This is a genomic window from Martinezella tropici, assembly GCF_003287875.1.
GTDB classification, from domain to species: domain Bacteria; phylum Pseudomonadota; class Alphaproteobacteria; order Rhizobiales; family Rhizobiaceae; genus Rhizobium; species Rhizobium tropici_C.
Genome location: NZ_QMKK01000048.1, coordinates 56155 through 111140 on the forward strand (window position 1 = coordinate 56155; position 54986 = coordinate 111140).

Consider the following 54986-nt stretch of genomic DNA (forward strand, 5'->3'; position numbering starts at 1 on the left):
GCTATGCCGCGCCCTTTTATGCAGGCTGGGGGGTGACCGAGGATCATTTCGGCGTTTACACCAAGGCAATACTTGCCGGGCGCCGGACCAAGCGGAGGACGGTCGATCAGATCGCCGCCGCCGCCTTTTCACTTTACCCGACCTATCGCGATCCGGCCGACTGGCAGGAGATCGATGCTTTCCGGGCAATTGAGCTGATCGTCGCGCAGCAGAAGGCTGCTGCGTAAACCTATAGCATCTCCAATGACTTCTTTCGCGACGGCGGCGGGAAGGCGGCATCGAGCACAGCCCAATCCTCGTCGGTGATATCGATATCGATCGAGTCACGGTTTTCCTCGATGCGCTGAGGGTTCGAGGACTTCGGGATCGAGATCACGCCGTCGCGCTCCAGCAGAAAGGCAAGCGCGATCTGGGCCGGCGTCGCCTGATAGGTCTTGGCAATCCGGATCAGCTCGGGATGGTGGAGCAGGCGGCCTTGCTCGATCGGCGAATAGGCCATGATTGGAATGCTTCGCTCCTGGCACCAGGGCAAAAGGTCATATTCGATGCCGCGCCGGGAGAGATTGTAGAGCACCTGGTTGGTCGCGACATTGCCGCCGTTCGGCACGGAAAGGAGCTCGTCCATATCCGCGACATCGAAATTCGACACGCCCCAGGCTTCGATCTTCCCGGCCGCCTTTAGGCTTTCGAAGGCTTCCACCGTTTCTTCGAGCGGATACTTGCCCCGCCAATGCAGCAGATAGAGATCGATGCGATCGGTATTCAGGCGCTTCAGGCTGCGTTCGCAGGCTGCAACTGCGCCCTTGCGGCTCGCATTGGTGGGATAGACCTTGCTGACGAGAAAGACGTCGTCGCGGCGGCCTTCGATCGCCTTGCCGACAATCTCCTCCGAGCCGCCGTCTGCATACATCTCAGCCGTGTCGATCAGCGTCATGCCGAGATCGAGGCCGGTTTTCAGGCTGGCGATCTCATCCCTGGCGCTTGCTGCATTCTCGCCCATATTCCAGGTGCCCTGGCCAAGGGCCGGAACCTGGATGCCAGAAGGAAGGGTGACGGTTGGGATGGGCTCGCGCATGGTCATTCCTCGCTGGAGAAAACCGAAGGATAGGGGCATTCAACCGGATTTCAATCGGCATCCGTCATGTCACGGTGACAATCATCCTATGGCTTTCGTATGGCCGGCGAACTAATGTCGCACCGTCATGCGCCGCCGCATTTTTGCGCGCGTGAAGAAGAATTTTGGATGCCGCCTTGTCACGATACGGTGTCCTGGGAGGCATCATGGCGCTGGATACATTTCTGGCTCTTCTACTTTTTGCATTCACGACCTCGATCACGCCCGGACCGAACAACATGATGTTGTTTACCTCCGGTGTGAACTTCGGTTTCCGGCGCACCATTCCACATATGCTCGGCATCGGTGTCGGCTTTTTTGTGCTGCTGATTGCGGTGGGATTGGGGTTGGGGGCGCTTCTGCACACGGTGCCCGTGCTTTATACCGCGCTTAAATTCGCCGGCGGGGCCTATCTCGTCTGGATTGCCTGGAAGATCGGCACTTCGCGCAGCCTGAGCGAGGCGGAAAGCGATGCAAAGCCGATGAGTTTCATCAGCGCTGCTGCGTTCCAATGGGTCAATCCCAAGGCGTGGGTGATGGCTGTCACCGCCATGGCCACTTACACTAACGAGCAGCTCTATCTCTTCACCGTTCTGCTCGTCGGACTGGCATTTGCAGCCGTGAATGTGCCGAGCGTATCGACCTGGGCGGGCTTCGGCTCCGTGCTGCGCGGCTGGCTGTCCGATCCCATCAGGCTTAAATGGTTCAACATAACCATGGCCATCCTGCTGGTGCTCAGTCTCTGGCCGATGCTAAAGTAACGGCCAGAGACAGGAGGAAGCCATGTCCCACGGACATTCGCACGATGATGACGATCATCATCACCACGACAACCACTATTCGGACATGCAGGCGCGGGTGAAGGCGCTGGAGACGCTGCTGACGGAAAAGGGCTTGATCGATCCTGCGGCGATCGACCGTATCGTCGAGACCTATGAGACGAAGGTCGGGCCACGCAATGGGGCGCAGGTGGTGGCGAAAGCCTGGAGCGATCCCGACTTTGCCGACTGGCTGCGGCGCGACGCGACGGCGGCGATTGCCAGTCTCGGCTTTACCGGCCGCCAGGGCGAGCATATGCGCGCGGTGTTCAATACGTCGGAAACGCATAATCTTATCGTCTGCACGCTCTGCTCCTGCTATCCATGGGCCGTGCTCGGACTACCGCCGGTCTGGTACAAGGCGCCGGCCTATCGCTCCCGCGCGGTGATCGATCCGCGTGGCGTGCTCGCCGAATTCGGCCTGACATTGCCGCAGGAGACGAAAATCCGTGTGTGGGATTCGACGGCGGAACTTCGCTATCTGGTAATCCCTGAGCGGCCTGCCGGCTCCGAAGATATGGATGAGGCGGCGCTGGCGGATCTCGTCAGCCGCGACGCCATGATCGGTACCGCGCTCGCCAAGACTCCGGAGGCCGCGTAATGAACGGTCCACACGATCTCGGCGGCCAGATGGGTTTCGGCCCGGTCGCGCCGGAACCGAACGAGCCCTATTTCCATGCCGAATGGGAAAAGCGTGCGCTCGGCATCACGCTCTCCTGTGGTGCCTTCGGTGCCTGGACCATTGATGAAAGCCGGCATGCACGCGAAAACATTCCGCCGGCCAGCTATCTTGGCGCTAGCTACTATGAGATCTGGATTCGTGCTGTCGAAGCGCTGCTGGAGCGGCACGGCTTCGCCACCGCCGAAGAGTCCCGGATCGGCCATTCGCTCGAACAGGGCAGAGTGCCGAAGCGGGTTCTGAAGGCTGAAATGGTCGATGGCGCATTGGCGAAGGGCGGTCCTTGTGACCGGCCGGTCGAGACCGCCCCGCTCTTTGCCGTCGGCGATCATGTCCGCACCAAGAACTTCAACCCGATCGGCCACACCAGATTGCCGCGCTATGCCCGCGCAAAGACGGGTGTCATCGAAGCGGTGCAGGGCTCCTTCGTCTTCCCCGATGACAATGCCCATGGCCGCGGCGAAAATCCGCAATGGGTCTATACGGTCGTCTTCGACGGTGCCGAGATCTGGGGCGAGGGCGCTGATCCCTCTTTGACGGTCTCGATCGATGCCTGGGAGAGCTATCTTGAGCGCGTGTGAGGTCCCATCGCCTCTGGCGCAATCGCCCGGACTGCCGAAGTCTGCCGATGGCGAGCCAGTCTTTCCGGAACCCTGGGCGGCGGACGCTTTTGCGATGACCGTTCACCTGCACGAGCAGGGCCTGTTTGCCTGGAGCGAATGGGCTGAGCAGTTGTCGGCGGAACTTCACAAGCCGGGCCGCGCGCCTGACGGCAGCGATTATTTCGACTGCTGGGTGGCTGCTTTGTCAGGGCTGCTGGTCGCGAAGGGCATTGCCGATATCGACGCGATTGTGGCTTTGCAGCAAAGCTGGCAACGCGCCGCCGAGGCAACGCCGCATGGCAGGCCGATCGCGCTTGAAAACGATCCTCAGCGTTAAATGAACGGCTCCCTTGGGCCATCCTCGCCCTTCGAGGCTCCAGTCTGCGACCTCCGCGCCTCAGTCTTCAGGATGAGAACTGCCTGTAGCACTCGTCCGCCACCTGCTGCAGCATGTCCCGCGAGATTTCGCCCGTCACGGCATAGCCGAGATCGCCGTCGATCCAATAGAAGGTCTCGACGGCCTTGTCGCTGGCAAAGCGGAAGCTGGTTGTTGTGTTGCCGCTATTGCGCCCAACCAGCACGGTCAGGCGCTGACCGCTGGCATTTTCATACATGAACAGGGCGCCGGGCGTGCCGTTGACCGGCAGCAGCCGGCCACCGACCAACTGGAAGCCTAGCGTCTGCAGGCTCGGCACCTTCAGACCGGCGACATTCATGCGTTTGCCGAGCCAGGTGGCGAGATGGGCTTCCTGATCCGCGCCGACCTCGACGGGATGGCGGATATCGCTGGCATAAACGACGAAAGCCGAATGCGCCTGTTGCGGCAGGGCTTCGATCGAGGTCAGCTGTAATTCGCGCGGTACCAGGAGATCCGGGCCGAAATGACCGGCTGCCGCACCGGCGACGAACAGTGCCAGTGAGGCGGCGAGCATCATCAGCCTGCGGCTGCGCTGTGGCGGGATCGCTTGCGCGGAGAGCGTGCTTCTGCTTGTGGAAATGAGATCAGTGTCGCCGTCCTTCGATATGGCATAGGGCGAGAACATGGCCCGGATGTCATCGTTCTGGACCTGCCATGCCGCAACGGCGGCGGCATCTTCGGGGTTTTCGGTCAGCCACGCCTGCAATTCCGCCTGTTTTTCCGGTGGCAGAAGGCCATCGGCAAAGGCGTGAAGGTCCGCTTCGGTCACGGTCGGTTTGCGTTCGTTCATCTTGGTCTCCGAAGCGTGACAACATTGTCTGCATCCAACAGGCTGGTCATCTTCTGCCGCGCGCGCGACAGGCGCGACATCACGGTGCCGATCGGGATATCGAGCATATCGGCGACATCCTGATAGCTGCAGCCTTCGACGACGACGAGCATCAGCACTGCGCGATAGTCTTCACTAAGGCTGTTCAGTGCCGTTTCCAGGCGCGATCGCTGCAGCGGATCACTGTCCGCCTCGGCTGCCGCCAAGTGGCTGTTGTCATCGATATCGACAAAGCTGCGGCCCACCTCCTGGCGCCGCCCGTTGCGATAGAGATTGGTCATGATGGTGAGGACCCAGCCGCGCAGGTTCAGCCCGCGCCACTGACCGCGCCGGGTCAGGGCCTTTTCGACGCAATCCTGAAGCAGGTCCTCGCCATCGGCGTCCGAACGGGTGAGGCTGCGCGAATAGCGCCTCAACGAGGGGAGGAGCGCCAGCACTTCCGCCTCGAAGCTGTCGGGCGCGGGGGATGTTCCCGCCGCGCCCTTTTCGTTCCCATCAGGGCTTCGCGACATCCCATACGCCCTTGAAGCCGTCGCCGGCGACATCACCGGATTTTGTGTCCTTGACGAAGAAATAGAGCGGCATGCCGTCCTTTGCCCACTGTTTCTTCCCGTCCTTGCGGGTAATGATCGAATATGCACCTTCCGCCTTGGCTTTGCTATCGGCGATCAGCGGCGGCCAGGCTTTCGCGCAATCGCCGTTGCAATTGGATTCGCCCGACTTGTCGTTCTTGAACGTATAGAGCGTCATGCCGTTCTCGCCGGCTAGCACCTTGCCCTTGGCGCTTTCGACCGTCTTGACTGGAGCCGCGGCGAGTGCGGCCGTGGCAAAGGCAGATGCCGCAGCGAGCGCGGTCAGGAATCTCATGGTCTTCATGATGTTTCTCCTCGGGTGGGTGGACGACGATCGTCCAGGCTTTGCTTTTTTGCGTTGCCGGACATGAGACACCGGGGCTTGCGATTTTATTCCCGCTTCGCCGGGTATTTTTTACTGCTTGCTTCCAGCGGCCGAATCCTGCCAATTCGGCCCATGCAATTCGCGCCGCAACAAGATGAAGCGCTCAAGGCCGTCGCCAAATGGCTGAAGGAGGGGCGCTCGCCGTTGTTTCGTCTGTTCGGCTATGCCGGCACGGGCAAGACGACGCTTGCTCGGCATTTTGCCGAGCATGTGGATGGCGATGTGCTGTTTGCTGCCTTTACCGGCAAGGCGGCGCAGGTACTGCGCTCGCGCGGCGCCTCGAATGCCAAGACCATCCATTCGCTGATCTACCGGCCGCGCGGCGAAGAGGCCGTCGAGGACGAAGAGACGGGCAAGACATCGATTGCCCCGATGTTCACCATCAATCGCCAAAGCCCGGTCGCCAAGGCCGCGCTGATCATCGTCGATGAATGCTCGATGGTGGACGAGGCGCTCGGCAAGGATCTGATGAGTTTTGGCACGCCTATTCTGGTGCTCGGCGATCCCGGGCAGCTTCCGCCGGTTTCGGGCGGCGGTTTCTTCACGAACGAGGAACCGGATTATCTGCTGACGGATATTCATCGTCAGGCGCGCGACAATCCGATCATCCAGCTCGCCATGCAGGTGCGTGAGGGCAAGGAAATCATGCATGGCGACTATGGCACCGCGCAGGTGATCTCGAAGAACGAGGTCACGCAGCCGCTGGTGCTGGAGGCCGATCAGGTGCTCGTCGGTACCAATAGGACGCGGCGCCGCTACAATCAGCGTCTGCGTGAGCTCAAGGGTTTTACGGCCGATTATCCGCAATCCGGCGACAAGCTCGTCTGTCTGCGCAATGATCCCGCCAAAGGGTTGCTCAACGGCTCGCTCTGGCAGGTGATGACCTCTTCCCGGGAAACGACGAAGCCGGGCATCAATCTTCTGGTGCGGCCGGAAGATGACGACATGGATCGTGGGGCAGCGAAGATCAAGCTCCTGAAGCAGGCCTTCGAGGATGTCGAGGGCGAGATCCCGTGGTCGACCCGAAAGCGCTATGACGAATTCGACTACGGCTATGCGCTGACGGTGCATAAAGCCCAGGGTTCGCAGTGGAACAATGTCGTGCTGTTCGACGAGAGCTGGGCGTTCCGCGATACGCGCGAGCGCTGGCTTTATACAGCCATTACCCGCGCCGCCGAGACGCTGACGATTGTCCGTTGACAAGACGTCCTGAGCCTTGCGTGAGGGATGTCGCGATGCGGTGACTTGGTTCGATCCTCTCCATCAAAGTTTTGCATGGGTTGATGTCGGAATCTCGTTGGTTTTGCTGCGCATAATGGCCTAAAACGGCTGCTATCATCCGCTTTGAAAATCAGGGATTTCGATCATGCCCGCCAAGCTCTCCGTGAACCTCAATGCCATCGCGATGCTGCGCAACCGGCGTGATCTTCCCTGGCCGAGCGTCACGGGCTTGGGGCGCATCGCGCTGGCCGCGGGAGCAAGCGGGCTGACCGTTCATCCGCGTCCCGATCAGCGGCATGTCCGCTTTTCCGATCTGCCCGATATCCGTGCGTTGATCGATGATGAGTTTCCGGAAGCGGAATTCAATATCGAGGGCTATCCAAGCGACGAGTTCTTCGATCTCTGTGCTTCGGCGGAACCTGAACAAGTGACGCTCGTGCCCGATGATCCTTCTCAGGCGACCTCGGATCACGGCTGGGACTTCCGCAAGAACCGTGAACTGCTGGCCGAGGTCGTCGCCAAATACAAGACGATCGGCTGCCGGGTGTCGTTGTTTGCCGATGGCGACGGCGATGCCGGGGCGGTAAAGATCGCGAGGGAAGTGGGTGCCGACCGTATCGAACTCTACACCGGCCCTTACGGCGGCTGCTACGATGATCCGCAGAAGGCTGCCGTCGTCCTCGAAGCGCTCGGCAAGACCGCCGACGCCGCCTTCGCTAACGGCCTTGATGTCAATGCCGGCCATGATTTGACGGTTGCCAACTTGCCGGCGCTGCTGAAGCGCATTCCGAAGCTTGCGGAGACGTCGATCGGTCACGGGCTGACCGCCGATGCGCTGGAATATGGCATGGCCGAAACGGTTCGTCGCTTCCGCAGGGCTTGTGGTCAGGTGGTTTGAGGGAAAAGGTTCCAGCGCTAGTCAGGCAAGTTTGTTGTTGCCGCGCCTTCTGGCCTGACCCCTCATCCTAGCCTTCTCCCCGCTTACGGGGAGAAGGGACGACAGCTCAAAATGGCGGCGACATCACTCGATTAGAGCTTGCGTGCGGAGCACCAAAACTCCCTCGCCCCGCTTGCGGGGAGAGGGCTGGGTGAGGGGCTATGCTTGAAGTCTCAGCAAAGAGAGACTCACCCTAAAGTTCCAAAACTCAGCCAGCCAACGCGGCCTTATGTTCCTCGAAGAAGCTGCGGAGCGTTTGCGGCTCCTTGCCGGTCAGCTTGTTGAAGTCGTTGGTGAGGATGTCGAATTTGCCGGCGCGGGTATTGGCTTCGGAGGAGACGAGCATGTCCACCACGAACTTCGGCAGACCGGCGCCGGTAAGGCCGGCGGCAAGCTGTTCGTCATTGACCTGCACGACTTCAAGCGGACGGCCGGTGATCCGGCTGACGACGCTTGCGACGTCCTCGATGGTGACGGCGGTCGAGCCCGTCAGCGTGTAGGTGGCATTGTCCGTTGCATCGGAAGCCAGAGCTGCGGCAATCGCGAGCGCGCAATCTTCGCGGCTGATGTTGCTGACGCGGCCGCCGCCGGTTGCCGTATACCATTTGCCGGTTTCAAGGCTGTGCGGCAGGCCCATCAGATAATTGTCGAAGTACCAGGCGTCGCGCAGGATCGTATAGCCGATGCCGCTTGCCTTGATGGCGTTTTCCGTGCCGAGGTGATCAGGTGCGAAGGTGACGAGCGAACCTTCCGGAGCCGGCATTGAGGTGTAGAGAATATGCTTGACGCCAGCCTTCTTCGCGGCTTCGACGGCAGCCGTATGCTGCTTGAGGCGCTGGCCGGGTACGGCGAGCGCATCGGTGCTGATGATCAGCAAGCGATCGACGCCCGCGAAGGCGGCGGGCAGGCCGGCGGCATCATCGAAGTCGGCCTTGCGGGTGACGACGCCCTTGGCGGCGAGATCCGCAAGCGTCTCCGGGCTGCGCGTGGCGGCGATGATTCGGCCCGGAGCGACCTTATATGTCTCCAGCAGGTGATGGATGACGCGCTGGCCAAGCTTACCGGCGGCGCCGGTGACGAGAAGAGTGCTGCTCATATGTTTTCCCTTGTTCGACCGCCGCACATTCGCAGGGGCCTTGCTGCTCTCAAAAAGAGACTAGCACTAGAATAGGAATTGACTTCACGGTGTAAAGGAGGCAGTTTTTGGGCTCCAAGTTACCAAAAGGGAACCGGCATGGCAGCCAGCGCCGTCGTCAATCTGCGCAGCGAGGATCCGCCGCTGCGCGACTTCGATCTCAGCAAACTTGATTTCAGCAATTGTCCCGTGCGGGACCTGATATCGCAGATCGGCGGAAAATGGTCGGTGCTGTTGCTGGAAACGCTGGCTAAACGGCCTTATCGTTTCGGCGAGTTGCGCCGCCTGGTGCCCGATATCTCCCAAAGAATGCTGACGCAAACGCTGCGCGATCTCCAGCGCGACGGGTATGTCGATCGCGAGGTTTTCCCGACAAAGCCGCCGAGCGTCGAATATCGCATGACGGATCTCGGCTACTCGCTTTACGAGCCGCTGGCGCTGCTTTTGAACTGGGCCGAGGCCAATCATGAGGCCGTCAAGGCTGCTAGAGCCCGTTTCGATCAATCGCCGGACTGAGCCGTCACAGTGAAGCCCTTGAAGATCGCCATCGTCGGCGCCGGACCTGCCGGTCTTGCCGCCTCTCTCTTTCTCACTCGCGCTGGCCACACGACCGATATCATCGAACGGTTCGATAGCCCGGCTCCCGTCGGTTCGGCGCTGATGCTGCAGCCCACCGGGTTGACCGTGCTGGAATCGCTCGGGCTCGGCCCCGCGATCCATGCGGCCGGGAATCGGATCAATCGATTGTTCGGTACGGAAACCACCCGTGGCCGCATCGTCCTCGATGTGCGCTACAATGCATTGCCGGGCGGGCGCTATGGGCTTGGCGTTCATCGTGCGGCACTGTTCGATACGCTTTACGATGAAGTCTCCGCGCGGCGGCATCCGATCCATACCGGACAGCACGTCATCGGCGTTGCAAAGGAGGATGGTGAAAGCTATCTCTCCGTCGAAGGGGGCGAGCGCCTCGGGCCATATGATCTCGTCATCGACGCCAGTGGTGCACGCTCGGAACTGGTCGCAGCCTCGCCTGTCGCGCCGCGTGCCCGCAACCTCGTTTACGGCGCTTTCTGGGCGACGCTCGACTGTCCGGACGGGCTGGTGGATCAGGCGGCGCTGACGCAGCGCTATGACAAGGCCAGCGTGATGATCGGCATCTTGCCGATCGGCAGCAGAAGGTCGGATTTACCGAAGCAGGCGGCTCTATTCTGGAGCCTGAAGGTCGCGGATGCGGATGAGGTGCGTAGGCACGGGCTCGAGCGTTGGAAGCAGACGATCCGCGGCTACTGGCCGGAATGCGAGCCCTTGCTGGAGCAGATCACTGACTGGGATCAGTTGACGCTGGCGCGTTATGCCCATCGTACAGTGATGAGACCCTATAGCGGGCGGACTGTCTTCGTCGGCGATGCAGCGCATTCCACCAGCCCGCAGCTCGGGCAGGGCGCCAATATGGCTCTACTCGATGTCGCGGCGCTGGCGCATGCTCTGGCAGGACATGAAACGATCGAGGCTGCTCTTGCTGCCTATGCCAAGGCACGGCGGATACATGTGCGGTTATTCCAGCTGCTGTCTGCCGCCTTTACGCCCTTCTACCAATCGGATTCGGCAGCATTGGCCTGGATCCGCGACCGGCTGGTCGCGACCATTGCCCAAGTGCCGCCCGCGCCGCAGATCCTGGCCGGCATCGTCTCCGGCACGCTGATCGACCCGTTCCGTGGCGCCGGCTTGCGGGAATGTGACTGGCTGCGGCTGGCTGTACCGCATCCGTCTTGATCAGTTCTTGCGCTCGGTCAGGAAGGCAAGCAGCGCGATGACCGGGAAGGCGACGCCGATCCAGGAGGCCATGTTCCAGCCGCCGATGGCATAGGCCCAGCCGCCAAGCGCCGAGCCGAGGGCGCCGCCGGCGAAGAAGGTCGCCATATAGAGGCCGTTGAGACGGCTGCGATGCTCGGCGCTGAGCGCGAAGATGGCGCGCTGACCGAGCACGAGGTTCGTCTGGACGCCGAAGTCGAGCATGATGCCCGACAGCGTCAGCGTGATCAGCGCCAGCAATGAACCGCTGCCGGAAAAATGGCCGATCAGGAAGGCGATAATGGCGAGCACCAGGGCGAAGGCTGTGGCAAGCTTCGTCCAGCCGCGATCGGCAACGCGTCCGGCAATCGGCGAGGCGACGGCGCCCGCGGCTCCGGCAAGTGCGAAAAGCGCGATGCCGTTTTGCGTCAGGCCGAAGGCAGGGCTTGCCAGCAGCAACGGCGTCGTCGTCCAGAAGAGGCTGAAGGCGCCGAACATGCAGGCCTGATAGAGCGCACGCCGCTGCAGCACAGGCGTGCGAAGCGCGAGGTGGCCCATAGAGGACAGCAGCTGCCCATAATGCAGTTTCGTATGGGGCACGCGGGTCGGCAGAACGAGGCGCAGGATAACGATCAGCCCGATCATGACGCCGGCCGAGATGATGTAGACCGCGTGCCAGGATAAAAGCTCGGACAGGAAGCTCGCAGCCGGGCGGGCGAGCATGATGCCGACGAGCAGGCCGCTCATGACATTGCCGACGACAGCGCCGCGGCTGGCGTCAGGTGCCATATGGGCGGCGAAAGGGACAAGAACCTGCACCGCGACGGAAGCCAGGCCGATGCAGAGCGAGGCAAGCAGGAACAGCGATGGCGAGGAGGCAAAAGCGGCGCCTATGAGCGCGATGGCGGATAGCGCCACCAGGGTCAGCACCAGCTTGCGGTTCTCAAGAAGATCGCCGAGCGGCACGATCAGCAGGAGACCGAGGCCGTAGCCGATCTGCGTCAGCGTGACGATGAGGCCGGTGGCCGCAGGGGTGAAGCCGAGCGACTGACTGATGGGACCGGCGAGCGGCTGGCCGTAATAGAGATTGGCAGCCACCAGCCCGCAGGCGGCGGCGAACATGAATGTCAGCAGCGGTGAAAGGGTCTTTTCCGGGAGCGGTGTGCTCTCCCGTCTAGTGGCGGCAATAGCGGGCATATCTTGTCCTCGATGCGGGTAGGGGGAATTTGCCCCCGAAATTTCGATAGAATCAGTTCAGCAGTTTCATGGCCGTCTCGGCGGCGGCGAGCATGTGTTCGATCTTGCGGCCGGTCTTGCCGATCACGCGCATGCCCTTGGTCAGGGCCAGTAGGGTGCAGGCGGTGCTTTCAGGATCGACATGCTTCGGTACAGAACCGTCCGAATGACCGAGGCGAATGAGATCCAGAATGCGGCGCTCATCGAAATCGAAGGCCACGCCGACGCGGCTTGCGACCTCCTCGTCGAAAAGCGCAAGCTCCGTCGCGCTGCCGACCACGAGGCAGCCGCGGCGACCGATCTCGCCACATGATGCTTCGGCGAAGAATGTCACCAAGGCGCGCAGCTTTTCATGAGCATTCGGCGCCTCGGCAAGCGTCTCATCGATGAGTTGCTGGCGGACTTGGCGATACCGGCTGAAAGCAGCAAGGAATACGCCGCGCTTGTCGCCGAATGCCTTGTAGACGCTGCCTGCCGTGAGGCCCATGGCCTCGGTCAATTCGTTGATGGAGGCGGCATAATAGCCGCGCTCGGAAAAGACGCGCAATGCCTCGTCGAGCGCGGAATCCATATCGAATTCCCGTGGGCGGCCGCGAAGCTTCGGTGTGATGTCGATTGTGTCTGTGGTCATGTCATCCTTTTAGGAAATGATCGTTTCCAAAACAAGCGAATTTTTGCAACGCAGCAAGATATTGCCGAGAATGAGGCGGTTGGACGCGCTATTCGTGGAAAAACGCCATGTGGATCGTGTCCTTGTAGCGACCGTCTATGCGAAAGGACTTGCGCGCCAGTCCTTCGCGGACAAAGCCGACCTTCTCATAGAGCGCTATGGCTCTGTTATTGTCGGCATAGACGCTGAGTTCGACGCGCTCTATTCCCACATCACGCGCAGCTCGCAGCGTCGCTTCGATCAATCGACGACCCAGGCCTTGGCCGCGATAAGCGGGGATGAGGCCCATGCCGAGTTTGCCCGCGTGGGCGTTAGAGGGAAATGTATGGCGGCTGATATCGCACCAGCCGACCACCGTCCCATCGGCCAAGGCGACAAGCTGCGGATTGCCGTTTTCGATCATGCCAAGCACGAAGGCGCGGGTCTCCTCCAATGGAAAAGCTTCGAGCAGCGATAGATATTCCCGTTCGCGGGCCACCATATCGAGCGCCTTGTGAAAGTCTTCGATGTGTTCGGCAGTGATAGGCTCTATCCGGATTTCGCTGCACACGGTCATGGCTAATATCTCGATACAAATTTGAGATGCATCGAAGATAGGGTCGAAGCTAAAGCGTGTCCATGCGGGCATCCAGCCAGCTATGTTCAGAGATCGAGCTCCCAGGTCTGGCCGTTCAATTCCGGGCCGAACATGCAATGCCTTTCCTCCCCCACGAGCTTGAAGCCGGCCTTGACGTAGATCGCCCGTGCCGTGTCGAGGATATCGTTGGTCCAGAGCGAAAGCTTGCCGTAGCCGGCATCGCGCGAGAAACGGATGCATTCGTCGACCAGCAGCTTGCCCAGGCCAAGGCCGCGCGCTGTCTTGTCGACATAGAGCAGCCGGAGTTTCGCGACGCCGTCACCGCCATCTGCGATCATAGAGGAGCCGATATTCAGGCCGCTTCGTTCAGCGATCCAGCATCGATCCTTCTGCGGGTTGAAATTGGAGAGGAATTTTCCGGCGACTTCCGCCACCAGACCTTCGAAGCGGTCGTCCCAGCCGAATTCCTCCGTGTAGAAACGTGCCTGGCTTTGTACGATCCAGCCGATGTCTCCGGGCCGGTGGTTGCGGATGATTGCGGGAGATGCCGTGGTTCGGTCCCTGCCGAGCGTGTCCTGTATCGTCTGCATTGCCGCAACGACGCGTTCGGGTTCTCCGATCGCGAGCTTTTCGAAATATCCGGCGATCTGCGCGCGCGAGCGGCGGACGAATTCCTCGAATTGCACCTGTCCCTTATCGGTGACTTTTATGATCTGGCTGCGCGCATCGGTCGGGTCCGGCGTCGTTTCGATCAGCCCATCCTCGCGGAAGCGCTTGACGATACGGCTGAGATAGGCGGGGTCGAGATGAAGCTCGCGTGTCAGCGCGGAAGCGGCAACGCCGCCGCGGAAGCCGACTTCGAACAGCACGCGCACATCCGTGAGCGTATAGGGGCTATCCAGATAGGCCTTGTTCAGGACGCCGAGAAAATTCGTGTAGAAGCGGTTGAAGTCGCGAACGGCATCGATGGTCGCGAATTCGGCAGCAGGACTCATGGCATCGTCTCCTCAGATACAGGAGACGATGTTGGTTATTTATTGGACTCAGTCAAGTAAATTGATCGAAGTCAGGCAGCGCAGCTCTTGTTGTTCTTTTCATCCGCAAGAGCAAAGTCCACAGCCGCTTCGGCGTGGATCGTCGTGGTATCGAAGCCGGGCAGGATCAGCGCCTTTGGATCGAGGATGAGGCAGATCTCGGTGCAGCCGAGAATGACGCTGTCGGCGCCTGCGGCCTTGGCGCGCTCGATAATGGCGTTCAGCTTCCGGCGCGATTCGTCCTTGATGATACCGGCGCAGAGCTCGTTAAAGATGATATCGTGCGTGACGGTGCGATCTTCGGGGCCGGGGACCATGATGGAGACGCCGTTGTCAGCCATGCGTTCGGCATAAAAGCCATGTTCCATCGTGTAGCGGGTTGCGAGTAGCAGAGGCTTGACCCGGCCTGCTGCCTTCAAGGCTGCGGCGGTCTCATCGATGATGTGGATGAGAGGCGCGGAAATGCGCTCGGCAACCTGAGGCGCGATCAGGTGCATGGTGTTGGTACAGATGAGAACACATTCGGCGCCGGCGGCCTCCAGGCGTTGCGCAGCATCGGCGAGCCGGTCGGCGGCATCGTTCCAGCGCCCCGCCTTCTGCAGCGTGACGATTTCTTCGAAATTGACGGAGTACATCACCAGTTCGGCCGAGGAGAGGCCGCCGAGCCGATCGCGGACCATTTCGTTGATCAGGCGGTAATAGACTGCAGAACTCTCGAAACTCATACCGCCGATCAGGCCAATGGTGCGCATAATGCTGTTCTCCGCTCCTGGATTTTGAATGGAGGAATAGTGCGGTGATTCATCCGCCGTATGTTTGCGTTTTTTGAAGCTTATCAGGATTTCTCTGCAAATGTTTGCGCATTTTTCGATTTATGTGCAAAATAGCGGCGTACATACAGGGAATTACCGCAGATGCTGGACGAACGCGACCGAAAGATCCTCGAATTTCTGCAGGCGGATGCGGGCATATCCGTGACGGAGCTCGCCGATCGCGTCGCCTTGTCGGTGTCGGCGTGCTCGCGGCGTATACAGCGGCTTGAGGACAGCGGGCATATTGCCCGGCGCATCGTCGTGCTCGACCGTGAGAAGATGGGGGTGCCGACCACGGTCTATGCGATGATCAAGACGGCGCATCATGCCGACGAGTGGATCGAATCTTTCCGTAAGGTCATCGGCGACATCCCCGAGATCGTCGAGGCGCATCGGCTTACCGGGAATTATGATTATATTCTCAAGATCGTCTTGCCGCGTGTCGAGCATTACGATGTCATCTACAAGCAGCTCGTGCGCAAGATCGAGCTCTTCGATGTCTCTGCATCGATCTCGATGGAGGAGTTGAAAAGCGGCGCCTCCGTTCCTGTCGGGTATGCATATTAAATCGACAGCGTCGCGCGTAAATTCCGCATATCACATCGACAAAGCTCACATGGCGACGGTAGGCTTTTAAGTTGTAGAATCTATCTTGTGATTATCGCTCCAAGGGCAATCCGCTATGCGCAACACAGATATTCAGACTTACCTCCAGCCTGGTGAAAAACTGTTATGGCAGGGTCGACCAAAGCAAGGTTTCATGGTCGGCAAAAAAGATCTGCTGCTTGTACCCTTTTCGTTGTTGTGGGGCGGCTTTGCGGTCTTTTGGGAAAGCGCGGTCATCAGGCAAGGCAATGCGCCAATCTTTTTCAGGTTATGGGGCGTGCCTTTCGTGGCGATTGGACTCTATCTTATCGTCGGTCGTTTCGCGGTCGATGCATTCGTTCGCGCGAGAACTCAATATGCGGTCACTAATCAACGCATCATCATCTTGCGCGAAGGATGGTTTGCCAAGCTTCTGACCATGTCACTGGATCGCTTACCTGCCGTGGATCTCGATCAGAATGGTGACGGGACCGGTACAATCAATTTCGGAAGCGATACCGAAATCGGCTTCACACGCCGTGGCGGCGGTATGGGCATGTGGACGCCTGCACTTTCGAACGTGCCGCGATTTATTGGAGTCGCGGACGTGCGCGAAGTGTTCAATCTAATTGCGCGTGCCCAGTCCACAAAAGCATCCTAGCTCTCAGCATAAGGGAGCGGTGCAGGGGTGCCATGCATAAAAGACGGTTGCTGCTTACTCTTCTCAACCCTACGTTTTCAGCGAAACGTAGCCATGAGGTGTTGCCATGCAGGATCATCACGTTGTCGTTGTCGGGGGCGGTTTCGGCGGTGTGCAGTGCGTCAACGATCTGAAAGGCGCTCCCGTCCGCGTCACGATGATTGATCGGCGCAATCATCATCTGTTCCAGCCGCTTCTCTATCAGGTCGCGACCACTTTGCTCGCGACATCGGAGATTGCCTGGCCGATCCGCAATTTCTTCAGGGACCGTCCCGAGGTGACGACGCTGCTGGCGGAGGTCGTCGGCGTCGACAGCGAAACGCGGCAGGTCTTCTTGAAGAATGGTCAAAAGATTGGCTACGATACGCTGGTGCTGGCAACGGGGGCCACTCATGCTTATTTCGGTCATGACGAGTGGGAGCCGGTGGCGCCGGGACTGAAGACTCTGGAGGATGCGACGACCATCCGCCGCCGCGTGCTGCTGGCTTTCGAGCAGGCGGAGATGGAAACGGATCCGACCGTTCGTGAGTCGCTCCTGACCTTCGTCATCGTCGGCGCGGGGCCGACTGGCGTAGAGCTTGCCGGCATCATTTCGGAACTGGCAAGGACGACCTTGCCCAGGGAGTTCCGCAATATCGATACCCGAAAGGCAAAGATCATTCTGGTGGAGGCCGGGCCGCGCGTGCTTCCGGCGTTCGCTGAGGATCTGTCCGATTATGCGCGGAAGGAGCTGGAGGAGCTGGGTGTCGAAATCCGCTTCGGCAAGCCGGTCACCTTGTGCTCGGCCGAAGGCGTGATGATCGGAGACGCCTTCGTACCATGCCGCACCATCGTCTGGGCGGCGGGCGTCCAGGCATCGCCGGCCGCCAAATGGCTGGATATTCCTGCGGACCGCGCAGGCCGGGCGGTGGTGGATAAGGAGCTGCGGGCGCCGGGCAAGCAAGATATTTTCATCATCGGCGATACGGCATCCGTCCTGCGTGACGACGGCAGCCCGGTGCCGGGGATCGCTCCGGCTGCAAAGCAGCAGGGTGCTTACGTTGCCAAGGTGATCAAGGCGAAGCTGGCCGGCCAGCCGGCGCCGGGGCCATTTCACTATCGCCATCAAGGCAGCCTGGCGACGATCGGTAAAAGTGCTGCAATCATCGATTTCGGCTGGATTAAGCTTAAGGGCTGGCTAGCCTGGTGGGTGTGGGGCCTGGCCCACATTTATTTCCTGATCGGCGTGCGCTGGCGCATCGCCGTCGCCTGGAGCTGGCTTTGGATCTATATCAGCCGGCAGCACAGCGCCCGGCTGATCACGCAGAAGGAAACCATGCGCGAGGAATGAAAAAAAGGGCAGCCGCAGCGGCTGCCCTTTTCCTATGGGTTGCTGCGCGGCAGTGCTTATGCCAGCGAAGCGATATCGATGACGAAGCGGTAGCGGACGTCGCTCTTCAGCACGCGCTCATAGGCTTCGTTGATTTCCTGGATGTTGATCTTCTCGATCTCGGCGACAATGTTGTGCTCGCCGCAGAAGTCGAGCATTTCCTGGGTTTCCTTGATCGAGCCGATCATGGAGCCGGAAAGGCTGCGGCGGCCGGGGATCAGCGAGAAGGCATGGACCGGAACCGCATGCTCGGGAACGCCGACCAGCACCATGCTGCCATCATATTTCAGAAGGTTCAGATAGGCGTTCCAATCGATCGCCGTACCAACCGTGTTGATGATCAGGTCGAAGGTGCCGGCGAGCTTCGTGAAGGTTTCGGCGTCGCTGGTGGCGTAGTAGTCCTTCGCGCCGAGCTTGAAGCCGTCTTCCTTCTTCGACAGCGTCTGGCTGAGAACTGTCACGTCGGCGCCCATGGCGTGGGCCAGCTTCACGCCCATGTGGCCGAGGCCGCCCATGCCGACAATCGCGACCTTCTTGCCCGGTCCGGCTTTCCAGTGGCGCAGCGGCGAATAGAGCGTGATGCCGGCGCACAGCAGCGGTGCGCCCGAATCGAGCGGAATGTTTTCGGGGAAGGAGAGGACATAGCCTTCCTTGACGACGATCGAGTCGGAGTAGCCGCCATAGGTTGGCGTCTCGCCATCGGCTTCCACGTCGTTGTAGGTCTGAACCAAGCCCGGCATGTAGTGCTCGTAATCCAGATCGCGCGTGGCACAGGTCGTGCAGGAATTGACGAAGCAGCCGACGCCGACGCGGTCGCCGACCTTGAACTTCGTGACCTCGGAACCGACGGCGGTCACGATGCCGGCGACTTCGTGGCCGGGCACCATCGGATATTTCGAGCCGCCCCATTCGTTGCGGGCCTGGTGAATGTCGGAATGGCAGACGCCGCAATATTTGACGGAGATGACAACGTCGTCCGCGTTCGGCTCGCGCCGCTCGAAAGTGAAAGGCGTGAGCGGCTTGGACGCGTCGGTTGCTGCATAACCCTTTGCGATAGGCATGGGAGATTTCCTTATTTTTTCGGATGGGTTGGGAGTAGAATTTGGATGGCCCACCATGCATCAGGACCGGGTCACAGCGTTAGAGCGATCCTGCAAGCTTTATGTACGATCCTGCGAATCTAAATGTGCGGCAGGTCTTTCGCGATCGAATGGTGTTATCTAGATAAGCATCGATATCTGCACGAAAACAGTTGGTTGCGCATGACACTGCCTTTCAATCCCAATCAGGAACTCGCATCGATCGTTGCACGTTTCGCTCCGGGGGACGGCGAACACCGCACGCCGATAGACAATCTTAATCTCTATCGGCAGTCGGCCGCGACCGTGTGGCAGCATGGGGCTTACCGGCCCTGTTTTGCCATCGTGGTCCAGGGACGCAAGAACCTGACAATCGGCGCCGAGACCTACAATTACGGGGTCGGCGAGTATATTTTGACTGCGCTCGACTTGCCGGTGTCGACGCAGGTCACCAATGTCGGCAGCGATGCGCCCTATCTTTGCTTCGGCATGGCGCTCGACAGCGAACGGTTGAAGGAGCTGCTGTCGCGCGTCAGCGTTCCGCGTCAGGCACTGACTGCCGAGCCTGTGCGCGGAATTGCGGTCAATGCCGCCTCGCCGGAACTGCTCGATGCCTCGCTGCGGCTGCTCCGATTGCTTGATCGGCCCCAAGATATTCCGGCCATGGCGCCTTTGATCGAGCAGGAAATCCTCTACCGCCTGCTAACTGGTCCGAACGGCCCTCGGCTGCTGCAGATCGCCATGGCGGAGAGCCAGAGCAACCGGGTGGCGCGTGCCGTCGCCTGGCTCCGCGGCAACTATACGCAGCCGCTGCGCATCGAAGAACTCGCCGAGCGCGTCGGCATGAGCGTTTCCTCGCTGCATCATCATTTTAAGACTGTTACGGCCCTATCGCCGATGCAGTATCAAAAGCAGCTTCGGCTGCATGAGGCCCGTCGGCTGATGATCGTCGAGCAGCTCGACGTCGGATCGGCCGGTCATCGTGTCGGCTATCAGAGTCCTTCACAGTTCAGCCGCGAATATAGTCGGCTTTACGGCCTGCCGCCGCTGAAGGATGTCGAGGCCATGCGCAATAGCGTGGTCGCGGCCGAGTAGGCGATGTTTCCGACCAATCATTTGCGTCAAGCCCTATCGATCAACTGACCGACTCGCGGCAGCTGCTACCGTTTAGTAGCATGAAAAGCACTCTCTTTTTAACGCAGTGCAGCAACGAATTCCGCTTGACGGCTGTCTTGTCGTCCTGCATAAAGCGCCACGAACCGTACCGTACGGTACGCATTTGGGAGTGGCCATCGTGCTGAGCGAAGTAGGACAGTCGAGCGAGTTTTCGCCGCGCCAGAACGCCGTTCTGGAGCAGGCGCTGCGTCTGCTCGTCGACGGCGGCGAGAAGGCGCTGACGACCTCGGGCGTCGCGCGCGCCGCCAATTGCTCGAAGGAAAGTCTCTACAAGTGGTTCGGCGACCGTGACGGTCTTTTGTCGGCGATGATCACCTATCAGGCCAGCAAGGTTCGCACCTTCGAGCGCAATGGCGAGCGGCTGAATCCGGCAAGCCTGCATGACCACCTCGTCATATTCGCCCGCGACCTGCTGGAGGTTCTGGCGGGCGACGTTTCTCTCGCTTTGAACCGCCTGGCGATCGGCCAGTCGAACCGCGATGGCTCGAAGCTCGGCAAGCTGCTTCTGGAGCGCGGGCGCCGGCAGATCGACCGCCGTGCCATCGGTCTCATCGATGCCGGCAAGCGGGTGGGGTTGCTGCGCTTTGCCGATGCGGACGAGGCATATCACACGCTTTATGGGCTCATCGTCTCCGACCTGCATGTGCGCATGCTGCTCGGTGAGCCCGGTTTGAAGGATACGAGCCGTCAGGCTGAGAAGGCGGTCAGCGCCTTCCTCAAGCTTTACGGCACGGAAAAGGTATTGGCGGAAGCAGCAGCGACCGTCTGAGCAGATCCAAGTTTACACCAGACAAGCAAAGGGAAGGACAAACAATGCGCGTCTATTACGATCGTGATGCCGATCTCAACCTCATCAAGTCGAAAAAGGTCGCCGTCATCGGCTACGGTTCCCAGGGCCGCGCTCACGCGCTGAACCTGAAGGACAGCGGCGCACAGAACCTTGTGATCGCGCTGAAGGCCGGTTCGCCCACGATCAAGAAGGCCGAGGCCGATGGCTTCAAGGTCATGACCGTTGCCGAAGCTGCCGCCTGGGCCGACCTGATGATGATGGCGACCCCGGACGAACTGCAGGCCGATATCTATAAGGCCGATATTGCTCCGAACATTCGTGACGGCGCTGCGATCGCTTTCGCACACGGCCTCAACGTTCACTTCGGCCTCATCGAGCCGAAGGCTTCGGTCGATGTCGTCATGATCGCGCCGAAGGGCCCGGGCCACACGGTTCGCGGCGAATACCAGAAGGGCGGCGGCGTTCCCTGCCTCGTTGCCGTCCATCAGAACGCTTCCGGCAACGCCCTTGAACTCGCTCTCTCCTACGCCTGCGGCGTCGGCGGCGGCCGTTCGGGCATCATCGAAACCAACTTCCGCGAAGAGTGCGAAACCGACCTCTTCGGCGAACAGGTCGTTCTCTGCGGCGGTCTCGTCGAGCTCATCCGCGCCGGCTTCGAAACGCTGGTTGAAGCCGGCTACGCTCCGGAAATGGCCTATTTCGAATGCCTGCACGAAGTGAAGCTGATCGTCGACCTGATCTATGAAGGCGGCATCGCCAACATGAACTACTCGATCTCGAACACGGCCGAGTGGGGCGAATACGTCACCGGTCCGCGCATCATCACCGAAGAAACCAAGGCTGAGATGAAGCGTGTCCTCAAGGACATCCAGACCGGCAAGTTCACCTCCGAGTGGATGCAGGAATACCGTTCGGGTGCTGCCCGCTTCAAGGGTATCCGCCGCAACAACGACAGCCACCAGATCGAAGAAGTCGGCGCCAAGCTGCGCGGCATGATGCCCTGGATCGGCAAGAACAAGCTGGTCGACAAGTCGGTCAACTAAGCTTTCGGCGAGAGCTGGATTGGAGGGCCGGGGCGAAAGCTCCGGCCTTTCTATTTATGAGCGGCGACGTAGAGCCATCTTGTGGGCACGCCATCGAAACCGCCACCGTCGGCTTCGGTCATGGTGATGTTCTTCCATCCGCGAATGCTTAGCATATCCCGAAGCCATGAGGCCGACGGATAGTTGTAATAGCGTCCGAACTTGTCGTGCCCCTCTGCTTCACCCGCCTTGAAGCTGGCGTGGAAGATGCCGCCCGTCTTTAGGGCGCGCAAAATGCGATCGAAGATATCCGGCAGAACAGATCGCGGAACATGCAGAAGGCTGGCTTCCGCCCATATGCCGTCGAAGATTTCGGTGGCATCCAAGGCTTCGAAGCGCATCACTCGAACGGGCCTGCCGAGACGCTTTTCCGCTTCTCTCGCAAGTTCGGCGGAGCCATCCGTGGGCGTAACGTCGAAGCCGCGGGACAGCATGTAGGCGGCATCCTGACCGCCGCCGCAACCGAGTTCGAGGATGGCTGCGCCTGCGGGCAGGGCGGTCAGAAAGGCATCCAGCCTTTGGCGCGGCAGCCTGCGTTCACGCGCCGCGTAGACGACGGCGTTGTCGGTATAGAAGGACGATGTCGGATCGGTGCTCATGCTGGTTGGCGCCTTTTCGAGATGTATCGCGTTTAAGCGGAAAAGGGCAAATATCTATTATGCTTTGCCAAAATAGACCACGCGTTCCAGGTCCTTGAAATGCGCATCCAGCGTCAGAACGTCGGCGTCGTGCTGTTCGGCGGTGGCGTAGATGATCGCATCGGCGAGTGCGAGTTTGTATTTCGCAGAGACTTCGGCGGCGCGGCGGGCGAGAGCGGTATCGAGGGGAGCGACGATGCAGGTGGCGGTGTAGGCGAAGAAGGAATCGACTGCGTCCTCATCGCGCTCGCGCTCCAGCCATTTGGAAAGTTCGAGCTGGACGATAGTGGGGACGATACATTCGGTTCGCGCAGGCATCTCGCCTTGAAGCCGATCTGCAGCCGGACCTTGGGTCAGCCACTCGATCCAGGCTGAGCTATCAACGACGCGCATTAGAACCGGTCTTTCCGGTCACGGTAATTACCAGGGTTGGCGCCCTTCGCCATGCCCTTGAGGTCAGCAAGTTCGGGTACGGGGATAAGCAGCACACCCTTGCCCTTCGGAATGAAAACAAATTCCTGGCCCGCGCTCCAATGCTGCTGGTCACGAACTTCTTTCGGGATCGATATCTGAAATTTCGAGGAGAGAGTTGCGGTCGCCATTCTTACTTTTTCCGATCGATGGATAGAACGTAAGAATAGCACCCGAAGAGAGAAATGTGTAGGTCATTCGGAAGCGGTCCGAGCATCGGTGATCGGCAAAGCATCGTTGAGTTTCGAGAGTTGTTTGTCACTGTCACAAACAAAATAGGTCAGCATTATTGACTTATCTTTTATTGCGTGATCTTGTGACGGAAAGACCAAAAATTACGAGGAAGCCCCATGTTGAATTGGGAAAATATCTTTGCGACGCGCTCAAGCCGCATGCGCGCCTCCGAAATCCGCGAGCTGCTGAAACTCTTGGAGCGGCCGGATATCATCTCTTTTGCAGGTGGTATTCCCGATCCCGCTCTGTTTCCCGATGCCGAATTCAAGCAGGCCTATGCCGATATCTTTTCCGGTCCGACGGTGAATGCAGCGCTGCAATATTCGGTCAGCGAGGGCTACAAGCCGCTGCGCGAATGGCTTGTCGGCCAGATGGGCGCGCTCGGCATTCCCTGCGAACTCGAAAATGTCTTCATCGTTTCCGGTTCGCAGCAGGGGCTCGATTATCTCGGCAAGCTTTTCCTGTCGCCGAAGGATACGGCGCTTGTGACAGCGCCGACCTATCTTGGCGCGTTGCAGGCTTTCAACGCCTATGAGCCGGCCTATGACCAGCTGACGCCGAACGGCAACCGCACGCCGGATTCCTATCGCGCCGCGGCTTCGCAGGCGGGCGGCAGGGTGAAGTTCGCCTATCTCTCGGCCGATTTTGCCAATCCGACGGGCGAGACCGTCGATCTGGCCGGCCGCAAGAAGGTGCTCGACCTTGCCGAAGAGCTCGATATCGCCGTCATCGAAGACGCCGCCTATCAGTCGCTGCGTTATGACGGCGATCCGGTCGCGCCGATCTTGGCGCTGGAAATCGCGCGCAAGGGCAGCATCAACGACACGCGCACGATCTATTGCGGCAGCTTTTCGAAGACGCTGGCGCCTGGCCTTCGCGTCGGCTTCGTCGTTGCCAATGCGCCTGTCATCCGCAAACTCGTCCTGATGAAACAGGCGGCCGACCTGCATTCCTCGACCATCAACCAGATCGCCATTCATCAGGTCGCAGAGCGTGGTTTCGATGCGCAGGTTGCCAAGATCCGCAAGACCTACAGCCACCGCCGCGACTGCATGCTGGCGGCGCTTGCGAAATACATGCCCGACGGTACGAGCTGGACGAGGCCGCAGGGCGGCATGTTCGTCTGGATCACCCTGCCGAAGGGCATGGATGGCGCCAAGCTGCTCGCGCGGTCGCTAGAAACGGCGAAAGTCGCCTTCGTGCCCGGGCAGGCCTTCTTCGCCGACGGTTCGGGCGCGAACACCTTCCGCGTCAGCTTCTCCTGCGCCAATGACGAGATGATCGAAGAGGGCATTTCGCGGCTCGGCAAGCTGATCGCGGGCGAGATCGGAGCAATGGCGGCCTAAGCCGCCACCACCGTTTTTTACTTCGCCAGATGCGGGCCGATCAGCGCCAGATCGGCCTCGCTCAGCCTGTCGCTGGCGGTATTGCGCTGGTGCCAATAGGGATACATCAGCGGCGGTAGGCTGACGTCGTCCAGCCGCTTGCGTTCTTCGTCGGTCAGCTTCAATTCGGCGCTGGCAAGATTGTCCTTGAACTGCGCCTCGGTGCGGCCGCCGATGATGACCGAGGTCACGCCCTTTCGGCCGATGAGCCAGGCAAGCGCCACCTGAGCGGCGGAAACGCCGCGACCATCTGCGATCTCCACCAACCTGTCGACGATATTCCACAGACGGTTCTCATTGCGGATCGGCGGTTCCGTCCAGCCGGCGAACTGGCGCGTACCCTCCGGTGTCGCCTGATTGCGGCGATGCTTGCCCGAGAGCAGGCCGCCGGCGATCGGGCTCCAGACGAGAATGCCGAGGCCCTGGTCGATACTAACAGGCACCAGCTCGTTTTCCGCGTCGCGTGCTTCGAGCGTGTAATGGATCTGCTGGCTGACGAAGCGTTCGCGCTTGTCGCGCTCGCTGACGCCGAGCGCCTTCATGATGTGCCAGCCGGAAAAGTTCGAGCAGCCGATATAGCGGACCTTGCCCTGGCGAACCAAGGTGTCGAGCGCTTCCATCGTCTCTTCCAGCGGTGTCTGTCCGTCCCACTCATGCAGCTGGTAGAGATCGATCACATCGGTCTTCATGCGCTTCAGGCTCGCCTCGCAGGCCTGAATGAGGTGCTGGCGGGACGAGCCGGCATCGTTGACGCCCGGCCCCATCGGGAAGCGTGCCTTGGTGGCGATGAGCACGCCGTTCTTGCGCGGGCCGCCGATGATCTCACCGAGAATCTCCTCCGATGCGCCTTGCGAGTAGACGTCGGCCGTATCGAGCAGGTTGACGCCGGCGTCGATACACATGTCGACAAGCTTCTTGGCATCCTTGATGCCGAGATCGCCGACGGTTTTTGCCCAGCCGACGCCGCCGAAAGTCATGGTGCCCATTGTGATGGTGGAAACTTTGAGGCCGGAGCGGCCAAGCAGGCGATATTCCATAGATCTGTCCTCCTCGATCCCGTCTGAAATACGTACGTCAAGAAATAGCGCCGGATGCCGATCGTCAAGATTCAATCATCATACGAACGGCAATCTATTCAAATTCAACTGTCACAATCATGTTAAGCCCTGCGTCTAGACAACCTCCTACAACCTAGTCGAGGACGTTTTCATGAAGACCTTTGTTTCCGCCTTTGCCGGCCTGTTGGCCATTGCCCTTTTCTCCGGCAGCGCCAATGCCGCCGATCTCGTCCTCTATACCAGTCAGCCGAATGCCGATGCACAGGCGACTGTCGATGGCTTCATGGCCGCCAATCCCGGCATCAAGGTCGATTGGGTTCGTGACGGCACGCCGCAGATCATCGCCAAGCTGCAGGCCGAAATGCAGGCTGGCGCTCCGGTCGCCGATGTCCTGTTGATCGCCGATACGGTGACGCTGGAGCGCCTGAAGGAAGCCGGCAAGCTGCTTGCCTACAAGTCGCCAGAAGCCAAGAACTACGATGCCTCGCTCTATGACACCGACGGCTATTACTATTCCACCAAGCTGATCACGACCGGCATCGTCTACAACACCGCGGCCGCGATGAAGCCGGCAAGCTGGCAGGATCTGGTGAAGCCGGAAGCCAAGGGCCTCGTCGCCATGCCGAGCCCGCTTGCCTCGGGCGCCGCTCTCATTCACGCGCAGACGCTCGCCGGCGTCGGTAGCCTCGGCTGGGATTACTACAAGAACCTCGCCGACAATGGCGCGATCGCCTCGGGCGGCAATGGCGCGGTGCTCAAGTCGGTTGCTTCCGGCGAGAAGGCCTATGGCATGATCGTCGATTACATGCCGATCCGCGAGAAGGCCAAGGGCGCTCCGCTGGAATTCGTCTTCCCGAAGGAAGGTGTTTCAGCCGTCACCGAACCGGTGGGCATTCTGGCGAGCACGCAGCATGCCGATGCCGCCAAGAAGTTCGTCGATTACGTCCTCTCGGAAAAGGGCCAGGAAGGCTTCCTGAAGCTCGGCTACATCCCGGCCCGCAATGGTACGCCGCTGCCGCAAGGCTTCCCGGCACGTGACAGCATCAAGGTTTTGCCGTTGAATGCCGCCGATGCTCTCAAGAACACGGATCAGGACCTGAAGACCTTCTCCACCTACTTCAAGTCGAAGTAATCCGACCCGGATCTGGAATGTACTCATATATGCGTAGGGGAAACAGCCAGCCGGCCTGGCTGTTTCCTTTTGTTGTTGCCGTCGTGCTGTTGCTCAGCGTCCTGCCGCTGGCGCGGCTGGCGCTTACCGGCATCGAGGCACTTCTCAAGGGCGGGACCTATGAGCTCGTCACCGATCCCGCGCTCTGGCGCTCGGTCTGGTACACGATCGAAACGGCCGTGCTCGGCACCATCATTTCCGTCGTCCTTGGCAGCCTCTTCGCATTCCTGCTGACATTGACAGATCTTTCGGGCAGGGGGCTCATCGGTTTCCTCTTCGTGCTACCGATGATGATCCCGCCGCAGGTCACGGCGCTTGCCTGGGTGCAGATGTCCGGGCCGTCGAGCCCTTTGCTGAAAGCGCTGCATATCGCGCCGCCGCTCGGCTCGCCGCAGCCGCTCTATTCCGTCAGCGGCATCGCGCTGCTCTATGGCGTTCAGCATGCGCCGCTGGTCTATCTCGCTTTGCGCGCCGGCCTGATGGCGCTGCCACGCGATGGTGTGGAAGCGGCAAGGCTTTCCGGAGCCTCAGGCCTGCGCGTCTTCCGCGATATTATTCTGCCCTTGTCTCTGCCCGGTGTCATTGCCGGAGCCGCGATTGCTTTCGTCTCCTCGATCGGCAATTTCGGTATTCCTGCGATCCTCGGCATTCCTGCCTCGATCTACACGTTATCGACCCTGATCTTCACCAAGTTCTCCAATTTCGGGCCGAGGACATTCGGCGATATCGCCGTACTCTCGACGATGATCGCCGTCATCGCCGTTGCCGGTCTTGCCGTGCAGGGCAGGGCTCTGAAGGGGCGTGATTACCGTGTCATCGGTATTTCCGGTGCGACGGCTGCCTTTTCGCTTGGCCGCTGGCGCTATCTGGCCTTGCCCGTGCTCTGCGCCATTTTGTTCGTCATGCTCGTCGCACCCTTCCTGGCGCTGGTCGCAGGCGCGCTGGTGCCGGCCTATGGCGTGCCGCTCACCTTCAAGACGGCATCGCTCAATGCCTTCACGGAAATCCTGTTTCGGCAGAGCATAACGCGGACCGCCTTTTCCAATTCGTTGTTTCTGGCGGGAATGACAGCATTGGGTCTCCTCTTCGTGACAGTGCTCACGGCCTATGCGCTGACGCGGCGCAAGGACGCGCTCAGCCGCATCGTTGGCGGCATGATCGAGATCCCCTATGCGCTTCCGGGCATCATCATTGCCGTCTGCTTCATTCTGGTGTTTGCCGCACCCTTGCCGATCCTCAACGTCACGCTTTACGGAACGATCTGGATCATCCTGCTTGCCTATTTCTCCGCCTATTTCGCCGTCAGCCTGAAGCCGGTCATGAGCGCTTTCCTGCAGCTCGATCCGGCGCTGGAAGAGGCGGCGCGGCTTTCCGGAGCCGGCTTCTTCCGCCGGTTGATCGATATCATCGTGCCGCTGATCGCGCCGGCGGCGGGTGCCTCGGTGATCCTCGTCTTCCTCATTGCCTGCAACGAGCTGACCGTTTCGGCTCTGCTCTGGTCGGCCGGCACGCAGACGCTCGGCGTCGTCATTTACAATCTCGACGACGGCGGCAGCGCCGATCTTGCCTCGGCCATGTCGGTCATCGTCATCGCCATGGTCGTCATCATGATGGTGCTTCTGGAAATCATGGCCAAGCGCCTGCCGAAGGGAGTGGTGCCTTGGCGAAGCTGATCCTCAACCATATCAGCAAGGATTTTGGTACCGGTGGCCGGGCTGCCGTCAATGCCTTGTCGCTCGATGTTCGCGAGGGCGGTTTCCTGGCGCTGCTCGGCCCCTCCGGTTGCGGCAAGACGACCGTGCTTCGAATGATCGCCGGCTTCGAGCAGCCGACGGATGGCTCCATCCATCTCGGCGAACGGCTACTGGCGGATGCCGTAAACATGTTGCCGCCCGAGCGGCGCAACATGGCGATGGTGTTTCAATCCTATGCGCTCTGGCCGCATATGAACGTATCAGACAATGTCGGTTATCCACTCAAGGTGCGCGGCATCTCCGGCGAGCGTTATCGCGAGAAGGTGCGCGAGGCCTTGGCGACGGTGCGGCTTGACGATTATGCCGAGCGCCGGCCAGCCGAACTCTCCGGCGGCCAGCGCCAGCGCGTGGCGCTTGCTCGCTGCTTGGTGACATCGCCCGATGTCGTGCTGCTCGACGAACCGCTCGCCAATCTCGACCGTCACCTGAAGAAGGAGATGGAGGAGACTTTTCGCGAGTTTCATCAGCGCTCCGGTGCCACCATGGTCTATGTCACGCACGACCAGAGCGAAGCGATGGCGCTTGCGACCGATGTTGCCGTCATGTCCGAAGGGCGGCTCCTGCAGGTGGCGCAGCCGGCGGAGATCTATGCACGCCCTGAAGGGAAAATGGTCGGCAGTCTGGTCGGGCAGGGCGCCATCCTGTCGATGGCTTTTCCCGACGGCGGTCCGCGCCGTATCGATTGGCCGTTCTTCCGGGGCTTATGGGAGAATCGGGCAGGCGGCTCGGCGGGCGCGGATGTTCTCGTGCGGCCGGAGGACGTGGTTGTCGACGGCGAGGGCATTTCATGCCGTGTCGATTCCGTTCTCTATGAGGGCGAGCGCTATGCGCTGAGGCTGTCTATGTCGGATGGACAGGTGTTGCGCGCCTATAGCCGCGAGGCTGTTGCCGTGGGCGATGATTATCGGGTCGCGGTCCGCTCGGCCTGGCGGCTTTGATCGGGCAGGGGACAAGATGGTTGTTCCCCGCCTTCTCCTATGCTTGATTTGCTCGAGGTTACGGATGGGAGTCGCGCATGTCCGATCATAGCTTTCCTATTTTCGATCTCGGCGCCTTCGAGGCGGCTGGTCATGAGGAGAAAAAGCGGCTCGGTGCGGAGGTGGATCGGATATGCCGCTCGACCGGCTTTCTGGCAATTTCCAACCATGGCGTTGCAGACGCCGTCATCGCCGAGGTCTGGAAGAAAACGCAAGCATTCTTCGATCTGCCACCCGAGGTGAAGCAGCGGGCGAAAACGCTCTATCCCGGTTATCCCTACGGCTATCTCGGGCCGGGCACCGAAGCGCTGGCAAAATCGCGCAATGTCGACACGCCGCCGGATTTGAAGGAAAGCTTCAATGGCGGCCCGCTTTCCGTTCCCGCTGATATGAGCGATCCGGAGGCGCTCGGCTTCTGCTATGCCGCCACCATTTGGCCGGAAGAACCTGATGGATTTGTGGAGGCATGGAAGGCTTACTACGGAGCTATGGAAGATTTGGCGGCGCGCATCATGCGCGTGTTCGCAACGGCGCTCGGCCTCGACGAACACTTCTTCGATCCTCACGTCGATGCACCGATCAGTGCGCTGAGGGCGCTGAATTATCCCGAGCAGCATGTACCGCCGCAGCCGGGCCAGCTTCGCGCCGGTGCGCATACCGATTACGGCAGCCTGACGATCCTTCTGCCGCAATCCGGCTCGAAAGGGCTCGAGATCATCGCTCCTGATGGCAACTGGACGCCGGTGCCCCCGGTGGAGGGGGCTTTCGTTATCAACATCGGCGACCTGATGGCGCTCTGGACCAACGATCGCTGGGTCTCGACCGTGCATCGCGTCGTCAATCCGCCGCCGGAGGAGGGCGGCATGCAGCGGCGGCAATCCCTGGCCTTCTTCCATCAGCCGAACTGGTTTGCCGAGATCGCCTGCCTGCCGTCGTGCCTGAAGGAAGGCGAGGAGCCGAAATATGCGTCTGTTCTCTCCGGCCCGTATCTGATGGGCAAATTCAAATCGACCGTGACCGCGAAGGCCGGGTGATATCGGTTTAGTGAACCGGCTCGCCTGCTTCTTCATAAATTGGAATGCTTCATGTCCCTGCGCCTTGCGACATTCAATGTCGAAAACCTTCTGACCCGTTTTGATTACACCGGTTTTCGCAACCAGTTGCGCCAGGATCGCGTGCTGCAGCTCTTCGATGTCCGCAATGAAGAGATCTATCAGCAGCTGGAAGCGGCGCGTGTGATCGCTGCGACCGACGACACCAGGCAGATGACGGCGCTGGCGATCGCAGACGCCGATGCCGACATCATCTGCCTGCAGGAGGTCGACAACATGGCCGCGCTGCAGGCCTTCGAATACGGGTACCTCTACCGCATGGTCGGCAACGGCTATCGCCAGAAATTCCTGATCGAAGGCAATGACAGCCGCGGCATCGATGTCGCCGTCATGATGCGTGAGGAAACGCGCGACGGCCAGCCGATCGTGCTCAACGACATCAAGAGTCACGCCATGGTGACATATGGCGATTTCGGTCTTTTCAACGACGAACTGGCGGAACTCGAGATTCATCCGGAAGACAAGATCTTCAAGCGTGACTGCCTGGAGCTGCATCTCCATATCGGCGGGGTGCCGTTTTCGCTCTATGTCGTGCATCTCAAATCGATGGGGCCGGCGCGTGAAGGCGTGGATGGGCGTCATGCGACCATGCCGATCCGCCGCGCCGAGACCTTGGCGGTTCGCCGCATCATCGAGAACCGGTTCGGCGCCGGTCATACGGCAACGAAGAATTTCGCCATCTGCGGCGACATGAACGACTATCAGGAATGGATCGATGTCATCGGCACGCGCCGCACGGGCTATCGTTTCGAGGCGCGGAACGAAGAGAAGGGCAGCGCGCTCGATGTCTTCAGCCATGACGGCTTTGCCGAAAATATCATGCAGCGGCGCGACGAACTCGATCGCTGGACGCTCTATCACGCGCGCGGGCCGCAGGAGCAGCGGCTGTGCCAGCTCGACTACATCTGGCTGTCGCCCGCTCTGGCGCGCGCCAATGCAACTCGGGTCCCGGATGTCGTTCGTTCAGGCCAGCCTTTCCGCACCATATTTCCACCGGGGCAGGAGGTGGAACGCTATCCCCGCGTCGGCTGGGACAGGCCGAAAGCATCCGATCATTGCCCCATCGTCATGACATTGGATTTGATATGACCTTCTCAGAACAGAACGACATGGCCGGCTGGCCGCCGGAAAGCACCGTGTTTCCCATCTCCAGCATCGACCTTGCCGTGTTTCCCGGCGAACATCCGTTTCACCTGCGCGAGCAGGAGGCGGCGCGGGAAAATTGGGCAAGGGAAATTGCCGCCAACCCATCACTTTATGACGGTCGCATGATCTTTCAGCACAGGCTGTCGCTTGAAGGCGGTGCAGTGAAGGGGGAGGCCTATGTAACGTCCTTCTCGACATTTCTCTTGTGGCGAAAGCAGCGGCAGCCGGGAGCTTTTCACCTTTTTGCCTTTCCCGTTATCGTATCGTCGGACGGAGCGATCATCGCGATACGCATGGCCGCCCATACCGCAAATCCCGGTCAGGTCTATTGCGCCTCCGGATCGATGGATGAGAACGATATCGTCGACGGGCACGCCGATGTCGAAGGCAATATGCGGCGTGAGCTGTTGGAGGAGACCGGCCTCGATCTACGTGATGCCGCTGCGGTATCCGGATATTACGCAATGCATATAAGGCGTTCGATCACGCTTCTCCGCGTTTTCCGTTTTCCGTGGACAGCCGAGGAGATACTTCGGCGGATCGAGGCGCATATGCTCGTTTCCGAAGAGGACGAGGTCGATGGCGTGGTTGCTATTCGATCGGCCGACCCAACGGCGCATCCCTATAATATTGCAATGCGTCCTATTCTCGCCTGGTTCTTCGGCAGCGACAAATAGCTTGGGCTTGCGCTAGGGTCGCTTGCCGGTATGAATAAGCGAATCTGGAAATACGGATGGAGGCCGGATTGACGCGCAGCTATAGTGTCTATGATGTGTTCACCGACAGCAAGCTGGCGGGCAATCCGCTCGGAATCATCTTCGAAGCCGAGGGCCTGAGCGACGAGGCGATGCAGTCGATCGCCAGGGAGCTGAACCTCTCCGAGACGGTATTCGTGCTGCCGCCGCAAAATCCGGCCCATACGGCAAGCTTGCGCATATTCACGCCTGCCCGCGAGCTGCCTTTTGCCGGGCACCCGACCGTCGGCACGGCGATCGCTCTGGCGGAGAAAGCCCATGCCAGCCATGGCGGAGATCTCGATCTTGTTTCCGTTCTCGATGAACGCCTTGGGCCGGTGCGCTGCGCCATCAAGCTGCGGCAGAACAAGGCGAGCTTTGCCGAGTTCGACCTGCCGAAGAAATCGCAGCAGATCCTGTTGCCGCTCGACAAGGCCGACATCGCCAACGCGCTCAGCCTGAACATCACCGAGATTGGTTTCGAGAACCATGTTCCTTCCATCTGGAGCGCCGGAGTGCCGTTTCTTCTGGTGCCGGTGCACGATGTCGGTGCGGCCGAGCGGATGGAATTCGATTCGCAGCTCTGGGAGAAGACGGTCCCCTTCGTCGATGGCGCGCTGGCCTCGGCCTTCATCTATTGCCGTGGCGGGGTCAACCATGCGGCGAAGTTTCACGCGCGCGTCTTTCCGGTCGGCATGGGGATCGTGGAGGACCCGGCAACGGGTTCGGCGGTCGCGGCGATGTCCGGCGCCATCAATCAGTTCGATGCGCTGCCGGATGGGCATCATCCCTTCATCGTCGAGCAGGGCATCGAGATGGGGCGGCCGTCTCTGATTCACCTCCATGTCGATGTCGACGGCGGCCTGATCACCAATGCCCGCATCGGCGGCCAGGCTGTGCGCATTGCATCCGGAATCCTTGAGCTTTGATTTTACGGGGTTTTTCGCGGCTTCTGAAATTTTTTTGACAAATAATCAAAGAAAATTCGTCTGGCCGCTGGACAATCAAACCGATCCTATTTATATGCCCGGTCACGCCGCCAGCAAGCGGTACGGGTGATTAGCTCAGTTGGTAGAGCAGCTGACTCTTAATCAGCGGGTCGTAGGTTCGAGCCCTACATCACCCACCATCTTTTCAGGCACTTAGCCAAGATTTACGCTGATTGACGACGATGATTTGGAAGTCGTTTCCAATTCATTTTCCGGTTTCACATTTCAAACGCGACCGGCTCGATCTTGCTTCAACGCTTGTCCATCAGTTCCGTTGCGCCCTCCGCCCAAACATGGCGCAAAACTTCAAACGATGCGCGGTTGCTGTTGCCATTGTGACCGATCAGTCTTTGTCTGACGGGAATTGTCGGATCAGTTCGAAAGCTTGCCGAGCAGAAGGCCGGTCAAGACGCCCAGAAGCGCCGTTGCGATCAGGATGGAGCTCGTGGCTGTCGGATTTTCCCTTGCAGCCTGCACCACGTTCCGGCCTTCGGACCGAGCTTGGTCCGCAATGCTTGCAGCCTTCGCTTTCGATGAATAAAGGGTCTCGTCCGCACGATCGGTGGCGGTATCGATCTTGGTTTTCAGGACGGTCGAGAGCTTACTGATCTGTCTGCGGAGCTCATCGATCTGCGCGTTGATATCCTTGTCCAGCGAGACGTCGGCCATGGTGTTCTCCTGAATAGCGTAAGCCTTTAGGAACGGCCGTAGCTCGCTTTGGTTCCCCGTCGCGATGGATTGATCCTAACTTCAAGCGCTGCCCCGAGGCGAAATTCCTGGTCCAGCAATCGGAGCAGGTCTTGCCAAGGGTTCAGCGGAGATGCAGCAGGAACATGATTGGCGCTGCTATGGACATGGTGAAGAGGAATAGCGAAAGCCCGTATTTCAGCCTTCTCATCCGGCGTGTCTTGATGCCGCTCCAGTCATAGCCCATGAGTATATCCCCTCCGATCGATGGTTTATCGATGTAAGGAAATATCCTAAGAATTGTTTGCGCGAAGCTTGTGGAATAATTCTCTCACTTTAACGGGCGAAGAGCGTCGAATTATACAATCCAGTGCTGCAATATCTACTGTCGGCTTTGTGAGTACAGTGACACATCCTTATTCCCGGTTTGAAAGAACTTTGCATGCAGGCAGCCGCATCGGAAATACCGGCCGAGGCAGCTCGTCATTTGTGTCGATTATTTGCGCCCCGCAGCGGGCTCTGGGCATGGCAGCTGAAATGCATCTGACTCTGCCGGGCGCTGCCCGGCCGCGACGGCTATCGCTTTCTACAGCCCAAATTCAATGCTTTTTATGCCCGCCTTCCATGACGCTGAACACAAAGATGACTGCCAGAATCAGCACCAGCGTATAGTCGAAGGCAGTGAGCAGACGAAGCAGTTCCATGATGTTTCTCCTCCCACAGAGAACACGAGCCAGAACAACCGCTAGTATGTTCTTTCAACCGGCGCATGCCAAGCTTTTTACATCCTGCGACGCAAAAACAATGTTGTGCGCGGCACAAATAACCATTTGTTTGCAAAGGAATATCAGCATTGCATTGACTGCCTTTGGTTGTCTGAAGAGCTGGCACCCGCCGCAATCGTATTGTCAACAAATTTTGTAGAGTATACCATTATCTTCAATGAGATTGCGATTGATCGACACGCAAAAGACTCGCGGCAGATCGATCTTGAGGGAGTTGGCTATTGACCATTGGCTCTGATCGCCAGGCGCGTGAACTGCCTGTTATCGTCATCGTCGGCGGCGGCGTTTCCGGAACGGGGGTTGCCTTCCATCTGCTGCAGCAGCGGTCGTTGCAACCTGGCCAACTCTTCATCTTCGAGCCACGGGAACGTCTCGGGGCAGGGCTTGCCTACGATACGCAAGATCCCGCTCACCGTATCAATGTGCCGGCGGCAAAGATGAGCCTGCTGCCCGATGACATCGAGCATTTTCAACGCTGGCTGCAGCAGAGGGATGCGCTTGCCGACGATGAGGCGGCGGTGGCCGCCAGTGGCAATCTTTTTCCCAGGCGCTCCGTTTTCGGCAATTATATCAATAGCATGATCCATCCTTTCGTCGAGGATGGGCGCGTTGTCCATGTCAGGCAAAGCGTGGAGCGCATCGAGAGGGCAGATGGCCGCTGGGCGGTTACCGGCGCGGCCGGTCAGCGCGTGGATGCGGATATTCTCGTCATCGCCACCAGCCATCCTTCGCCCCTTCCGCCGCAGGTGCTGCAGGATGCGCTTGCCGGTCATCCGCGCTTCGTTCCGGATCCGACGCGGCCGAATGCGCTTGCGGCTATCCGGGCCGAGGATCGTGTGCTGGTTGTCGGCAACGGCTTGACCTCGGCCGACGTCATTGCCTCACTCGAACTCAGGGGGCACATGGGACCGGTCACCGCCATATCGCGACGCGGTCTGCGCTCACGCGGCCATGCGGCGGTGAAGCAGGAACCATTCGGCGATTTCGCCAGTGAGCCTTCGAAGACGGCGCTTGATCTCCTGCGCCGCCTACGGGCCGCGATCCGCGAAGCGCAGAGCGAAGGACACAGCTGGCATGCCGTCATCGACCAGGTAAGGGCGCAGGGCCGGTATGTGTGGCAGGCGCTCCCGATCGAGGAGCGGCGCCGTCTCGTCAGGCATTTGAGGCCGTTCTGGGATGTGCATCGTTTTCGGGTCGCGCCGCAGGTGGAGACAGTCAGCGATCGGGCGATCGAAAGCGGCAGGCTCGAGGTTCTGGCAGCTTCGGTCGCAGGTGTCGTCGTAGCCAACGGCTTCATTGACTGCAGATTGCAGCTCAGCCGGTCCGAGCGATATATGGACAGACAATTCGATGCGGTCGTCGTCACCACCGGCCCCGGACATCGCGGCATTCTGCAATCGCAAGGCTGGATCGAAGAACTATCGGAAGCCGGCTATCTCGCAATGGATCCGGCCCGGCTGGGATTTGCCTGCGATACGCAATCGCGGGCACTTGCTGCCGATGGAACGGTAGCGCCGTCCCTGTTTATTTCCGGACCGCTTGCGCGTGGAACGTTCGGCGAACTCATGGGACTGCCCGAGGTAGTCGAGCATGCCGTTCTGGTCGCCGAACAGGTCGCCGGTGCGATCAGCGATCACGACCATGGGCAAAAGACGGCATATTTGGATAGTAGCGCCGCCTAAATCCAAGAAAAACCGCAAATTCGTTGCTTAGGCGATACAATTGCCTAAATTTACTCATATAAACTATACAATTTGTGAGTTACTATCTTGCTCGTCAGGAGGCGCGGGGTTACTTCCGCAATCCGTGGTGACAGGATGGACCGGTGAGTCTCCCTTGGGTGGCCAAGCCGGGTTTCAACAATCGACTTTGCAGTAAAGCGGACGGCGATGCTTACGAAAAAAGGAAAATACGGACTGAAGGCGTTGGTGGATCTTGCGCGCCTCGGTCCTGGGGAAACGGCATTCATCAACGATATCGCGTTGCGCAACAATATCCCGAAGAAGTTTCTCGATACCATCCTGCTCGAATTGCGCAATGCCGGCGTCTTGCGCTCCAAAAAGGGGCCGGGTGGCGGCTATTCGTTGTCGCGTCCGGCATCGGAAATCCGCATCGGTCATGTCATTCGCACCCTGGACGGCCCGCTGGCGCCGATCCGCTGCGCCAGCCGTACGGCCTACGAAGCCTGTGACGACTGTTCCGATCCCGAGCGCTGTCAGGTGCGGCGCTCCATGACGGAGGTGCGTGACGCCATTGCGGAGATTCTCGACAACATGTCGCTGGAACAGTTTGTTACCGGCGGCGCGGATATCGAGATACCGGAGCGTGAAGACCACCGCGCCTCGCAGATCGGCTGACCGTCCCTACATTTTTCAGACGAGCGAGTTTCTTGCCGGCTTTATGCCGTTGAGATGGTAATTGCCGACGATATTGTGCGTTTTGCGCGCGGGATCAGACAGTGTGTGAATGCGGGCGTTGCGCCAGTGGCGGTCGAGATTGAGCCCGATGCGCGCCGACGTCGCGCCGGCAAGATCGAACAGCGTATTGGATGCTTCCATAGCGATATCAGCGGTAATCGCCTGGGCCGCCGCAACGGAGAGCGCAGCATCGATGACGTGATCCTCGGTGAGGTTGATCTGGGCGGCATCGATCTTGCTGCCGGCACGCTCCACGATCGCTGTTGCGGCCTCGATCCGAATGGCAATCTCGCCGATTCTCGTCACCAGCAATGGATCGTCCACGGCCCGCTTGGAACTGTTATCCGCCGATAGGTGAGGATTGGCCCGCACGAACTCCATGGTCGTCGCAAGTGCGGATCGGGCGATGCCGAGATTGATGCCGGCATGGGTGAGTTGGCTCACGCAGTCGATCACAGTGGGCTCCGTCAGCTTCTCGTGCTGCGAGAGCAGGGCATCGGCGCTGAGATAAACATTATGCAATATGGTCGTGCCGTTTCCGGATGTTCTTTGACCAAAACCGTCCCAGTCGTCGATGATCTGAATGCCCTCGGTATTTCTCGGCAGGATGGCTGCCATCAGCCCGTTGCGCCGGTCCGGAATGAACAGTGCGACCCAGTCCGAGAACAGGATGCTGGCGGAAGGCAGGCTCCGGCCGTTGAGGCGAAAGCCGAGCCCTTCCGGTGACAGATGCAGGCCATCCTGATCCGCCCCGCCGGTCTCGGGTTGGGAAAAGACGCTGCCGAAGCGATCGCCTGCAATGGCTCGTTCGAAGTGGGATGCCCGTTGTTCCTCACTGCCGGCAATCCTGATCGCCTCCAGCACGTGAAAATGCGTCTGCAATATCTGCGCAATGGAAGGATCGGCCTCCGCCAATATGGCAATGACCTCCGCAAGAACGCAGTTCGAAATATCGATGCCGCCATGCTCCGAAGGCACTGAAATGCCGAGGAGGCCTGATATGGACAACGCCTCGATCTCGTCATAGGGCAGGATGCGGTTGATATCGCGGTCGCTTGCCTGCTGCGCGAAATCAGCCGCGAGTGATCGGGCAATATCGAGCGCTTCCTCTTCGCTTTGAACGCGATGCGCGGGCGGCCTGACGCGTTCGCGCAACTGCGAAACAGTCCCCATTCACCACTCCTCGGCCTGCGCCGGATCAGTCTTCCAGGCGCGATAAATCACCAGGATTCGCTTTTCCATCGAGGCGGCATACAACGGATCTTCCTCGGTTGTGCGCGCCACATCCTGGGACATGATAGGCGCCAAATGTAGAAATTGTAAGCGAGCGGTCGATATGCAGTTGCGCGGCAGCGAGCTTCGCAGCTTTCATCTTCCCGTCCGTCATTATCGAAAGCGATGCCACATGGGGCTTCAGGGCTATGAAATGCTATTCCTTTTCCGCCGATTGACCTGGTGGTCATCCACAAGGAGACAGCCAATCCCGCGGCGTTTTCGCGTCGCAACATCGCCAGGCTGATCCTGTCAGGACAAGAAAGCACTTGCTAGCGGCGCATTTTCGCGCTTTCATATACGACTAAATAAGTAGACAATGGCAATAATCCCGCCGCCTTGACGGCTTCCGAGAAGCAATAGGCGGCCGATTGCAGGCATCTGATCTCAGATCAGAGTTGGACCTGCCTGTCGCATCTCTCAGCGGACGAGATATCCAATTGAGAGGATGCGCCGAGTTTTGATAACTGAAACGGCTTCCGTGCGTTTTGTCAGCCACTGTTTTTCGGCTGCCGAGCACCAGATATCGGAGTTTGAGTTTCTGAGCCCGTAAAGTGAGCAAGCCCCAGGAAAGGCATGATCGACCACCTCTCGCCCCAGGAGTTGATATGACGGTTCAGGGATTTTTTTCCGCCAGGACGAACGCGGCGGCACAGTCTTACGTGATGCCGCGCATTGCCGTTATCGGGCGCGGCTTTTCCGGCATGATGATGGCGATCGCCCTGATGAAGACAGTGCGTTTTCCGTTCCATCTGCAGCTTTTCGATCCCAATTCCCGCGTCAGCGGCGGTCAGGCGCTGGCCTCGGGCCATAGCAGCGAGATTCTCAACAGCCGCGTTCGCGATCTTTCGGTTTCGGCCGGCGATCCCGATGATTTCAATCAATGGCTTTGCAGCAATGCGCCGTTTCGCAGCGCCGTTCCTGCCGCCATACCCAGTTTTCTGCAGATCTTTGTGCCGAAGAGCATTTTTAGCGACTACGTCTATCAGCGTTTTTCCGAGGCCTTCTCATCCCGTCGCGATGTTACGGTACAGGTCAGCAGCGAGACGGTCTTCGGGCTTCGCCGCGTTCGCGGCGGCCGCTTCGTGGTGGAAAGCGATGGTGCCGTCAATGCGCCGTTCGACATGGTGGTAGTGGCGACCGGCTACGGCATCACCGATCAGGAATCGCAGGCCAGCGATCTCGTGAATACCCCGACGACAGTGCGGGCGCGGCGCTTGGTTTCACGCCCGCATACGATCCTGCTCGGCAGCGGCCTGCGCGTCGTCGACCGGCTGCTGCAGATGCGCGACAATGGCTATGCCGGGCAGATCACCATCGTTTCAAGGCGGGGCTTCCTGCCGCAAAGCCACACACGCAACAATGCCGATCCGGTCTTCCCTGCCGATAAGATGCCTGGCAATCTCAGCGAGATCGTTCGCTTTATCCGTCAGGCCTGCGAGGAGGCGGAGGCAAGCGGCCAAAGCTGGCAGGCTGTCATGAATGGCTTGCGCAAGCATGCGCGATCGCTCTGGCGGTCCTTGCCCGCCGGTCAGAAGCAACAGTTCAACCGTCATCTGCGGGCACTCTACGACAGTCATCGTAACCGACTGCCCGAAGCGCTGCACGTCCGCCTGAAGCAGGAGCTGGCCGAGGGGAATACCTTGCTGCAGCGAGGTCATTTCATCCGGCGGACGCCGACCGGGATGGTTTTGAGACCCGCGGGCCGATCGGAACCCGAGCAGCTCTACGCCGATGACGTCATCGACTGTCGATGCCAGGCGCCCGATCTGAATGCGCCGTTGCTGCGCAGCCTGATCGACGCCGGCCTTGCGGTACCCGACGAACTCGGCCTCGGTCTGGCCGTCGAGGCGAGTGGTGCGCTCGAGGTCAATGGCCGCACGACGGAAGGGCTTTTCGCCATCGGTCCCTTGGGGCTTGGAAGCCTCCCCGATATCGATCTGGTGCCGGAGATCGTGACCCAGGCCTATGCCGCAGCCGAAAACATGGCGGAACGTTTTCATCCGCAGTGCAAGGCCGGCTAACGTTTCTCTGCCTGGCTTAAGCAAGTCGGCTCGCCGATCCCGGCCTGTCGAAGGGGTGGCTTTTATCCTGATATCCTGGAGCAGACGGCCATGGACGCCCCATTGCCAAGGCATTTACCTGGCCTATTTGCGGACAGGCATGAGCAGTCCGACACGTTGTCTTCGTGATGAGGCGGGCAATATCCGGCTTCTGGCGCTATTCTGGATGGGATAAAGGCGTGGAATGCCTTTGTGTCGCCTTTCTTTGTCTTACAAGGCGTACGCGTAAAGACTATGAAATTCGCAATCACACTTCAGGAAGACTCGGTTCTCGATTTTCTTCGGCGATTCGGTCATCCGCTGCCTGCGAGTTACGTGCGACGAGGAGCTTTGCTTGCGCCCGCTGAAATGCCGTCTTTTTCTGCTGCCCCTTTTGCTATTGGGATTGGGAGCCGTTACTGCCACCCTTCCACAGGCTGGCGGCTATGCTTTTGCGCAGGATCAACAGCCGGCCCAGCAGCCGCAACAAACGGACCAGCAACAGCCCACACAGCTTGCAAACGGGTTGCTGGATGCGGCCGTTGCCGATCTCAACAAGGTAAAGAAGACATACGACACCCTCCAGGAGAGCGCAAAGCAATCGGGTAGCGATGACGAGACGCTGGTGGCGCTGTCAGGCCGTGTCGACGATCTCAATCGCTCCGTCACTGCAATTTCAGCGCGCCTGAAACCCCGCACCGCCGAGATCGATACGCGCCTGGCCCAGCTGGGCGCCGCTCCCAAAGAGGGCCAGCCGCCGGAAGCACCGATCGTCGCGCAGGAGCGCGACCGGCTCAATGCCGAGCGCGCGCAGATCAGTGCCGTGATCCTCGATGCCGATAATCTGACTGCAGAGACCAATCGACTTTCCATGCAGCTCATGGAGATGCGTCGAAGGCTGTTCGCAGAGACATTGTTCAAGCGAACGGAGATTTCCGGTGCCACATTCGACGACGCGGGTGCGGCTCTCGTCGATGAGGGCGTCAAGTTCAGCGGCGCCGTGGCGAGCTGGATCGGCTTCGTACTGAAAGCCAAGCTTGTTTCGTTCCTCACCGCCGTTTGTCTCTCGATCGGCGCGGCACTGCTATTCCTTGTCGGTGGCTACAGGCTGTTCCGCCGCTATTATGTGCAGGACGAGGCCATCGAGAATCCGCCCTATATCAGCCGGCTCTCCGTCGCCTTCTGGTCGACGCTGATCCGCACGCTGTCGCTGGCGGCATTTCTCGTCACGTCGTTCTTTTTCCTTTCGAATTTCAATGTGCTGCGGCCGGATATCGCGCCGATTCTGGCGGCGGTCTTCGGTTTCATCGGGCTTGTCTATTTCGTCGGCCGCCTGAGCAACGCCGTCTTTGCGCCGTTCCGGCCACACTGGCGCCTCGTCAAGCTGTCGAACAAGGGCGCGCATTCGCTGGCCTGGTGCCTGCAGGCAATGGCCGTGGTCAATGGTTTGGACTACGTCTTCGACCGCATCAGCGAATCCATGGGTTCGCCCGTCGTCGTCACAGTGGCAAAGAGCTTCCTGGCGGCGCTGTTGATCGGCCTCATTCTGATTGCCGCCTCGTTCGGCTCGCCGATGCTGGCCAAGAATGGCGATCCGGATGCGCCTGGGCGGCATTGGCCGCACGGCATGGCCATCATTCTCCGTGTTCTCGGCATATTGGTGATCTTCATCTCGTTCATCGGCTATGTCGGTCTCGCCCGCTTCATGGCAACGCAGATGATCGTGACGAGCGCCGTCATCGCGACCATGTATCTCGGCTTCCAGCTCGGCAAGGCCGTGTCGAAGCAGGGCGTCTTTGCCGAAACGATCATCGGCCGCTTTCTGGAAAACCGGCTGAAGCTTCGCGAAGTGGCGCTCGATCAGGCCGGCCTTGCTGCCGGGCTCGCGACCTATGCCGTCGCGCTGCTGACGGGCATTCCGCTGATTCTGCTGTCCTGGGGCTTCCATATCCAGGATCTGGAAGTCTTCGCCTATCGGCTGTTTACCGAGATCAAGATCGGCAACATGTCGATCTCGCTGCTCGGCATCTTCGTCGGTATTCTGCTGTTTGCCGGAGGCTATCTGGTCACGCGCTGGTTCCAGCGCTGGCTCGACAGCAATGTCATGGCGCGCGGGCAGGTGGATCTCGGCGTCCGCAACTCCGTGAGGACCGGTATCGGCTATCTCGGCATAGCCTTGGCGGCCATCTTTGCCATTTCCGCTGCCGGCATCGATTTGTCCAGCCTCGCGCTCGTCGCGAGTGCCCTTTCGGTCGGTATCGGTTTCGGCCTGCAGAATATCGTGTCGAACTTCGTGTCCGGCCTGATCCTTCTGGTCGAACGGCCTTTCAAGGTCGGTGACTGGATCGTGTCGGGTACTTCGGAAGGCATCGTCAAGCGCATCTCGGTGCGCGCGACGGAGATCGAGACCTTTCGAAAACAGTCGATCATCGTGCCGAATTCCGAACTCATCAACGCTTCCGTCGGCAACTGGACGCATCGCAACCGCCTCGGCCGTTCGGAAATTCCGGTATCCGTCAGCTACGATGCCGATCCGCGCAAGGTCATGGATATTCTGCTGGAACTGGTGCGCGCGATCCCGAAGGTTCTCAGAAATCCCGAACCGCACGTGGAGTTCCTGCGCTTCGGTCCGTCATCGCTCGATTTCGAGATGCGCTTCTACCTCTCGGATCTTTCCGACGGCATGGAGATCCGCAACAATCTGCGCATCGAAATCCTGAAGCGGTTCAAGGAAGAGGGGATTGCCATTCCCTATCCGCATCAGGAGCTGCATATCGTACGCGATGGCAGGAGAGAGCGGCACGGTGATATTGCGGCCAGCGTATTGACGGATTCCGCCAATGGTCCGGAGGCCGATGCGGCGGAAGGTGCTGCTCCGTCCGAGGAGAATGCTTCCGAGGTTAAGGGTGCCGGCCGTCGCCGCGGCAGAACCGCAGCGGAATGAGCCGGGCAGCAGGTTCCGACCTGGTTTATACCGTATGTCGGTGGGCCGGGCCGGGGCTTGTAGCCGAGATCAGCGGCACGCGATGCTTCATGCTTGACGATTATCGACCGGTTCCAAGGGCCCGAACATTCGCGTGCGTCCGCGGCGGATGCCCGCCTTTCTTCATCTATCTTTCTTCATCTATGGGAAACCAGTCGGCTTAATGAATCCGCAAAAGCTTTGTACTAGAAAAGTACAGAGGGGATCATTTTCAATAACAGGTTTTCATTATGCCATTTCTGGGTGTTTCGGGGATGCAATATTCCGGCGCGTCTCTTGCCGGCTCGCGCATTCTTCTCGTCGAGGATTCCAATCTATTTACCGCGATGATCCGAGCCAGGCTCAAGGAGCTTCTGGACATCGATGTCGAGATTTGTCGGAACTTCGAGGAATTGCAGCTTGCCTATGACAAGTCGTCCGAGCCGATCAAGCTGGCGATCTCGAATATGAACCTGCCGGGAGCCGAGAAGGGCGAAGCCCTAGCTTATCTGGTCGATCTCAGCATTCCGACCATCGCTTTCACCGGCACCTTCCTGGAAGGTACGCGCGACGAGCTGATCGCCAGGGATGTCGTCGACTACATTCTCAAGGACAATGTGTTTGCGGTCGACATGCTGGCGGAGTCGATCTGCCGCTTTCTCACCAACCACCGCCATCATGTGCTGATCGTCGATGACAGTGCTACGGCGCGCGCTTTGCTGTCCAGCCGCCTGAAGCGTTATAACTTCCGTGTCAGCGTTGCCGAGAGCGGCGCCAAGGCCCTCGACATCCTGAAAGCCAATCCGGATATCGGCCTTATGGTCACGGACTATAACATGCCCGACATGGACGGCTTCGAGCTGACGCGGCGCATTCGCGCCACCACGGGCTCGCATCAGCTGCGCATCATCGGCGTTTCATCGTCCAGCAACCGACTGCTGTCGGCACGCTTCCTCAAGGCCGGTGGCAACGACTTTATCCTGCGGCCATTCATCGACGAGGAATTCTACTGCCGCGTGAATCAGAATCTCGATACGCTGCTGCAAATCCAGACTGCGCGTAAAGTCGAGGAAACCGCGTAGGCGCTGCAGCAACGGGCGCGTCGGCTGCAAAAAAAATGTGAGGAAAAATCATTTTTGTATAAATCTCCGCAATCTATGGTTCCAATTTTTTCACGAATCCTGTTCAGGATGAAGTGAGGAACGGTTTGGCAGACCCTGCGATTGACAGAGATTCAGGCGCCTATGGCGTGGGAGGAATTGAAGGGAAATGGTACTGCATGTGGGATCTCCGGGCGATGGCAGCGGCCACCGCGACGGTCACCGGAAGATACTTCTGGTGGAGGATTCCCGTATGTTTTCCGCCGTGCTTTCACATCGGTTCGAGACCGAGCTCGGCCTGGCGGTCACGCATTGCCCATCGTTGAAAATATTGAATGAGGCGCTGATGAATGCCGGTGATGGCTTCACCATGGCTGTGATCGACCTCAATTTGCCCGACGCCCCCCATGGCGAAGCTTTGGATGTCGCGGTCGCCCACAATATTCCCACTATCGTTTTCACAGCCTCTTTCGATGTCGCGACACGCAACCGTATCATGGAGCGCAGCGTCGTCGATTACGTGCTCAAGGACGGCGAGTTTGCGCTCGACAATCTGGTCTCATCCGTCCGGCGCGCCATTGCCAATCGATCGACGCGCGTTCTGGTCGTGGATGATCTGCCGTCGGCCCGAAAGATGCTGACGGATTTGCTATATGCCCAACAATTCAAAGTCACCGAGGCCGGTACCGGTATCGAAGCCTTGGCGGCGCTCGAGGAGTTCGGCGATATCGAAGTCGTCGTCACCGACTACAACATGCCCGATATGAATGGGCACGAACTGACACGCCGCATCCGCCACCGTTTTGGTTCGGACCGGATGCGGATCATCGGCATTTCGTCGTCGAATGACCGATTGTTGTCCGCGACCTTCTTGAAGGCCGGTGCGAGCGACTTCATCTATCGCCCCTTCGTTCCAGAGGAACTGCAATGCCGTATAGCGTTGAACGTCGAGACTTTGGCGCAGCTGAAGCAATTGCGCGCCGCGGCGGCAAGCGATTATCTGACGGGTCTTTATAACAGGCGTTACTTCTACGACCACGGTCCACGTCTCGTAAATGAATGCCTGCGCCGGCAGCGTCCGAGTTCGGTCGCCATCCTCGATATCGATCATTTCAAGAATCTCAATGATACCTACGGTCACGAGATCGGCGATCAGGTGTTGAAGGCCGTTGCCGGCAGGCTTGGTGCGCTTTTTGAAGGCAGCGACAACCTGCTCTCCCGTCTCGGCGGCGAGGAGTTCGCCATTCTCTTTACCGAAATGAACTCACGCGCGGCGACCGCGCTTTGCGACGAGGTCCGCCTCAGTCTTGCGGATCTGAAGGTCCATGCCGATGACGAGGAATTGTCGGTGACCGTTTCCATCGGTGTTGCCGAGATCGCCGGATACGAAGCCTTCGACAACTATCTCAACGCCGCCGACCAGTTTCTCTACATGGCGAAACACAACGGTCGCAATCAGGTCTATTCCGACTTCAAGATGGCTCAGGAGGCGGCGCAATAGGCTGCGCCGCCATAGTTTGATTGCTCGGGCCTTTTAGACGACGATCCCCGTGCGGTTCGTCGACATGGTCAGCTTGCGCTCGGCGCGCTCCTGCTGGGGCGAGCGGTTATAGAGTTCGCGATAACACTTGGAGAAGTGCGAGGCGGAGACGAAGCCGCAGGCGACAGCGACCTCCACGACCGGCATGGAGGATTGCACGAGCAGATGCCGGGCGCGATCCAGGCGAATTTCAAGATAGTAACGGGCTGGAGAGCGGCCCATTTCCTGGCGGAACAGGCGCTCGATCTGGCGGCGCGACAGGCCGGCATCGTCGGCGATTTCCAGAAGCGACAGCGGCTCGGCGAGATTGCTTTCCATCAGCTCGATGATCGACAGCACCTTCGAATTCTGCACGCCGAGACGCGCGCGCAGCGGCAGGCGCTGGCGATCGTGCGGGCTGCGCACGCGATCGGTCAGCTGCTGTTCGCAGACGCGATTGACAAGGTTTTCGCCGAAGTCCTGACCGATCAGGTTCAGCATCATATCGAGCGAGGCGGTGCCGCCAGCGCAGGTATAGAGATTGCTGTCGACCTCGTAGAGATCGGCATAGACTTCCGCCTGCGGAAAAGTTTCCGAAAAGCCTGGCAGGTTCTCCCAGTGGATCGCACAGCGCTTGCCGTTCAACAGACCCGCCTGGGCAAGCACATGCGCGCCCGTACAGAGGCTGCCGACGGCGACGCCGCGATTGTACGTCTCGCGCAGCCAGGCGTTGACGGACTTGTTGTGGAACTCTTCGACATAGATGCCGGAACAGACCAGTACCATGTTCGGGCGGTTCTCGCCGCCGAGATAGCGGCGCTCGTCCGTGAGGGAGGAATTGACCTCCAATCCGATGCCGCTGGAGGAATAGACTTTCTGACCATCCGTCGAGGCAAGTCGCCATGTGTAGGCGGGATAGCCCAGCATGCGATTGGCAATCCGCAGCGTCTCGATCGCGGCGGAAAACGGCAGCATGGTGAAATGCGGGACGAGGAAGAAAACCAGGGAACGCGTCTTGATCGGGGTCTTGCTCATGTCGTGAAAATCCATGCTCCAGGGCCGTTACGTATTCCTTGCGTCAAATACGTCGGTCCGATGGTCTATAAGCGACATTGGCATGGATAATCGCGGCCGCAAAGGGATATTTGCGTCTACCATGAAAAATAGGGGGCTACAGGAGGGAAGCGAAGCGGAGCCGAGCGATATGCTCAAGCGGCAAAATATATTTGCGGGTAATTCTCAAGATTAAAGCGCGGTTCGCATCTGGATGCGCAAATGTTCAAAAGGCGACGCTCGTTCGGGTTGAGCGTCGCCTTCAGTCGTTATGCTCTTTGATTCTCATCGGGTGGCTTTCGGCTTCTTGACTTCGTTTGCGGCCGGCCAACCCAAGTCCTTGCGCATATCATCGGACAGAGATTCCAGCTCACGAAGGGAGCGCCACTGCTGCCAGCGATTTGCAAGACGGGAAAAGAAGGGCATGTAACTTCCGCTTGACGGAAATGGGTTCCGCGTGCCGGTGTGTCTATAACTGATGGTCGTCATTTTCAGGGTCCTTTCAGTGTCAACCGCTCAAAATGTCACGGGTTTAATATGGGCTCGGCAGATCCATCAATCAAACGAATAGATCTTATAGCTGCCATTAGTATTCTTGAACGAACGCAGCCTGCCGGGTTTTCGCTCCAGCGCTGATAATGTGCGATCCGGCGGAAGGCCGCGTGCATTGACATCATCGATCAGATGAGCGGGGAACCTGGTGGCAATCTCGTCTAGCGTATGCTGTGCCATGCGCTGTATTTTGCGAAGGCGTAACAGAGAGAACAGCCGTGAGGCTTCGTTTGATACCGTGCCAGCCATGATTTTACTCCTTTGGGCTGTCTGCGACGAATTTCCATTAGGTCTAATATGGTGCTTCGTTGACATTCAGACAAATGAAATGATATGGTGCTTAGGATCAGAAAAATTGAAAGGTAATCGATATGACCGTACCGTTCCGCCGGCCCATACCGTTGCTTGACAATGAAGTTCTGCGTACCTTTGTCGCGATCGCCGAAACGGGTAATTTTTCGACTGCCGCCGATGCTGTCTTTCGCACGCCGTCGGCCGTTTCCATGCAGATCAAGAAACTGGAAGAGCAACTCGGCGTGACGCTGTTCCTGCGCGATGCGCGCTCGGTCAGCCTGACGCAGCACGGCGAGATGCTGCTTTCTTATGCGCGCAATATTCTGGCGCTCTCCAACGAGGCTGTCTCGCGCTTCATCATGCCTGAACTCAGTGGTGTGGTACGGCTTGGCGCTCCCGACGATATCGGCGAGCGCCTGCTGCCGACGATTCTCAGGAGTTTTTCAGAGAGCTATCCGGGCATCATGGTGGATGTCGTCGTCGATATGAGCATCCAGCTCAAGAAGCGGATCGAGGAGCAGCGGCTGGATCTCGCGCTGATCAATTGCGCGACGCGGCCTTTCCCGACCGAGGGTGAGGTGATCTATACGGAGCGTCTCGTCTGGGCCGGCGCCAAGTGCGGCACGGCCTATCGCCGCGATCCACTGCCGATTTCCATCTGGGAGGAAGGCTGCATCTGGCGATCGGAGGCGATGGCACAGCTGGAACGGCAGAAGCGGCCCTATCGCGTCTCCTATCTCAGCGCCCATACGATGGCGCAACGCGCCGCCGTGGTTTCCGATCTCGCCATCGCGCCGTTTCCACGGTCCTACGTCACGGAAGATATGGAGATCCTTGGGCCGAACGAGGGATTGCCGGAGCTGACACCTTTCGATATTCGCCTGCTGACGGCATCGCAGATGACCGGGCCGATGAAGGCGGTGGCAGACAGCATCCGCCAAGCCTTCGTCGAGATCGGGCGCAAAATGGCCGCGTGATACGCGGCCAGCCATTTCCTATTCGCGGCTGCGGCGACGCCTGCGGCCGCCGCCTTCTCCGCCATCGTCGGAGATTTGCTTGCGCTCGGGCAGGGTGACGACCTTCGAAAGTTCCGGGAAGCTGTCTACCTTGTTCGGCAAAGCCATGGCGTAGACGAAATGTTCCTGAAACTTTGATTCAAGCGCCGTCTCTATCTTCTCGATTTTCCTGACGGTTTCTTCGATCTCGCGACGATGGCCGCGATTGAGCAGTGCCATGCGCGCGCCAGTGCCGGCGGCATTGCCGACGGCCTTGACCTTGTCGAGTTCACAGTCGGGAATGAGCCCAAGCACCATCGCATATTTCGGATCGATGAAAGTGCCGAAGGCGCCGGCAAGGCCGATGCGGTCGACGTGATCGATGCCCTGCTTATCCATCAACAGCTTGACGCCGGCATAAAGCGCGGCTTTGGCAAGCTGAATGGCGCGGATATCGTTCTGCGTAACCGTGATGCGCGGTTCGCCATCGCGCAACAGGTAGGAGTAGGTGCGGCCATTCTGCAGGATGCGCGGCGAACGCGCCGCCATAGTGCCATCGACCACGCCATCTTTCGAGATGATGCCGGTGAGGAACATTTCGGCGACGACCTCGATGATCGCCGAGCCGCAGATGCCGGTCACGCCGACCTTGGCGGCCGCTTCCTCGAAGCCTGGCTCGTCCGACCACGGTTCGATGCCGATGACACGGTAGCGAGGCTCCAGTGTGACGGGATCGATGCGCACGCGTTCGATCGCTCCTGGGGCAGCGCGCTGACCGCTGGAAATCTCTGCGCCTTCGAAGGCGGGTCCGGTCGGCGAAGAGGCGGCGACGACACGATGGCGGTTGCCGAGCACGATCTCGGCATTGGTGCCGATGTCGACCAGCAGCATCATCTCATCCTGGCGATGCGGCCCTTCGGCGAGTGTTGCGGCAGCCGCATCGGCGCCGACATGGCCGGCGATGCAGGGCAGCATGTAGATGCGCGTGCCGGCATTCATCGGCAGGCCGATGTCGGCCGATTTCAGATGTACTGCGCCGGATACGGCAAGCGCAAAGGGTGCGCCACCAAGTTCGGTCGGGTCGATGCCGAGGAACAGGTGGTGCATGATCGGGTTGCCGACGAAGACGGCGTTCAGAATATCCTGACGCGACACGCCGCCATCGGCGCAGACCTTGTCAATCAAGCCGTTCAAGGCTTCGCGAACGGCGTTGGTCATCGCCTCGCGGCCGTCCGGGTTCATCATCACATAGGAGACGCGGCTCATCAGATCCTCGCCGAAGCGGATCTGCGGGTTGGAGGCGCCAGCCGACGCGACGGTTCTGCCCGACAGCAGTGACGACAGATGCATGGCGATCGTCGTCGAACCGATATCGCAGGCAATGCCGTAAGCTTCGTTCTTCAGGCCGGGATAGAGCGCGATCAGGCGAGGGCGCTCGCTATCCTGATCACGATGAATGGCGGCGGTCACCTTCCATTCGCCCTTGCGCAGGATCGACTGCACCTGCGGGATAAGGTGGAAATCCACTTCGAGATTATCGTATTTCCAATCCGCCGCGATTGCCGCCTTCAGGCGATCCAGATCGCCAAGCGGCTTGTGCATATCGGGCTCCTCGACCTCGACGTAGCACATGTGCACGGCCGCATCGCGGGCAATGACGCGTTCGTCGGCTGCTTTTCGCACGACCTGCGCGTTGATGACGGTATCCTGCGGCACGTCGATGACCAGATCGCCCTGGATCAGCGCGGAGCAGGAGAGGCGGCGTCCTTCAGGCAGTTCGCGCACCTCGGCATAGCGCTTTTCCTTCGGCCCGATTGGCGAAAGATGGTCATTGGCCGAGACGATCTTGTGCTTGGCGAAATTGCCTTCCTGCACGGAGACCTGGCAGCGACCGCAGGTGGCCCGGCCGCCACAGACGCTTTCGACATAGACGCCGAGCTGACGGGCTGCCTCCAGTACGGGCGTTCCCACGGGGAAGTGGCCGCGCTTGCCGGATGGCATGAAAAGGACGAGAGGTTTGGCGCTGTCGCTGGCGTCGGCCACGGATCAGCCTTTCTATTTGCTAAGACGGCGCACGTTCGAGCGAACGCGCTTGCTATAGGGTTTTATCGCGGCGTGGGCGACCGCATCGGCGATGCTGCGCTGGCTTGTCTCGCCTGCGGCCGTCAGAGCCGCGAAACCCTGTTGCACCATTGCTGCGTTGACGGCAACGGCGCTTTCCGCTGCAGCCATCATCTTCTCCGAGATCATCCGGTTCATTTCGGCGGCGTTCACGCTGCCGGACAGCGCGTCCATCCACATCTGCTGCAGCCGTATGGCGATCACGACGGGCGCCTGCAGCCAAAGCGTGGCAAGATCGTTGGATAGGCCGCGACCGGATGCCATCTTATTCCCTCGCTGCTCCCGCACCGGCGCGCGCTGCCCGACCGCCACGGCGTCCGCCGCCGGCGGCAGGGGCTGCCGTGGCTGCGGCAGCTGCAACGCCGCCTTCGGCCGGCTTGTAGTCACGATAGGTCATGATCCAGTTGGTGCAATTGGCATCCGTGCCATTCAGCACGTTGGCGGCGCGCACGGCTTCCATTTCCTGCGGGCGGCAGGGATTCATGATGGCGGAGGTCATGCCCGCGCCGATGACCATCGGGATGAAGCCCGCATTGATGCCGTGGCGATGCGGCAGGCCGAAGGAGATGTTGGAAAGGCCGCAGGTCGTGTTGACCTTGAGTTCATTGCGCAGGCGGTACAGCAGCGCGAAAACCTGACGGCCTGCATCGCCCAACGCCCCGATCGGCATGACGAGCGGGTCGACGACGATGTCCTCAGGCTTGATGCCGTGATCCATGGCGCGCTCAACAATCTTCTTTGCAACCGCGAAACGGACGTCCGGGTCCATGGAAATACCGGTCTCATCGTTCGAGATGGCGACGACGGGCACATCGTATTTCTTGACCAGCGGCAGAATGGCTTCGAGCTTTTCCTCTTCGCCCGTGACCGAATTGACCAACGGCCGGCCCTTGGCAACCTTGAGGGCAGCCTCGATCGCCGCCGTGACCGAGCTGTCGATCGAAAGGGGGACGTCGACCAGACCCTGCACGATTTCAAGCGTCTGTACCAGTAGGCCCGGTTCGGTCTCGTTCGGGTTGACCGAGGTGACGCCCGCATTGACGTCGAGCATGGTCGCACCGGCGGCGACCTGTTCCAGCGCGTCCTTGATGACGGTGTCGAAATTGCCTTCGATCATCTCTGCAGCGAGCTTCTTGCGCCCCGTCGGGTTGATGCGCTCGCCGATCACGCAGAAGGGCTGGTCGAAGCCTATGATGATCTCGCGGGTGGCGGAGGCAACGATGGTACGCGTCATATCTGATCCTCTGGTCAGTTGGCCCGATAGCTGGTCTATCGTGCGGTGATCTGGGTTACAAGCCGGCCGGTTCCTCTCCTGGCCTGCTGCTATCGTCTCGAATTCAATGTGCCTGCGGCGGCGTATGATGTGCGGCGATCTCCGCCATTGCCTGCTGGTTTTCTTCTCTGCCTTCGCTGATCTGGTGCAGCCGCTCGGCGACGAGAGCATCGGTGCGGCTCGCCTCGCGTTTCCAAGGCTGGCGGCCCTTCAGAACGCCGGAATCATGCACCATTTCGGCGACATATTCTTCCTGGCGATAGGCCATGACGTGAATGCCGGAAACGCCCTCGATCTCCTTCACCTCGTTGATGATGTCGATGCAGAGCTGCTTGCCTTCCTTCTTCTGATCCTGTGCACCCTCGATGCGCTTGATGACCTCATCGGGAATATGGACGCCCGGTACGTTGGAGCGCATCCAGCGGGCGGTCTTTGCCGAGGCGAGCGGGCCGACGCCGACGAGAATGAAGCATTTTTCGTGGAGGCCGAGATCGCGCACCTTCTTCATGTATTCGCGGAACATCGGCACGTCGTAGCAATACTGGCTCTGGACGAACTGCGCCCCGGCCTCGATCTTCTTTGCCAGCCGATAGGGGCGGAAGTCGTAGGGCGGCGCGAAGGGATTGATGGCGGCGCCGAGAAAGACCTTCGGCGGCGACGTCAGCTTGCGGCCGGAAAGGAATTTGGCGTTGTCGCGCATAATGCGTACGGTTTCGAGCAGCGACATGCAATCGAGATCGAAGACCGGCTTGGCGCCGGGCTGGTCGCCGGCCTGCACGCCGTCACCGGTCAGGCACATGATATTCTGCACGCCCATGGCCGACGCACCCAGCACGTCGCCTTGGATGGCGATACGGTTCTTGTCGCGGCAGGCGATCTGCATGATGGGCGCATAGCCCATCCGCGTCAGCAGCGCGCAGATCCCGACCGACGACATATGACAGTTGGCACCGGAAGCATCGACGGCATTGATGCCATCTACCCAGCCATCAAAGATCGCAGCACGTTCGTAGACGTCTTCCGGATTGGCACTGTCGGGCGGGTTCAGTTCGGCGGTGACGGCAAACTCGCCGCGGCGAAGCACGCGTTCCAGCCGCCCGAGCGAGGAGTGGCCGGGCAGGGGATCGAGCGGCAGATGCGCACCAAGCGGATTTTCATCGATATGCGCCATCGCTCAGGCTTCCTTGCTTGCCGTTTCGCGGGATGCAGCGGCCTCAGCCGTGACGCGGAGCCACGAGGAGGTTTCGCGCAGCGACTGGTTCACGGGCTTCTGCACGTTGAGGATCGCGTCACCGTGGGTCATGTTCCTAGAACCGTTCCAGGCCTGCACCCAGACGCAAGGCATATCGGGCTCCACTTCGCAATTGCCATTGGCGCGAACGCCGCCGCACGGACCGTTGCGCAGCTGCTTGGGACAGTTCATCGGGCAGGACATGCCCGTCGACGACAGAGCGCACTGGCCGCACATGCGGCAATCGAACAGGAAGCCCTTCACATTGCGTTCGATGAAGGTGATCGGGCGCTCCACCCGGTCATAGCCGAGTGCCTTCCACAGCGGATGAAGCAGCAGGAAAGCGTCGGCGAAACGACGGTAGAACCATTCCAAGAAGCGCGAATGACGGACGGCCCAGAGTCGAACGGTATATTTGCGTCGGGCGCGGCGGTTGGGCGAGACGCCGGCTGGGGTATAGGCGCCGCTGGCCGCCTTTGCGCCCGCGGCGGCATTGCCGGGCTTCTGAACGGCATCAGCCATTGTCGCGGCCTCCGGATTTCACCAGTGCCACCAGCCGCTCGCGATCATAGGCGGCCTCGAATTCGCTCGCCGCCTTGTCCGCCTCGGCTTCGAGATCGTCGGAGACCGGCACGGGATCCGCCTTGCGCCATTCGGCCAGGTAGTCGTCGGTTTCGGCGGCGCCGGTGCGCATGGCGCACATGTCTATTGCTTCGGTAAAGCGTAGCGAAAGCTCACGTTTTGCCGTCTGCCTGCCCTTCTTGATAATCACCTGGGCCGGAATGTCCCGCCAGTAGACGACAATGCGATCTGCCATGCACAAATCTCCTCTTCACGCCAGAATGCACGCCGGCAGACCATTGGACTGCGCTCGCCACGACGCGGCACATGCCGAAAAGCGACGCCGCATGAAAAGCTTGTCCGCAAGCGTTCCTAACGGGCATTTTCCTTTGAAATTACCGGGTTCGAACTGTGATTGAATGTGCCTCACTCGTCCAGCATGTCGGTGGCGACAAAGCAGCAGCGGGCGAGAAACGACAGGGCGCCGCAATCAGACGACCGACAGTTCGCGGGCAAGGTCGCCGTAGCCGGTGAAGCGATATTCATAGTCAAGGCCGAGATAGGCGGCGGCTTCCTTCGCCTTCGCCTGCAAGGCGGGATCCTCTTCCTGCGAAAGGTAGACGACCTTGCGATAGTTGCCGAAATACATATCGCGCAGCTCGGGATGACGATCCAGACCCAGTGGGACGACGACGAAGGATTCGAACTGGCGGGCCAGAAAGTCGGTGAGGAAAAACGAGGTGATATCATCCTCACGCGCCGCGAAAGCTTCGTTGCCGGTAAAGAAGGAGTAACAGTGCGGGCCGGACAGGCGTTCTATCCCCTCGCGCTCGCAAATCCTG

The 54986-nt window shown here is 59.7% G+C and carries 59 protein-coding genes and 1 tRNA gene (2 of these 60 only partly in view); 31 read left to right on the plus strand and 29 right to left on the minus strand.

The features are described from left to right. Positions 1 to 227 carry the 3' end of a capsular biosynthesis protein gene (locus tag DQ393_RS22350; protein ID WP_245430428.1) on the plus strand. Its footprint begins 781 nt before the window's first position, so only the last 227 of its 1008 coding nucleotides appear in the window; the start codon falls outside the window, past its left edge; it ends in the stop codon at positions 225 to 227. Positions 228 to 229: 2 nt separating this feature from the next. Here the strand turns inward: DQ393_RS22350 and DQ393_RS22355 are convergent, their stop codons facing one another. Then, positions 230 to 1075: an aldo/keto reductase gene (locus DQ393_RS22355; RefSeq protein WP_112343908.1), complete on the minus strand. Its 846-nt coding sequence runs from the start codon at positions 1073 to 1075 to the stop codon at positions 230 to 232. Between the two features lie 206 nt (positions 1076 to 1281). Between DQ393_RS22355 and DQ393_RS22360 the strand changes: the two genes are divergently transcribed. The 4 genes from DQ393_RS22360 to DQ393_RS22375 are packed head-to-tail and all read left to right on the plus strand — an operon-like array spanning position 1282 to position 3550. Continuing rightward, the gene (locus DQ393_RS22360) at positions 1282 to 1875 is read left to right on the plus strand and encodes a LysE family translocator (RefSeq protein WP_112343909.1); all 594 of its coding nucleotides are present in this window, start codon (positions 1282 to 1284) and stop codon (positions 1873 to 1875) included. A 22-nt stretch (positions 1876 to 1897) separates the two neighbouring features. Beyond that, positions 1898 to 2533, plus strand: a complete 636-nt coding sequence (gene nthA / locus DQ393_RS22365; RefSeq protein ID WP_112343910.1) for a nitrile hydratase subunit alpha — start codon at positions 1898 to 1900, stop codon at positions 2531 to 2533. Then, positions 2533 to 3192 carry a nitrile hydratase subunit beta gene (gene nthB, locus DQ393_RS22370; RefSeq protein ID WP_112343911.1) on the plus strand — a complete coding sequence of 220 codons (660 nt, stop codon included), beginning with the start codon at positions 2533 to 2535 and terminating at the stop codon, positions 3190 to 3192. Before nthA ends, nthB begins: the two co-directional genes overlap by 1 nt. Next, a complete protein-coding gene (locus DQ393_RS22375) occupies positions 3179 to 3550 on the plus strand; it encodes a nitrile hydratase accessory protein (RefSeq protein WP_112343912.1) in 372 nt (123 codons plus the stop codon). The genes nthB and DQ393_RS22375 overlap by 14 nt, the downstream gene beginning before the upstream one ends. A gap of 67 nt (positions 3551 to 3617) precedes the next feature. Here the strand turns inward: DQ393_RS22375 and DQ393_RS22380 are convergent, their stop codons facing one another. Genes DQ393_RS22380 through DQ393_RS22390 form a run of 3 tightly spaced genes read right to left on the minus strand, consistent with a single transcriptional unit; the run spans position 3618 to position 5336 of the window. Next, a complete protein-coding gene (locus DQ393_RS22380; protein WP_112343913.1) occupies positions 3618 to 4421 on the minus strand; it encodes an anti-sigma factor family protein in 804 nt (267 codons plus the stop codon). Then, positions 4418 to 4972: an RNA polymerase sigma factor gene (locus DQ393_RS22385; protein ID WP_112343914.1), complete on the minus strand. Its 555-nt coding sequence runs from the start codon at positions 4970 to 4972 to the stop codon at positions 4418 to 4420. The genes DQ393_RS22380 and DQ393_RS22385 overlap by 4 nt, the downstream gene beginning before the upstream one ends. After that, entirely contained in the window at positions 4956 to 5336 is a 381-nt protein-coding gene (locus DQ393_RS22390; protein WP_112343915.1) for a COG4315 family predicted lipoprotein, read from the minus strand. Before DQ393_RS22390 ends, DQ393_RS22385 begins: the two co-directional genes overlap by 17 nt. 153 nt (positions 5337 to 5489) lie before the next feature. Here DQ393_RS22390 and DQ393_RS22395 point away from each other — a divergent pair, with 153 nt between their 5' ends. Both DQ393_RS22395 and DQ393_RS22400 read left to right on the plus strand, forming a co-directional pair. Then, complete coding sequence (locus DQ393_RS22395; protein ID WP_112344061.1) at positions 5490 to 6617, plus strand: ATP-dependent DNA helicase; 1128 nt, start codon at positions 5490 to 5492, stop codon at positions 6615 to 6617. A gap of 166 nt (positions 6618 to 6783) precedes the next feature. Beyond that, positions 6784 to 7536, plus strand: coding sequence for a pyridoxine 5'-phosphate synthase (locus DQ393_RS22400; RefSeq protein ID WP_112343916.1), 753 nt, complete (start codon positions 6784 to 6786; stop codon positions 7534 to 7536). Between the two features lie 247 nt (positions 7537 to 7783). Here the strand turns inward: DQ393_RS22400 and DQ393_RS22405 are convergent, their stop codons facing one another. Then, a complete protein-coding gene (locus tag DQ393_RS22405; RefSeq protein WP_112343917.1) occupies positions 7784 to 8671 on the minus strand; it encodes an SDR family oxidoreductase in 888 nt (295 codons plus the stop codon). A gap of 138 nt (positions 8672 to 8809) precedes the next feature. Between DQ393_RS22405 and DQ393_RS22410 the strand changes: the two genes are divergently transcribed. Together DQ393_RS22410 and DQ393_RS22415 are read left to right on the plus strand one after the other, a co-directional pair. Further along, positions 8810 to 9226, plus strand: a complete 417-nt coding sequence (locus DQ393_RS22410) for a winged helix-turn-helix transcriptional regulator (protein ID WP_112343918.1) — start codon at positions 8810 to 8812, stop codon at positions 9224 to 9226. A 9-nt stretch (positions 9227 to 9235) separates the two neighbouring features. Then, positions 9236 to 10483: an FAD-dependent oxidoreductase gene (locus DQ393_RS22415; protein WP_112343919.1), complete on the plus strand. Its 1248-nt coding sequence runs from the start codon at positions 9236 to 9238 to the stop codon at positions 10481 to 10483. Here DQ393_RS22415 and DQ393_RS22420 read toward each other — a convergent pair whose 3' ends face one another. The 5 genes from DQ393_RS22420 to DQ393_RS22440 all read right to left on the minus strand — a co-directional run bounded on the left by DQ393_RS22420 (position 10484) and on the right by DQ393_RS22440 (position 14770). Next, the gene (locus tag DQ393_RS22420; protein ID WP_112343920.1) at positions 10484 to 11698 is read right to left on the minus strand and encodes an MFS transporter; all 1215 of its coding nucleotides are present in this window, start codon (positions 11696 to 11698) and stop codon (positions 10484 to 10486) included. A 52-nt stretch (positions 11699 to 11750) separates the two neighbouring features. Beyond that, positions 11751 to 12368 (minus strand): TetR/AcrR family transcriptional regulator, encoded by a 618-nt coding sequence (locus DQ393_RS22425; RefSeq protein ID WP_112343921.1) that lies wholly within the window; start codon positions 12366 to 12368, stop codon positions 11751 to 11753. A gap of 88 nt (positions 12369 to 12456) precedes the next feature. Beyond that, positions 12457 to 12963, minus strand: coding sequence for a GNAT family N-acetyltransferase (locus DQ393_RS22430; protein ID WP_112343922.1), 507 nt, complete (start codon positions 12961 to 12963; stop codon positions 12457 to 12459). A gap of 86 nt (positions 12964 to 13049) precedes the next feature. Next, the gene (locus DQ393_RS22435; RefSeq protein ID WP_112343923.1) at positions 13050 to 13979 is read right to left on the minus strand and encodes a bifunctional helix-turn-helix transcriptional regulator/GNAT family N-acetyltransferase; all 930 of its coding nucleotides are present in this window, start codon (positions 13977 to 13979) and stop codon (positions 13050 to 13052) included. 71 nt (positions 13980 to 14050) lie between these two features. After that, positions 14051 to 14770 carry an aspartate/glutamate racemase family protein gene (locus DQ393_RS22440; RefSeq protein WP_112343924.1) on the minus strand — a complete coding sequence of 240 codons (720 nt, stop codon included), beginning with the start codon at positions 14768 to 14770 and terminating at the stop codon, positions 14051 to 14053. A gap of 162 nt (positions 14771 to 14932) precedes the next feature. Here DQ393_RS22440 and DQ393_RS22445 point away from each other — a divergent pair, with 162 nt between their 5' ends. From DQ393_RS22445 to DQ393_RS22455, 3 genes are all read left to right on the plus strand, one after another. After that, on the plus strand, positions 14933 to 15397 hold the full coding sequence (locus DQ393_RS22445) for an Lrp/AsnC family transcriptional regulator (protein WP_112343925.1): 465 nt from the start codon (positions 14933 to 14935) through the stop codon (positions 15395 to 15397). Between the two features lie 115 nt (positions 15398 to 15512). Further along, a complete protein-coding gene (locus DQ393_RS22450; protein WP_112343926.1) occupies positions 15513 to 16076 on the plus strand; it encodes a PH domain-containing protein in 564 nt (187 codons plus the stop codon). Between the two features lie 106 nt (positions 16077 to 16182). After that, entirely contained in the window at positions 16183 to 17445 is a 1263-nt protein-coding gene (locus DQ393_RS22455; protein WP_112343927.1) for an NAD(P)/FAD-dependent oxidoreductase, read from the plus strand. Between the two features lie 56 nt (positions 17446 to 17501). Here DQ393_RS22455 and DQ393_RS22460 read toward each other — a convergent pair whose 3' ends face one another. Then, positions 17502 to 18545: an NAD(P)-dependent alcohol dehydrogenase gene (locus DQ393_RS22460; protein ID WP_112343928.1), complete on the minus strand. Its 1044-nt coding sequence runs from the start codon at positions 18543 to 18545 to the stop codon at positions 17502 to 17504. Positions 18546 to 18746: 201 nt separating this feature from the next. Between DQ393_RS22460 and DQ393_RS22465 the strand changes: the two genes are divergently transcribed. From DQ393_RS22465 to ilvC, 3 genes are all read left to right on the plus strand, one after another. After that, on the plus strand, positions 18747 to 19658 hold the full coding sequence (locus DQ393_RS22465) for an AraC family transcriptional regulator (protein ID WP_112343929.1): 912 nt from the start codon (positions 18747 to 18749) through the stop codon (positions 19656 to 19658). Between the two features lie 199 nt (positions 19659 to 19857). Beyond that, positions 19858 to 20508 (plus strand): TetR/AcrR family transcriptional regulator, encoded by a 651-nt coding sequence (locus DQ393_RS22470; protein ID WP_112344062.1) that lies wholly within the window; start codon positions 19858 to 19860, stop codon positions 20506 to 20508. Between the two features lie 44 nt (positions 20509 to 20552). Further along, entirely contained in the window at positions 20553 to 21572 is a 1020-nt protein-coding gene (gene ilvC / locus DQ393_RS22475) for a ketol-acid reductoisomerase (RefSeq protein ID WP_037202641.1), read from the plus strand. A gap of 50 nt (positions 21573 to 21622) precedes the next feature. On the opposite strand, the gene DQ393_RS22480 is transcribed toward ilvC, so the two are convergent. From DQ393_RS22480 to DQ393_RS22490, 3 genes are read right to left on the minus strand one after another with little or no spacing between them, the layout of a single operon-like run. Then, positions 21623 to 22210, minus strand: a complete 588-nt coding sequence (locus DQ393_RS22480) for a class I SAM-dependent methyltransferase (RefSeq protein ID WP_112343930.1) — start codon at positions 22208 to 22210, stop codon at positions 21623 to 21625. A gap of 57 nt (positions 22211 to 22267) precedes the next feature. Then, on the minus strand, positions 22268 to 22642 hold the full coding sequence (locus DQ393_RS22485; RefSeq protein WP_112343931.1) for a type II toxin-antitoxin system VapC family toxin: 375 nt from the start codon (positions 22640 to 22642) through the stop codon (positions 22268 to 22270). Further along, a complete protein-coding gene (locus tag DQ393_RS22490) occupies positions 22642 to 22851 on the minus strand; it encodes an AbrB/MazE/SpoVT family DNA-binding domain-containing protein (RefSeq protein ID WP_112343932.1) in 210 nt (69 codons plus the stop codon). The genes DQ393_RS22485 and DQ393_RS22490 overlap by 1 nt, the downstream gene beginning before the upstream one ends. Positions 22852 to 23070: 219 nt before the next feature. Here DQ393_RS22490 and DQ393_RS22495 point away from each other — a divergent pair, with 219 nt between their 5' ends. Continuing rightward, on the plus strand, positions 23071 to 24300 hold the full coding sequence (locus tag DQ393_RS22495) for a PLP-dependent aminotransferase family protein (RefSeq protein WP_112343933.1): 1230 nt from the start codon (positions 23071 to 23073) through the stop codon (positions 24298 to 24300). Between the two features lie 17 nt (positions 24301 to 24317). On the opposite strand, the gene DQ393_RS22500 is transcribed toward DQ393_RS22495, so the two are convergent. After that, entirely contained in the window at positions 24318 to 25376 is a 1059-nt protein-coding gene (locus DQ393_RS22500) for an aldo/keto reductase (RefSeq protein WP_112343934.1), read from the minus strand. A gap of 172 nt (positions 25377 to 25548) precedes the next feature. On the opposite strand from DQ393_RS22500, the gene DQ393_RS22505 reads away from it, so the two are divergent. The 8 genes from DQ393_RS22505 (at position 25549) to DQ393_RS22540 (ending at position 33420) form a co-directional block, all read left to right on the plus strand. Then, positions 25549 to 26529 carry an ABC transporter substrate-binding protein gene (locus tag DQ393_RS22505; RefSeq protein ID WP_112343935.1) on the plus strand — a complete coding sequence of 327 codons (981 nt, stop codon included), beginning with the start codon at positions 25549 to 25551 and terminating at the stop codon, positions 26527 to 26529. 17 nt (positions 26530 to 26546) lie between these two features. Further along, the gene (locus tag DQ393_RS22510; protein WP_112343936.1) at positions 26547 to 28241 is read left to right on the plus strand and encodes an ABC transporter permease; all 1695 of its coding nucleotides are present in this window, start codon (positions 26547 to 26549) and stop codon (positions 28239 to 28241) included. Further along, positions 28229 to 29260, plus strand: coding sequence for an ABC transporter ATP-binding protein (locus tag DQ393_RS22515; protein WP_112343937.1), 1032 nt, complete (start codon positions 28229 to 28231; stop codon positions 29258 to 29260). Before DQ393_RS22510 ends, DQ393_RS22515 begins: the two co-directional genes overlap by 13 nt. 77 nt (positions 29261 to 29337) lie before the next feature. After that, the gene (locus DQ393_RS22520) at positions 29338 to 30333 is read left to right on the plus strand and encodes an isopenicillin N synthase family dioxygenase (protein WP_112343938.1); all 996 of its coding nucleotides are present in this window, start codon (positions 29338 to 29340) and stop codon (positions 30331 to 30333) included. A 51-nt stretch (positions 30334 to 30384) separates the two neighbouring features. After that, entirely contained in the window at positions 30385 to 31500 is a 1116-nt protein-coding gene (locus tag DQ393_RS22525) for an endonuclease/exonuclease/phosphatase family protein (RefSeq protein WP_112343939.1), read from the plus strand. Next, positions 31497 to 32234: an NUDIX hydrolase gene (locus DQ393_RS22530; protein WP_112343940.1), complete on the plus strand. Its 738-nt coding sequence runs from the start codon at positions 31497 to 31499 to the stop codon at positions 32232 to 32234. The genes DQ393_RS22525 and DQ393_RS22530 overlap by 4 nt, the downstream gene beginning before the upstream one ends. A gap of 68 nt (positions 32235 to 32302) precedes the next feature. Then, entirely contained in the window at positions 32303 to 33220 is a 918-nt protein-coding gene (locus tag DQ393_RS22535) for a PhzF family phenazine biosynthesis protein (protein ID WP_169645003.1), read from the plus strand. A 124-nt stretch (positions 33221 to 33344) separates the two neighbouring features. Then, positions 33345 to 33420 (plus strand) — tRNA-Lys (locus DQ393_RS22540). A gap of 232 nt (positions 33421 to 33652) precedes the next feature. Here DQ393_RS22540 and DQ393_RS22545 read toward each other — a convergent pair. Both DQ393_RS22545 and DQ393_RS34135 read right to left on the minus strand, forming a co-directional pair. Then, positions 33653 to 33949, minus strand: coding sequence for a hypothetical protein (locus tag DQ393_RS22545; RefSeq protein ID WP_112343942.1), 297 nt, complete (start codon positions 33947 to 33949; stop codon positions 33653 to 33655). A 142-nt stretch (positions 33950 to 34091) separates the two neighbouring features. Further along, positions 34092 to 34214, minus strand: coding sequence for a hypothetical protein (locus DQ393_RS34135; RefSeq protein ID WP_281024038.1), 123 nt, complete (start codon positions 34212 to 34214; stop codon positions 34092 to 34094). A 759-nt stretch (positions 34215 to 34973) separates the two neighbouring features. Between DQ393_RS34135 and DQ393_RS22550 the strand changes: the two genes are divergently transcribed. Further along, the gene (locus DQ393_RS22550) at positions 34974 to 36434 is read left to right on the plus strand and encodes an FAD/NAD(P)-binding protein (RefSeq protein ID WP_112343943.1); all 1461 of its coding nucleotides are present in this window, start codon (positions 34974 to 34976) and stop codon (positions 36432 to 36434) included. Between the two features lie 207 nt (positions 36435 to 36641). Then, on the plus strand, positions 36642 to 37109 hold the full coding sequence (locus DQ393_RS22555) for an RrF2 family transcriptional regulator (protein ID WP_112343944.1): 468 nt from the start codon (positions 36642 to 36644) through the stop codon (positions 37107 to 37109). A gap of 15 nt (positions 37110 to 37124) precedes the next feature. Here the strand turns inward: DQ393_RS22555 and DQ393_RS22560 are convergent, their stop codons facing one another. Next, complete coding sequence (locus tag DQ393_RS22560) at positions 37125 to 38342, minus strand: SfnB family sulfur acquisition oxidoreductase (RefSeq protein WP_112343945.1); 1218 nt, start codon at positions 38340 to 38342, stop codon at positions 37125 to 37127. Beyond that, positions 38343 to 38465 (minus strand): hypothetical protein, encoded by a 123-nt coding sequence (locus DQ393_RS34140; RefSeq protein ID WP_281024039.1) that lies wholly within the window; start codon positions 38463 to 38465, stop codon positions 38343 to 38345. A 584-nt stretch (positions 38466 to 39049) separates the two neighbouring features. On the opposite strand from DQ393_RS34140, the gene DQ393_RS22565 reads away from it, so the two are divergent. The 4 genes from DQ393_RS22565 (at position 39050) to DQ393_RS22580 (ending at position 46046) form a co-directional block, all read left to right on the plus strand. After that, on the plus strand, positions 39050 to 40465 hold the full coding sequence (locus tag DQ393_RS22565; RefSeq protein WP_112343946.1) for an FAD/NAD(P)-binding protein: 1416 nt from the start codon (positions 39050 to 39052) through the stop codon (positions 40463 to 40465). Between the two features lie 373 nt (positions 40466 to 40838). After that, entirely contained in the window at positions 40839 to 43427 is a 2589-nt protein-coding gene (locus DQ393_RS22570; RefSeq protein ID WP_112343947.1) for a mechanosensitive ion channel family protein, read from the plus strand. Positions 43428 to 43696: 269 nt separating this feature from the next. After that, complete coding sequence (locus tag DQ393_RS22575) at positions 43697 to 44527, plus strand: response regulator (protein ID WP_112343948.1); 831 nt, start codon at positions 43697 to 43699, stop codon at positions 44525 to 44527. Between the two features lie 187 nt (positions 44528 to 44714). Next, the gene (locus tag DQ393_RS22580; RefSeq protein ID WP_112343949.1) at positions 44715 to 46046 is read left to right on the plus strand and encodes a diguanylate cyclase; all 1332 of its coding nucleotides are present in this window, start codon (positions 44715 to 44717) and stop codon (positions 46044 to 46046) included. 33 nt (positions 46047 to 46079) lie between these two features. On the opposite strand, the gene DQ393_RS22585 is transcribed toward DQ393_RS22580, so the two are convergent. The 3 genes from DQ393_RS22585 to DQ393_RS22600 form a co-directional block, all read right to left on the minus strand. Next, a complete protein-coding gene (locus DQ393_RS22585) occupies positions 46080 to 47099 on the minus strand; it encodes a GlxA family transcriptional regulator (RefSeq protein ID WP_348627044.1) in 1020 nt (339 codons plus the stop codon). 303 nt (positions 47100 to 47402) lie between these two features. Beyond that, positions 47403 to 47606, minus strand: a complete 204-nt coding sequence (locus DQ393_RS33885) for a DUF1127 domain-containing protein (protein ID WP_112343951.1) — start codon at positions 47604 to 47606, stop codon at positions 47403 to 47405. Between the two features lie 66 nt (positions 47607 to 47672). Continuing rightward, a complete protein-coding gene (locus DQ393_RS22600; protein WP_112343952.1) occupies positions 47673 to 47918 on the minus strand; it encodes a hypothetical protein in 246 nt (81 codons plus the stop codon). A gap of 122 nt (positions 47919 to 48040) precedes the next feature. On the opposite strand from DQ393_RS22600, the gene DQ393_RS22605 reads away from it, so the two are divergent. Continuing rightward, the gene (locus tag DQ393_RS22605) at positions 48041 to 48940 is read left to right on the plus strand and encodes a LysR family transcriptional regulator (RefSeq protein ID WP_112343953.1); all 900 of its coding nucleotides are present in this window, start codon (positions 48041 to 48043) and stop codon (positions 48938 to 48940) included. Positions 48941 to 48958: 18 nt separating this feature from the next. Here the strand turns inward: DQ393_RS22605 and DQ393_RS22610 are convergent, their stop codons facing one another. The 7 genes from DQ393_RS22610 to DQ393_RS22640 all read right to left on the minus strand — a co-directional run. After that, positions 48959 to 50959, minus strand: a complete 2001-nt coding sequence (locus tag DQ393_RS22610; protein WP_112344063.1) for an ASKHA domain-containing protein — start codon at positions 50957 to 50959, stop codon at positions 48959 to 48961. Between the two features lie 54 nt (positions 50960 to 51013). Further along, positions 51014 to 51343 (minus strand): hypothetical protein, encoded by a 330-nt coding sequence (locus DQ393_RS22615; RefSeq protein ID WP_112343954.1) that lies wholly within the window; start codon positions 51341 to 51343, stop codon positions 51014 to 51016. A 1-nt stretch (position 51344) separates the two neighbouring features. Further along, a complete protein-coding gene (locus tag DQ393_RS22620; protein WP_112343955.1) occupies positions 51345 to 52313 on the minus strand; it encodes a methyltetrahydrofolate cobalamin methyltransferase in 969 nt (322 codons plus the stop codon). 103 nt (positions 52314 to 52416) lie between these two features. After that, positions 52417 to 53523 (minus strand): methylenetetrahydrofolate reductase, encoded by a 1107-nt coding sequence (locus DQ393_RS22625; RefSeq protein WP_112343956.1) that lies wholly within the window; start codon positions 53521 to 53523, stop codon positions 52417 to 52419. Between the two features lie 3 nt (positions 53524 to 53526). After that, positions 53527 to 54105 (minus strand): methylenetetrahydrofolate reductase C-terminal domain-containing protein, encoded by a 579-nt coding sequence (locus DQ393_RS22630; RefSeq protein ID WP_112343957.1) that lies wholly within the window; start codon positions 54103 to 54105, stop codon positions 53527 to 53529. Beyond that, the gene (locus tag DQ393_RS22635) at positions 54098 to 54400 is read right to left on the minus strand and encodes a virulence factor (protein ID WP_112343958.1); all 303 of its coding nucleotides are present in this window, start codon (positions 54398 to 54400) and stop codon (positions 54098 to 54100) included. Before DQ393_RS22635 ends, DQ393_RS22630 begins: the two co-directional genes overlap by 8 nt. A gap of 234 nt (positions 54401 to 54634) precedes the next feature. Further along, positions 54635 to 54986: the 3' portion of a DUF1638 domain-containing protein gene (locus DQ393_RS22640; protein WP_112343959.1), read on the minus strand. Its footprint extends 287 nt past the window's final position; 352 of the gene's 639 nt are visible here — the last part of the coding sequence; its start codon lies off the right edge, out of view; the stop codon is at positions 54635 to 54637.

Bases quoted from the DNA above. Each gene is read 5' to 3' on its own strand.
- DQ393_RS22355 (WP_112343908.1), bottom strand. From the start codon at position 1,075: ATGCGCGAGCCCATCCCAACCGTCACCCTTCCTTCTGGCATCCAGGTT.
- DQ393_RS22360 (WP_112343909.1), top strand. From the start codon at position 1,282: ATGGCGCTGGATACATTTCTGGCTCTTCTACTTTTTGCATTCACGACC.
- nthA (WP_112343910.1), top strand. From the start codon at position 1,898: ATGTCCCACGGACATTCGCACGATGATGACGATCATCATCACCACGAC.
- nthB (WP_112343911.1), top strand. From the start codon at position 2,533: ATGAACGGTCCACACGATCTCGGCGGCCAGATGGGTTTCGGCCCGGTC.
- DQ393_RS22380 (WP_112343913.1), bottom strand. From the start codon at position 4,421: ATGAACGAACGCAAACCGACCGTGACCGAAGCGGACCTTCACGCCTTT.
- DQ393_RS22385 (WP_112343914.1), bottom strand. From the start codon at position 4,972: ATGTCGCGAAGCCCTGATGGGAACGAAAAGGGCGCGGCGGGAACATCC.
- DQ393_RS22390 (WP_112343915.1), bottom strand. From the start codon at position 5,336: ATGAAGACCATGAGATTCCTGACCGCGCTCGCTGCGGCATCTGCCTTT.
- DQ393_RS22395 (WP_112344061.1), top strand. From the start codon at position 5,490: ATGCAATTCGCGCCGCAACAAGATGAAGCGCTCAAGGCCGTCGCCAAA.
- DQ393_RS22400 (WP_112343916.1), top strand. From the start codon at position 6,784: ATGCCCGCCAAGCTCTCCGTGAACCTCAATGCCATCGCGATGCTGCGC.
- DQ393_RS22405 (WP_112343917.1), bottom strand. From the start codon at position 8,671: ATGAGCAGCACTCTTCTCGTCACCGGCGCCGCCGGTAAGCTTGGCCAG.
- DQ393_RS22410 (WP_112343918.1), top strand. From the start codon at position 8,810: ATGGCAGCCAGCGCCGTCGTCAATCTGCGCAGCGAGGATCCGCCGCTG.
- DQ393_RS22420 (WP_112343920.1), bottom strand. From the start codon at position 11,698: ATGCCCGCTATTGCCGCCACTAGACGGGAGAGCACACCGCTCCCGGAA.
- DQ393_RS22425 (WP_112343921.1), bottom strand. From the start codon at position 12,368: ATGACCACAGACACAATCGACATCACACCGAAGCTTCGCGGCCGCCCA.
- DQ393_RS22430 (WP_112343922.1), bottom strand. From the start codon at position 12,963: ATGACCGTGTGCAGCGAAATCCGGATAGAGCCTATCACTGCCGAACAC.
- DQ393_RS22435 (WP_112343923.1), bottom strand. From the start codon at position 13,979: ATGAGTCCTGCTGCCGAATTCGCGACCATCGATGCCGTTCGCGACTTC.
- DQ393_RS22440 (WP_112343924.1), bottom strand. From the start codon at position 14,770: ATGCGCACCATTGGCCTGATCGGCGGTATGAGTTTCGAGAGTTCTGCA.
- DQ393_RS22445 (WP_112343925.1), top strand. From the start codon at position 14,933: ATGCTGGACGAACGCGACCGAAAGATCCTCGAATTTCTGCAGGCGGAT.
- DQ393_RS22450 (WP_112343926.1), top strand. From the start codon at position 15,513: ATGCGCAACACAGATATTCAGACTTACCTCCAGCCTGGTGAAAAACTG.
- DQ393_RS22455 (WP_112343927.1), top strand. From the start codon at position 16,183: ATGCAGGATCATCACGTTGTCGTTGTCGGGGGCGGTTTCGGCGGTGTG.
- DQ393_RS22460 (WP_112343928.1), bottom strand. From the start codon at position 18,545: ATGCCTATCGCAAAGGGTTATGCAGCAACCGACGCGTCCAAGCCGCTC.
- DQ393_RS22465 (WP_112343929.1), top strand. From the start codon at position 18,747: ATGACACTGCCTTTCAATCCCAATCAGGAACTCGCATCGATCGTTGCA.
- ilvC (WP_037202641.1), top strand. From the start codon at position 20,553: ATGCGCGTCTATTACGATCGTGATGCCGATCTCAACCTCATCAAGTCG.
- DQ393_RS22480 (WP_112343930.1), bottom strand. From the start codon at position 22,210: ATGAGCACCGATCCGACATCGTCCTTCTATACCGACAACGCCGTCGTC.
- DQ393_RS22485 (WP_112343931.1), bottom strand. From the start codon at position 22,642: ATGCGCGTCGTTGATAGCTCAGCCTGGATCGAGTGGCTGACCCAAGGT.
- DQ393_RS22490 (WP_112343932.1), bottom strand. From the start codon at position 22,851: ATGGCGACCGCAACTCTCTCCTCGAAATTTCAGATATCGATCCCGAAA.
- DQ393_RS22495 (WP_112343933.1), top strand. From the start codon at position 23,071: ATGTTGAATTGGGAAAATATCTTTGCGACGCGCTCAAGCCGCATGCGC.
- DQ393_RS22500 (WP_112343934.1), bottom strand. From the start codon at position 25,376: ATGGAATATCGCCTGCTTGGCCGCTCCGGCCTCAAAGTTTCCACCATC.
- DQ393_RS22505 (WP_112343935.1), top strand. From the start codon at position 25,549: ATGAAGACCTTTGTTTCCGCCTTTGCCGGCCTGTTGGCCATTGCCCTT.
- DQ393_RS22510 (WP_112343936.1), top strand. From the start codon at position 26,547: ATGTACTCATATATGCGTAGGGGAAACAGCCAGCCGGCCTGGCTGTTT.
- DQ393_RS22520 (WP_112343938.1), top strand. From the start codon at position 29,338: ATGTCCGATCATAGCTTTCCTATTTTCGATCTCGGCGCCTTCGAGGCG.
- DQ393_RS22525 (WP_112343939.1), top strand. From the start codon at position 30,385: ATGTCCCTGCGCCTTGCGACATTCAATGTCGAAAACCTTCTGACCCGT.
- DQ393_RS22530 (WP_112343940.1), top strand. From the start codon at position 31,497: ATGACCTTCTCAGAACAGAACGACATGGCCGGCTGGCCGCCGGAAAGC.
- DQ393_RS22545 (WP_112343942.1), bottom strand. From the start codon at position 33,949: ATGGCCGACGTCTCGCTGGACAAGGATATCAACGCGCAGATCGATGAG.
- DQ393_RS34135 (WP_281024038.1), bottom strand. From the start codon at position 34,214: ATGGGCTATGACTGGAGCGGCATCAAGACACGCCGGATGAGAAGGCTG.
- DQ393_RS22555 (WP_112343944.1), top strand. From the start codon at position 36,642: ATGCTTACGAAAAAAGGAAAATACGGACTGAAGGCGTTGGTGGATCTT.
- DQ393_RS22560 (WP_112343945.1), bottom strand. From the start codon at position 38,342: ATGGGGACTGTTTCGCAGTTGCGCGAACGCGTCAGGCCGCCCGCGCAT.
- DQ393_RS34140 (WP_281024039.1), bottom strand. From the start codon at position 38,465: ATGTCCCAGGATGTGGCGCGCACAACCGAGGAAGATCCGTTGTATGCC.
- DQ393_RS22565 (WP_112343946.1), top strand. From the start codon at position 39,050: ATGACGGTTCAGGGATTTTTTTCCGCCAGGACGAACGCGGCGGCACAG.
- DQ393_RS22575 (WP_112343948.1), top strand. From the start codon at position 43,697: ATGCCATTTCTGGGTGTTTCGGGGATGCAATATTCCGGCGCGTCTCTT.
- DQ393_RS22580 (WP_112343949.1), top strand. From the start codon at position 44,715: ATGGTACTGCATGTGGGATCTCCGGGCGATGGCAGCGGCCACCGCGAC.
- DQ393_RS22585 (WP_348627044.1), bottom strand. From the start codon at position 47,099: ATGAGCAAGACCCCGATCAAGACGCGTTCCCTGGTTTTCTTCCTCGTC.
- DQ393_RS33885 (WP_112343951.1), bottom strand. From the start codon at position 47,606: ATGACGACCATCAGTTATAGACACACCGGCACGCGGAACCCATTTCCG.
- DQ393_RS22600 (WP_112343952.1), bottom strand. From the start codon at position 47,918: ATGGCTGGCACGGTATCAAACGAAGCCTCACGGCTGTTCTCTCTGTTA.
- DQ393_RS22605 (WP_112343953.1), top strand. From the start codon at position 48,041: ATGACCGTACCGTTCCGCCGGCCCATACCGTTGCTTGACAATGAAGTT.
- DQ393_RS22610 (WP_112344063.1), bottom strand. From the start codon at position 50,959: ATGCCATCCGGCAAGCGCGGCCACTTCCCCGTGGGAACGCCCGTACTG.
- DQ393_RS22615 (WP_112343954.1), bottom strand. From the start codon at position 51,343: ATGGCATCCGGTCGCGGCCTATCCAACGATCTTGCCACGCTTTGGCTG.
- DQ393_RS22620 (WP_112343955.1), bottom strand. From the start codon at position 52,313: ATGACGCGTACCATCGTTGCCTCCGCCACCCGCGAGATCATCATAGGC.
- DQ393_RS22625 (WP_112343956.1), bottom strand. From the start codon at position 53,523: ATGGCGCATATCGATGAAAATCCGCTTGGTGCGCATCTGCCGCTCGAT.
- DQ393_RS22630 (WP_112343957.1), bottom strand. From the start codon at position 54,105: ATGGCTGATGCCGTTCAGAAGCCCGGCAATGCCGCCGCGGGCGCAAAG.
- DQ393_RS22635 (WP_112343958.1), bottom strand. From the start codon at position 54,400: ATGGCAGATCGCATTGTCGTCTACTGGCGGGACATTCCGGCCCAGGTG.